The 57,532-nt window shown below is 43.0% G+C and carries 61 protein-coding genes, 1 pseudogene and 1 riboswitch (2 of these 63 only partly in view); of the genes and pseudogenes, 47 read left to right on the top strand and 15 right to left on the bottom strand.

Going from position 1 to position 57,532, the window contains the following annotated elements:
- Positions 1-96: the end of a ribonuclease Z gene (gene rnz, locus LQ216_RS09320; RefSeq protein ID WP_230129025.1), read on the top strand. It extends 837 nt beyond the left edge of the window; the window shows 96 of its 933 coding nt (coding positions 838-933); its start codon lies beyond the left edge, outside the window; its stop codon occupies positions 94-96.
- Positions 97-275: 179 nt separating this feature from the next.
- Here the strand turns inward: rnz and LQ216_RS09315 are convergent, their stop codons facing one another.
- Genes LQ216_RS09315 through LQ216_RS09305 form a run of 3 tightly spaced genes read right to left on the bottom strand, consistent with a single transcriptional unit; the run spans position 276 to position 2,553 of the window.
- A complete protein-coding gene (locus LQ216_RS09315; protein WP_230129024.1) occupies positions 276-1,922 on the bottom strand; it encodes a b(o/a)3-type cytochrome-c oxidase subunit 1 in 1,647 nt (548 codons plus the stop codon).
- The gene (locus LQ216_RS09310; RefSeq protein ID WP_230129023.1) at positions 1,912-2,403 is read right to left on the bottom strand and encodes a cytochrome c oxidase subunit II; all 492 of its coding nucleotides are present in this window, start codon (positions 2,401-2,403) and stop codon (positions 1,912-1,914) included. Before LQ216_RS09310 ends, LQ216_RS09315 begins: the two co-directional genes overlap by 11 nt.
- Before the next feature lie 24 nt (positions 2,404-2,427).
- Positions 2,428-2,553 carry a cytochrome c oxidase subunit 2A gene (locus LQ216_RS09305; protein ID WP_230129022.1) on the bottom strand — a complete coding sequence of 42 codons (126 nt, stop codon included), beginning with the start codon at positions 2,551-2,553 and terminating at the stop codon, positions 2,428-2,430.
- Between the two features lie 401 nt (positions 2,554-2,954).
- Here LQ216_RS09305 and LQ216_RS09300 point away from each other — a divergent pair, with 401 nt between their 5' ends.
- The gene (locus tag LQ216_RS09300; protein ID WP_230129021.1) at positions 2,955-4,472 is read left to right on the top strand and encodes a glycosyl hydrolase family 18 protein; all 1,518 of its coding nucleotides are present in this window, start codon (positions 2,955-2,957) and stop codon (positions 4,470-4,472) included.
- Positions 4,473-5,224: 752 nt separating this feature from the next.
- Here the strand turns inward: LQ216_RS09300 and proC are convergent.
- Positions 5,225-6,076, bottom strand: a complete 852-nt coding sequence (gene proC / locus LQ216_RS09295) for a pyrroline-5-carboxylate reductase (protein WP_230129020.1) — start codon at positions 6,074-6,076, stop codon at positions 5,225-5,227.
- Positions 6,077-6,690: 614 nt separating this feature from the next.
- Here proC and LQ216_RS09290 point away from each other — a divergent pair.
- The 3 genes from LQ216_RS09290 (at position 6,691) to LQ216_RS09280 (ending at position 9,177) form a co-directional block, all read left to right on the top strand.
- On the top strand, positions 6,691-7,650 hold the full coding sequence (locus LQ216_RS09290) for an MBL fold metallo-hydrolase (protein ID WP_354958765.1): 960 nt from the start codon (positions 6,691-6,693) through the stop codon (positions 7,648-7,650).
- A 14-nt stretch (positions 7,651-7,664) separates the two neighbouring features.
- Positions 7,665-8,456 carry an SDR family oxidoreductase gene (locus LQ216_RS09285; RefSeq protein WP_230129018.1) on the top strand — a complete coding sequence of 264 codons (792 nt, stop codon included), beginning with the start codon at positions 7,665-7,667 and terminating at the stop codon, positions 8,454-8,456.
- Between the two features lie 193 nt (positions 8,457-8,649).
- The gene (locus tag LQ216_RS09280; protein ID WP_230129017.1) at positions 8,650-9,177 is read left to right on the top strand and encodes a DUF3221 domain-containing protein; all 528 of its coding nucleotides are present in this window, start codon (positions 8,650-8,652) and stop codon (positions 9,175-9,177) included.
- A gap of 48 nt (positions 9,178-9,225) precedes the next feature.
- On the opposite strand, the gene LQ216_RS09275 is transcribed toward LQ216_RS09280, so the two are convergent.
- Together LQ216_RS09275 and LQ216_RS09270 are read right to left on the bottom strand one after the other, a co-directional pair.
- Positions 9,226-9,552, bottom strand: coding sequence for a YolD-like family protein (locus tag LQ216_RS09275; RefSeq protein ID WP_230129016.1), 327 nt, complete (start codon positions 9,550-9,552; stop codon positions 9,226-9,228).
- Complete coding sequence (locus LQ216_RS09270) at positions 9,549-10,814, bottom strand: UV damage repair protein UvrX (protein WP_354958762.1); 1,266 nt, start codon at positions 10,812-10,814, stop codon at positions 9,549-9,551. The genes LQ216_RS09275 and LQ216_RS09270 overlap by 4 nt, the downstream gene beginning before the upstream one ends.
- Positions 10,815-11,120: 306 nt before the next feature.
- Here LQ216_RS09270 and LQ216_RS09265 point away from each other — a divergent pair, with 306 nt between their 5' ends.
- Positions 11,121-11,450 carry an iron-sulfur cluster biosynthesis family protein gene (locus tag LQ216_RS09265; RefSeq protein ID WP_230129015.1) on the top strand — a complete coding sequence of 110 codons (330 nt, stop codon included), beginning with the start codon at positions 11,121-11,123 and terminating at the stop codon, positions 11,448-11,450.
- Positions 11,451-11,469: 19 nt separating this feature from the next.
- Here the strand turns inward: LQ216_RS09265 and LQ216_RS09260 are convergent, their stop codons facing one another.
- Entirely contained in the window at positions 11,470-12,402 is a 933-nt protein-coding gene (locus LQ216_RS09260) for an alpha/beta hydrolase (RefSeq protein ID WP_230129014.1), read from the bottom strand.
- A gap of 127 nt (positions 12,403-12,529) precedes the next feature.
- On the opposite strand from LQ216_RS09260, the gene LQ216_RS09255 reads away from it, so the two are divergent.
- Entirely contained in the window at positions 12,530-12,778 is a 249-nt protein-coding gene (locus tag LQ216_RS09255) for a YqkE family protein (RefSeq protein WP_230129013.1), read from the top strand.
- 355 nt (positions 12,779-13,133) lie between these two features.
- On the opposite strand, the gene LQ216_RS09250 is transcribed toward LQ216_RS09255, so the two are convergent.
- Together LQ216_RS09250 and mciZ are read right to left on the bottom strand one after the other, a co-directional pair.
- Entirely contained in the window at positions 13,134-14,054 is a 921-nt protein-coding gene (locus LQ216_RS09250; protein ID WP_230129012.1) for an aldo/keto reductase, read from the bottom strand.
- 58 nt (positions 14,055-14,112) lie between these two features.
- Positions 14,113-14,265, bottom strand: coding sequence for a Z-ring formation inhibitor MciZ (gene mciZ, locus LQ216_RS09245; protein ID WP_230129011.1), 153 nt, complete (start codon positions 14,263-14,265; stop codon positions 14,113-14,115).
- 87 nt (positions 14,266-14,352) lie between these two features.
- On the opposite strand from mciZ, the gene LQ216_RS09240 reads away from it, so the two are divergent.
- On the top strand, positions 14,353-14,904 hold the full coding sequence (locus LQ216_RS09240; protein ID WP_230129010.1) for an NUDIX hydrolase: 552 nt from the start codon (positions 14,353-14,355) through the stop codon (positions 14,902-14,904).
- The gene (locus tag LQ216_RS09235; protein WP_230129009.1) at positions 14,905-16,077 is read left to right on the top strand and encodes an endonuclease Q family protein; all 1,173 of its coding nucleotides are present in this window, start codon (positions 14,905-14,907) and stop codon (positions 16,075-16,077) included.
- Between the two features lie 138 nt (positions 16,078-16,215).
- On the opposite strand, the gene LQ216_RS09230 is transcribed toward LQ216_RS09235, so the two are convergent.
- On the bottom strand, positions 16,216-16,779 hold the full coding sequence (locus LQ216_RS09230) for a GNAT family N-acetyltransferase (protein ID WP_230129008.1): 564 nt from the start codon (positions 16,777-16,779) through the stop codon (positions 16,216-16,218).
- A gap of 146 nt (positions 16,780-16,925) precedes the next feature.
- On the opposite strand from LQ216_RS09230, the gene spoIIM reads away from it, so the two are divergent.
- The 17 genes from spoIIM (at position 16,926) to lysA (ending at position 32,464) form a co-directional block, all read left to right on the top strand.
- Complete coding sequence (gene spoIIM / locus LQ216_RS09225; RefSeq protein WP_230129007.1) at positions 16,926-17,573, top strand: stage II sporulation protein M; 648 nt, start codon at positions 16,926-16,928, stop codon at positions 17,571-17,573.
- Between the two features lie 106 nt (positions 17,574-17,679).
- Positions 17,680-18,138, top strand: coding sequence for a Fur family transcriptional regulator (locus tag LQ216_RS09220; protein WP_117304905.1), 459 nt, complete (start codon positions 17,680-17,682; stop codon positions 18,136-18,138).
- 158 nt (positions 18,139-18,296) lie between these two features.
- Complete coding sequence (locus LQ216_RS09215; protein ID WP_230129006.1) at positions 18,297-18,524, top strand: YqzK family protein; 228 nt, start codon at positions 18,297-18,299, stop codon at positions 18,522-18,524.
- Between the two features lie 5 nt (positions 18,525-18,529).
- Positions 18,530-19,423 carry a site-specific tyrosine recombinase XerD gene (gene xerD / locus LQ216_RS09210; RefSeq protein ID WP_230129005.1) on the top strand — a complete coding sequence of 298 codons (894 nt, stop codon included), beginning with the start codon at positions 18,530-18,532 and terminating at the stop codon, positions 19,421-19,423.
- A 318-nt stretch (positions 19,424-19,741) separates the two neighbouring features.
- Positions 19,742-20,929 carry a phosphopentomutase gene (gene deoB, locus LQ216_RS09205; protein ID WP_230129004.1) on the top strand — a complete coding sequence of 396 codons (1,188 nt, stop codon included), beginning with the start codon at positions 19,742-19,744 and terminating at the stop codon, positions 20,927-20,929.
- 14 nt (positions 20,930-20,943) lie between these two features.
- Complete coding sequence (locus LQ216_RS09200) at positions 20,944-21,756, top strand: purine-nucleoside phosphorylase (protein ID WP_230129003.1); 813 nt, start codon at positions 20,944-20,946, stop codon at positions 21,754-21,756.
- Positions 21,757-21,796: 40 nt separating this feature from the next.
- The gene (locus tag LQ216_RS09195) at positions 21,797-23,101 is read left to right on the top strand and encodes a pyrimidine-nucleoside phosphorylase (protein ID WP_230129002.1); all 1,305 of its coding nucleotides are present in this window, start codon (positions 21,797-21,799) and stop codon (positions 23,099-23,101) included.
- A gap of 217 nt (positions 23,102-23,318) precedes the next feature.
- Positions 23,319-24,485: a D-alanyl-D-alanine carboxypeptidase family protein gene (locus LQ216_RS09190; RefSeq protein WP_230129001.1), complete on the top strand. Its 1,167-nt coding sequence runs from the start codon at positions 23,319-23,321 to the stop codon at positions 24,483-24,485.
- Between the two features lie 131 nt (positions 24,486-24,616).
- A complete protein-coding gene (gene spoIIAA, locus LQ216_RS09185; protein ID WP_230129000.1) occupies positions 24,617-24,967 on the top strand; it encodes an anti-sigma F factor antagonist in 351 nt (116 codons plus the stop codon).
- Between the two features lie 2 nt (positions 24,968-24,969).
- Positions 24,970-25,410, top strand: coding sequence for an anti-sigma F factor (gene spoIIAB / locus LQ216_RS09180; RefSeq protein WP_230129120.1), 441 nt, complete (start codon positions 24,970-24,972; stop codon positions 25,408-25,410).
- A 13-nt stretch (positions 25,411-25,423) separates the two neighbouring features.
- Positions 25,424-26,182 (top strand): RNA polymerase sporulation sigma factor SigF, encoded by a 759-nt coding sequence (gene sigF / locus LQ216_RS09175; RefSeq protein ID WP_230128999.1) that lies wholly within the window; start codon positions 25,424-25,426, stop codon positions 26,180-26,182.
- A 237-nt stretch (positions 26,183-26,419) separates the two neighbouring features.
- A complete protein-coding gene (locus LQ216_RS09170; RefSeq protein ID WP_230129119.1) occupies positions 26,420-27,712 on the top strand; it encodes an NCS2 family permease in 1,293 nt (430 codons plus the stop codon).
- Positions 27,713-27,859: 147 nt separating this feature from the next.
- Complete coding sequence (locus tag LQ216_RS09165) at positions 27,860-28,480, top strand: stage V sporulation protein AA (protein ID WP_230128998.1); 621 nt, start codon at positions 27,860-27,862, stop codon at positions 28,478-28,480.
- Positions 28,470-28,892 carry a stage V sporulation protein AB gene (locus LQ216_RS09160; RefSeq protein ID WP_230128997.1) on the top strand — a complete coding sequence of 141 codons (423 nt, stop codon included), beginning with the start codon at positions 28,470-28,472 and terminating at the stop codon, positions 28,890-28,892. The genes LQ216_RS09165 and LQ216_RS09160 overlap by 11 nt, the downstream gene beginning before the upstream one ends.
- A 50-nt stretch (positions 28,893-28,942) precedes the next feature.
- On the top strand, positions 28,943-29,521 hold the full coding sequence (locus tag LQ216_RS09155; RefSeq protein ID WP_230128996.1) for a stage V sporulation protein AE: 579 nt from the start codon (positions 28,943-28,945) through the stop codon (positions 29,519-29,521).
- Positions 29,505-30,995 carry a spore germination protein gene (locus LQ216_RS09150; RefSeq protein ID WP_290369251.1) on the top strand — a complete coding sequence of 497 codons (1,491 nt, stop codon included), beginning with the start codon at positions 29,505-29,507 and terminating at the stop codon, positions 30,993-30,995. Before LQ216_RS09155 ends, LQ216_RS09150 begins: the two co-directional genes overlap by 17 nt.
- 146 nt (positions 30,996-31,141) lie before the next feature.
- Positions 31,142-32,464, top strand: coding sequence for a diaminopimelate decarboxylase (lysA, locus tag LQ216_RS09145; RefSeq protein ID WP_230128995.1), 1,323 nt, complete (start codon positions 31,142-31,144; stop codon positions 32,462-32,464).
- A 45-nt stretch (positions 32,465-32,509) separates the two neighbouring features.
- Here lysA and LQ216_RS09140 read toward each other — a convergent pair whose 3' ends face one another.
- The gene (locus tag LQ216_RS09140) at positions 32,510-33,373 is read right to left on the bottom strand and encodes a DUF1002 domain-containing protein (RefSeq protein ID WP_230129117.1); all 864 of its coding nucleotides are present in this window, start codon (positions 33,371-33,373) and stop codon (positions 32,510-32,512) included.
- 473 nt (positions 33,374-33,846) lie between these two features.
- On the opposite strand from LQ216_RS09140, the gene LQ216_RS09135 reads away from it, so the two are divergent.
- A complete protein-coding gene (locus LQ216_RS09135) occupies positions 33,847-34,212 on the top strand; it encodes a GNAT family N-acetyltransferase (RefSeq protein WP_230128994.1) in 366 nt (121 codons plus the stop codon).
- Between the two features lie 35 nt (positions 34,213-34,247).
- Here the strand turns inward: LQ216_RS09135 and LQ216_RS09130 are convergent, their stop codons facing one another.
- Complete coding sequence (locus tag LQ216_RS09130) at positions 34,248-34,772, bottom strand: DUF309 domain-containing protein (RefSeq protein ID WP_230128993.1); 525 nt, start codon at positions 34,770-34,772, stop codon at positions 34,248-34,250.
- Positions 34,773-34,882: 110 nt separating this feature from the next.
- A pseudogene (locus LQ216_RS09125) lies at positions 34,883-34,963 on the bottom strand (YjcZ family sporulation protein); the annotation flags it as partial.
- 598 nt (positions 34,964-35,561) lie between these two features.
- Between LQ216_RS09125 and LQ216_RS09120 the strand changes: the two are divergent.
- The 18 genes from LQ216_RS09120 (at position 35,562) to LQ216_RS09035 (ending at position 52,787) form a co-directional block, all read left to right on the top strand.
- Positions 35,562-36,326, top strand: coding sequence for a segregation/condensation protein A (locus tag LQ216_RS09120; protein ID WP_230128991.1), 765 nt, complete (start codon positions 35,562-35,564; stop codon positions 36,324-36,326).
- Positions 36,313-36,894: an SMC-Scp complex subunit ScpB gene (scpB, locus tag LQ216_RS09115; RefSeq protein WP_230128990.1), complete on the top strand. Its 582-nt coding sequence runs from the start codon at positions 36,313-36,315 to the stop codon at positions 36,892-36,894. The genes LQ216_RS09120 and scpB overlap by 14 nt, the downstream gene beginning before the upstream one ends.
- A gap of 100 nt (positions 36,895-36,994) precedes the next feature.
- Positions 36,995-37,405, top strand: coding sequence for a hypothetical protein (locus LQ216_RS09110; RefSeq protein WP_230128989.1), 411 nt, complete (start codon positions 36,995-36,997; stop codon positions 37,403-37,405).
- Positions 37,406-37,426: 21 nt separating this feature from the next.
- Positions 37,427-37,915: a YpuI family protein gene (locus tag LQ216_RS09105; protein WP_230128988.1), complete on the top strand. Its 489-nt coding sequence runs from the start codon at positions 37,427-37,429 to the stop codon at positions 37,913-37,915.
- A gap of 418 nt (positions 37,916-38,333) precedes the next feature.
- The gene (locus tag LQ216_RS09100; RefSeq protein WP_230128987.1) at positions 38,334-39,212 is read left to right on the top strand and encodes a superoxide dismutase; all 879 of its coding nucleotides are present in this window, start codon (positions 38,334-38,336) and stop codon (positions 39,210-39,212) included.
- A 270-nt stretch (positions 39,213-39,482) separates the two neighbouring features.
- On the top strand, positions 39,483-40,637 hold the full coding sequence (locus LQ216_RS09095) for a D-alanyl-D-alanine carboxypeptidase family protein (RefSeq protein ID WP_230128986.1): 1,155 nt from the start codon (positions 39,483-39,485) through the stop codon (positions 40,635-40,637).
- Complete coding sequence (locus LQ216_RS09090) at positions 40,630-41,223, top strand: nucleoside recognition domain-containing protein (protein ID WP_230128985.1); 594 nt, start codon at positions 40,630-40,632, stop codon at positions 41,221-41,223. Before LQ216_RS09095 ends, LQ216_RS09090 begins: the two co-directional genes overlap by 8 nt.
- Position 41,224: 1 nt before the next feature.
- Positions 41,225-41,761, top strand: coding sequence for a spore maturation protein (locus LQ216_RS09085; RefSeq protein WP_230128984.1), 537 nt, complete (start codon positions 41,225-41,227; stop codon positions 41,759-41,761).
- Positions 41,762-42,081: 320 nt separating this feature from the next.
- Entirely contained in the window at positions 42,082-42,813 is a 732-nt protein-coding gene (locus LQ216_RS09080) for a pseudouridine synthase (RefSeq protein ID WP_230128983.1), read from the top strand.
- Between the two features lie 94 nt (positions 42,814-42,907).
- The gene (gene resA / locus LQ216_RS09075) at positions 42,908-43,438 is read left to right on the top strand and encodes a thiol-disulfide oxidoreductase ResA (protein ID WP_230128982.1); all 531 of its coding nucleotides are present in this window, start codon (positions 42,908-42,910) and stop codon (positions 43,436-43,438) included.
- An 18-nt stretch (positions 43,439-43,456) separates the two neighbouring features.
- Positions 43,457-45,100: a cytochrome c biogenesis protein ResB gene (locus LQ216_RS09070; RefSeq protein WP_230128981.1), complete on the top strand. Its 1,644-nt coding sequence runs from the start codon at positions 43,457-43,459 to the stop codon at positions 45,098-45,100.
- Positions 45,100-46,278, top strand: a complete 1,179-nt coding sequence (gene ccsB / locus LQ216_RS09065) for a c-type cytochrome biogenesis protein CcsB (RefSeq protein WP_230128980.1) — start codon at positions 45,100-45,102, stop codon at positions 46,276-46,278. Before LQ216_RS09070 ends, ccsB begins: the two co-directional genes overlap by 1 nt.
- Before the next feature lie 257 nt (positions 46,279-46,535).
- Entirely contained in the window at positions 46,536-47,252 is a 717-nt protein-coding gene (locus LQ216_RS09060; protein WP_230128979.1) for a response regulator transcription factor, read from the top strand.
- A complete protein-coding gene (locus LQ216_RS09055; protein ID WP_230129116.1) occupies positions 47,249-49,033 on the top strand; it encodes an ATP-binding protein in 1,785 nt (594 codons plus the stop codon). Before LQ216_RS09060 ends, LQ216_RS09055 begins: the two co-directional genes overlap by 4 nt.
- Before the next feature lie 187 nt (positions 49,034-49,220).
- Complete coding sequence (gene sigX / locus LQ216_RS09050) at positions 49,221-49,772, top strand: RNA polymerase sigma factor SigX (protein WP_230128978.1); 552 nt, start codon at positions 49,221-49,223, stop codon at positions 49,770-49,772.
- Entirely contained in the window at positions 49,747-50,943 is a 1,197-nt protein-coding gene (locus LQ216_RS09045) for a hypothetical protein (RefSeq protein ID WP_230128977.1), read from the top strand. Before sigX ends, LQ216_RS09045 begins: the two co-directional genes overlap by 26 nt.
- Positions 50,944-51,176: 233 nt before the next feature.
- Positions 51,177-51,902, top strand: coding sequence for a peptidoglycan DD-metalloendopeptidase family protein (locus tag LQ216_RS09040; protein WP_230128976.1), 726 nt, complete (start codon positions 51,177-51,179; stop codon positions 51,900-51,902).
- Between the two features lie 75 nt (positions 51,903-51,977).
- A complete protein-coding gene (locus tag LQ216_RS09035; RefSeq protein WP_230128975.1) occupies positions 51,978-52,787 on the top strand; it encodes a histidinol-phosphatase in 810 nt (269 codons plus the stop codon).
- 399 nt (positions 52,788-53,186) lie between these two features.
- On the opposite strand, the gene serA is transcribed toward LQ216_RS09035, so the two are convergent.
- Positions 53,187-54,761, bottom strand: coding sequence for a phosphoglycerate dehydrogenase (serA, locus tag LQ216_RS09030; protein ID WP_230128974.1), 1,575 nt, complete (start codon positions 54,759-54,761; stop codon positions 53,187-53,189).
- A gap of 282 nt (positions 54,762-55,043) precedes the next feature.
- Positions 55,044-55,176, top strand: a riboswitch (FMN riboswitch).
- A gap of 166 nt (positions 55,177-55,342) precedes the next feature.
- On the opposite strand from serA, the gene LQ216_RS09025 reads away from it, so the two are divergent.
- Positions 55,343-55,924, top strand: coding sequence for an ECF transporter S component (locus tag LQ216_RS09025; protein WP_230128973.1), 582 nt, complete (start codon positions 55,343-55,345; stop codon positions 55,922-55,924).
- A gap of 45 nt (positions 55,925-55,969) precedes the next feature.
- Here LQ216_RS09025 and LQ216_RS09020 read toward each other — a convergent pair whose 3' ends face one another.
- Positions 55,970-56,218 carry a ferredoxin gene (locus LQ216_RS09020; protein ID WP_117305024.1) on the bottom strand — a complete coding sequence of 83 codons (249 nt, stop codon included), beginning with the start codon at positions 56,216-56,218 and terminating at the stop codon, positions 55,970-55,972.
- 292 nt (positions 56,219-56,510) lie between these two features.
- Between LQ216_RS09020 and LQ216_RS09015 the strand changes: the two genes are divergently transcribed.
- On the top strand, positions 56,511-57,532 hold the 5' portion of the coding sequence (locus LQ216_RS09015; RefSeq protein ID WP_230129115.1) for a helix-turn-helix domain-containing protein. Its footprint extends 55 nt past the window's final position; 1,022 of the gene's 1,077 nt are visible here — the first part of the coding sequence; its start codon is at positions 56,511-56,513; the stop codon falls past the right edge of the window.

Genomic DNA, 57,532 nt, shown 5'->3' with positions numbered 1-57,532 from the left:
AAAATGCTGACGGCAGAAAGCAGAGAAATTTTTCCGGAAACCGTTATCGCTGAGGATTTGCTTAGTATCAAAATTCCGCTATATCCGGGGAAATGAAAGTAAAAAAGCCCTCTTAATTGAGGGCTTTTTCATACTCTAGCAATCAATTCATATTTTCTTCAGGTGTTGTCACTTCTACCGCGATAATAATCCCAACAACCGCAACGATTACTAAAGAGAGCACGATTAAAAACATTTTCTAACGCCTCCTTATTTAAGAAGTTTTTGATGAATTATTAAAACAGCTTAAATCCTTTTGAACCAGGTGGTGCGTGTTCGATCATATTCATGAATGGAATCGCATAAGCAATCAAAATTAGCGCAACCAATACGCCGATCCAGACATACCAGTTTTCGAAAATGGCCGGTGTTTTCCCTGAATGCTCGGAAACTTCAGCAACCGGGAATTCTGTTTCCCCTTTCGGAGCAAAGAACAGCAGCTGTATGAAGATGTAAATCATTAAGATGATACCGATGAATAAGATGCTGCCGCCAATCGCCTGAAGAATCTGGTAAGGGACCCATTCGGTTGCCTGAGCGCTGCCGCCGTATGTTGAATAAGCAGAGCGTCTTGGCGCTCCGAGTAGACCTTGGAAATGCATCGCTCCGGACATAATCGTCATCCCGACTGTCCAAACGATGGTTTGGACGATGCCTAAGCGGTTGATGCTTTTTGTAAGTGTCCTTCCTGTAAGAGAAGGGATGAGCCAGTAGCAAATTCCAAAGAACGTCAACAATACCGTTGTCGCCACTGTTAAATGAAAATGTCCTGTAACCCAAATGGTGTTGTGAATCACCTGATTCATTTGGTGCGATGCGTTGATTAAGCCGCCCGCGCCGCCCGGAATAAAGGCCAGCATCCCGACAAAAGGAGCAAAGAAACGGACATCTCCCCAAGGAAGGGTTTTGAACCAGCCGAATAATCCTTTCCCGCCGTTTTTCCTGCCTGCTATTTCAAAGGTAGCGAACATGGAAAATGCCGTCATCAATGATGGAATCACGACCATAAAGGTGAGAACAACCTGGACAAACTTCCATCCCGGGTCTATGCCGGGTTCTGTTAATTGATGGTGAAAACCGACTGGAATCGAGAACAATAAGAATAAGATAAATGATAGCCTTGCAAGTGAGTCCGAAAAAATCTTGCCCCCGATGATTTTAGGAATGGACACATACCAAACCATATAAGCAGGCAACAGCCAGAAATAGACAAGAGGGTGACCGAAATACCAAAACAATGTTCTGCTGACCAACACATTGATTTCATCGGTTATGCCCAGTGACCACGGGATAAATTGGATTAATACAGTCGCAGCCACTCCCAATGTCGCCACAAGCCATAAAACCATCGTAATCACGGCCATAAAACTGAGGACGTGCGGCATCTGGCCTTTATTTTCCCGCTTCCACCTGATATATTTGGCAAACATGCTGAAACCACTAACCCAGCTACCAACAACAAGTAGAGCAAGACCGATATAGAAGCCTACGTGAGCCATAAGCGGTGCATAGAAGGTATATAAAACAGAGGCCTCTCCGATTAAAATGTAAAAGGCTGTAAGAGCGGTTCCCACAGTCATGAGCCAAAATCCAACCCAACCTGTTATTCTTTCCCCTTTTGAAAAAGTGCCGCTTGTCTTACTGATGCTCGCAAACAGAAATCCGATAATGAAAAATGTAGTTAATACAAGTCCTAATAAAACTCCGTGTACCGTCAACAACTGGTAGTACCCAATTCCGGCGGGCAATTGATAAGATCCAGAACGCACGAGCGTCTGAAGCAACCCGCAAAGTCCGCCTAAAAGCAGTGCTGCGAAAGCGACATAAATATGGGCCAAAGTCAGTTTTGCGTCATTTTTATCAATCCCTAATTTACTTTGCATTGTCTGTCACCTCGATTGTTCCGTACATCATGTGATGTCCTGTTCCGCAATATTCATTACACACGACAGTAAACTTTCCCGTTTTTTCATGGGTGACCGCTAATTCACTCACATAGCCCGGTTCTACTATCATGTTTACATTCGTTCCTGCTACAGAAAATCCGTGAACCACATCAGTGGTGGCTACTTTGTAAGTTAATTTTGCTCCCTTAGGGATCGTGATCGTCTTATCATCTTCGCCCAAGTCATAATTAAAAGCGGAAGCGACAATGACCAATTCATATTCGTTTTCTCCAGTCTGATGAAGCCCTGGTTTTGTAAATGGAGCTGTTTCTTTTACCTTTTCCGGATCGATCATATGGTGTCCGCTTGGCGGATGATTCCCCATAGAAAAAGCCTGGACCCCGACAATTGTTAAAAATAAAATTAATGAGCCGGTACCAAATAGAAGCCAAATCTTTTCAAACTTATGGATTTTCATATTTTTCACCTACTTGTCTATGTATTATCTTGAAAGAAATAAAGCGTAAACACTAAACCAGGAGACGATAAGAAACACTCCCAATATCATGACGGAAGCGAGTGTACCTTTTAGCGTATCTTCCTTCTCCTCTTTCTTGTTTTTGTCCAATTTAATCACCTCTTTTTTTAAGGCTCTGTTAAATTCCATTGTTGATTTTCAAATGGTCATGGAATCTACTCGCTTTCCGCGGACGAACTGTCAAGCCTCCTCACTCGTACCTCGCTGCGGGGTCTTGCCAGCCCGTTTTTCCGCAGGAGTCTCGCAGATTCCCTTCCCAAAAACAACATTATCGTTTAACAGAGCCTTTTTTTAAAAAAGTATACTGTTTACATGTTTAATTTTACTATTGGCACATATTGCAAGTTATCTATATTATTTACAATAATGTGAACGCTTTTTTACAATAATGTGAACGTTGTTCATGCTTCCACAAAGTACCTCTATCCTTCTAGCTTTTCCGGATAGTAAACTATTAAAGTTGTTAATAAACTTTGAGGAGAATAGAATAAGTGAAAAAGTTCTTTAGCTTTCTTATCATTTTAAACTTTCTTTGTATAAGTCTTGTTCCTATTAAAGGGGAAGCGGCAAATCATACTCTTTCCATTGGTACTGTTAAAACAGACAATGCGAAAGTATACAGTTCACCTAAACTGGGTTCTCCCGTTTTATCGGTCTTAAAAAAAGGGGAGCAATACCCAATCATCTCTTCGGCAGCGGGGGATTCCGCCAGTAGCGTCATTCATACAGTAGTCTCCGGCAACACATTATGGATTATCGCTAATCAATATGGGGTTACCATAAACGAGCTGCAAAAAGAGAACAAATTAACCACCACTAAAATCAGTGTTGGTCAAAAGTTGAAAATACCGCAGAAATATCAAGTCCATACGGTTGTATCGGGTGGGACGCTATGGAAAGTTTCAACAAAATACGGGGTCGCAGTCAGTGACGTAACGAAGCTGAATAACTTACGTTCCACTAAACTTTCCGTTGGCCAAAAAATCAAGATTCCGGATTATTATGCCCAGGTTCAATTACTTGGCGGTAAAAAAGGCTGGATGAAAAAGTCCCTTCTTCAGACCAAGGCACAAAAACGGATCGTCATGGGATGGAATTATAATGGGACGACAGACAGCTACATTCAACAACTAAAACAACCAAATTTAAATGTTGTATCGCCTCGCTGGTATACATTAAGCAGCACGGATAATGTAGTTGCGGTTTCTGTTGATTCACGGTATGGACAAGCCGTCCATGCCCAGGGGAAACAACTTTGGCCGTTATTCGGCAATAAATTTGACCCTGTATTAACCGATTCTGTGCTCAGCAATCCACAGAAGCGTCAAAAATTAATTTCAACGCTAAGAGATTCACTCGTGCAAACCGATAGTGATGGAATCAACGTTGACTTTGAAAATATCAATATCAAAAACAAGCAGGATTTTGTAGTTTTTATCGGTGAACTTAAAAAGGCTCTTCAGCCACACGGGATCATCGTGTCTGTGGATGTGACCCGGGAAAACGAAGACCCGTTCTGGTCCGGAAGCTTTGACAGAAGGGAGCTTGGCAAGATTGCCGATTATATCGTGATGATGGGATATGACGAACATTGGGGAGGAAGCCCAAAAGCAGGATCTATAGCCTCCTTGCCTTGGACAAAAGAAGGAATCGAGCTCTTGATGAAAGAGGTACCGTCCCAGAAGATCATTCTTGCTGTACCATTCTACACCCGGGAGTGGGTTACGAATCTATCAACAGGAAAAGTAACCAGCCATGACCGGACGATGGCCCAGGCGAATCAAATCATTTCATCCAAGGGCCTTCAAAAGGTGTGGGATCAAAAAACCTCACAAAATTATGTGGAATATGCAGCGGGTGGAGAAAAGCATCAAATATGGCTGGAAGACCAAAAGTCAATCGGCCTTCGCATGAATTTGGTTAAACAAAATCACTTGGGTGGGGCAGCTGCCTGGTATATTGGTTCGGAAACAGCTGATATCTGGGGCGTGTATCATTTTAATAATTAAAGACAAAAAAAGACCGTTGGTGCGGGAATGCCAACGGTTTTTAATAGGCAAAGTTAGAAGTAATCCACCAGAGCTGGTTAACGCTATGGTGGATTATTTTTTGGGAGATTAGTAATTACAGGAGAGCTTTCGCGATTCTCTGCAATGGCTTTGTAAATACTTGTTTGAATGGATAATTATAAAATCCTATAATATGGCTTCAGGTGGTATAATGAAAAGAGCAATAGAATAGGTGTCTCAATGGTGGTCAGCTCATCCCCGGTTAGAAAGGGGGTGGTGCTGTATGACGGTTTTTGAAGCTTGGATGTTTGCTTGTGCTTTTGCGAGCTTGATCCTTGCTGTACTGTCATTTAATAAGAACCACAAAAAATAATCCACCCTTGAGCTAGACGGCTAGTGGTGGATTATCTTCCCTATTACGCTGATCCCCCTTGAAGGGAACCTCTACCTGAGAGACGTTTGGTGCTCCAACACTAAACGGTCTTTTTTAATATATGCAATACTTTTGTTCTACTATACCCTAGATTTCCGAAAAATCAAACAAGCTATGCTTTGTCATTTCCAGAACAAAGTCGAGCGGAAAACTCTTTCTTTTGTTTACTTGCAGTCTCCATGATCCAGGCCTATCTGGGATTTCTGGATGACCACAATGAGTCTTTGTCCCCTTATTTAGTGAACCCGAGATATATTGTTTCTGTTTTTCGAGTTTTGTATGGTATTTTAATTAAAGTTAAATGGACTTTACTCAGCGGTCAAACCTCCCGGAGCACTGTACCCTTTGATATCTCCTGGCTGATTTGCTTTCCCATTCGTTTGGATTGCTGTGCTGCTTCCTGAATGCAGGAGATGAACGCTTCTTGTACACCGTGCGCTTCAAGTACTTTAATCCCTGCTTCCGTTGTCCCTCCTGGGGAGGTGACCTCTTTACGAAGAATGGCCGGGGTTTTGTCTGAGTTGCTTAGCATTTCAGCGGCGCCGATCAACGTCTGGATGATCAATTGTTTTGCGGTTTCCCCGTCCAAACCAATTTTCACCGACGATTTCTCCATCGCTTCCACGAGATAATAAATATAAGCAGGACCGCTTCCTGATAAGCCGGTGACCGCGTTCATTTGTTCTTCCGCAACGATTGCAACTGAACCGATTGTTTCAAATAATTGGCAGGCTCGTTCAAGATCGTCCTGTTCCGTGTATTGATTGACGGCAAGCGCAGTTGCGGACTGGCCGACTGCAGCCGATGTATTCGGCATCGCCCGGATGATTGGAATTTCTTTGGAAATAATCGCTTCAAGGCTTGAGATATTCACGCCTGCTGCTACCGATATAAATAGCATGTTTTCAGTGATATGAGACTTCACCGCATCCATTGCCGCCAGCACATCCTTCGGTTTAACTGCGAGCACGACAATTTCCGCTCCATCCAGCAGTTCAGTGGTGGATCTGCATACAGTCACGCCATAGCCCTTTTGTAACGAAGACAGTCTCTCCTCGTCAGACCTGTTCGCTATATGAATGTCTCCGGGTTTTGTGACACCCCTTGTGATCATTCCTGATATGATGGCCTCGGCCATTGAACCCGCACCAATAAATGCGATTTTCCTCATGAATATCCCTCCTTTTTCGAAAAGCGTAAGCACCTTGTTCAGCCACCTCATAGGATGGGCCTGCCCTCCGGAGAGGACCTCGAGGCCGACTAAATTCGGCACTTCGTGTGGCGACGCGTGGCACTAGTACGTCCTGTACGTCGGGGCTAGGTGCTGAAGCTAGACATCAGTCAAGCTTAAAATTAATAAAAATAAAAAGACCCCTCATCCAATAAAGGACGAAAGGTCTAGCTTCCGTGGTACCACCTTTGTTCATCTTTCATGACGAAAGATGCAGCTCAAAATCCGTTATCGCCGGAATTACGTTAGGTTTGCCTAAAGGCTCATAAGGTAGGTTCAATAAACCAGAGGGCGGTGAAGCCTTTCAGCCGCTGAGCTTCACTCTCTTTCGCCATATTTTATCTACTGGCCTTATTTTCATGCCGTGCCGTATAGTTTATTAGTGATTATGGAGGATAGACAAGCCTGCTGTCAAGTTTATTTTTTGAGAAAAATCAAAAAATTCTATCATCGAGCTACGTGAAAATAATGACAATTATCCATCATAGAGGTAAAATATTTACTATTACATCGTTTTCTATATAAATATAATAATTCAAGGTGGATAATTGACTATGTGGAAAAATAATATTGCTAAAATTTCCTTGCCGACCCCGTTTGCGGTAGGAAATGTAAATGTGTATCTCATAAAAGGCGATACATTGACATTGATTGATACAGGCTTGCAGACCGAAGATGGGAAAGAAGCACTTGAGCAGGGGCTCCGAGAGCTTGGTTTGAAACTGGGTGATATAGAACAAATCGTATTAACGCATCATCACCCTGATCATGCAGGCGGTCTTGGTTTTTTTTCTGAGGATGTTCCAATATACGGTCATCCTCATAATCAGAGATTTCTGCTTATGACTGATGATTTTATGGAGGAGCACGAAAAATTTTATCTCGATTTTTCATCACAGCTAGGGGTTCCGGCCGAATACAGATCATTGATTACGCAATTCCGCCGATCCGCCAAGTATATTAGCCCGCGTACGCTTCGTTCCGGCCTTCTGGAAGGTGGCAGCATACCGGGTCATCCGGATTGGAAAGTGATCGAAACTTTTGGTCATGCCCAAAGCCATATTTCTCTTTACCGTGTAAAAGATGGCGTGATGATTGGCGGAGATCATCTGCTCGAAAAAATATCGCCCAATCCACTAATGGAGCCTCCAATCGAAAAGGGGAGCGAACGGCCAAAACCGCTGTTGCAATACAATCAATCTTTAAAGAAATGCCTTGAATTATCAATAGACATGTTGTACACAGGCCATGGAAATGAAGTGTTTGACGTTCCGGGATTGATCAAAAAACAAATGGAACGGCAGCATGAGCGGGCAATGAAAGTTAAAAAGATGCTTGAGGAAAAGCCTTCAACAGGCTTTGAAATATGCAAGCAGCTTTTCCCTAGTGTTTACCAGAAGGAATTGGGACTAACGCTTTCAGAAACAGTCGGGCAGCTTGACTATTTAGAGAATCTGGAAGAAATCAAAGCAGATACCAATTCAGGAACAATTGTTTATTCTGTCAACCAATGATGGAGGTGAGCCGTGTGAACAGGCTGAAAGGCAAATGTGTGGTCATTACCGGAGCTTCAGGCGGGATTGGCAGGGAAACGGCAATTCGCTCTGCAAGGGAAGGCGCACGTGTCGTCCTTCTTGCTCGAAGCATTGATAAATTAAATGAGCTTAAAAAGGAAATCACAGCGCAATATCAGACAGAAGTGTTCGCTTTTAAACTGGATGTATCGGATACGATTGCGATCAAACGGGTATTTGAAGAGATTGAGGCAACCGCCGGGGATATTGATGTGCTGATCAACAACGCGGGCTTTGGCGTTTTTAAAGAAGCCCATGAAGCGGACCTTGAGGAAACAAAAGCGATGTTCGATGTAAATGTTCTTGGCTTGATTGCCTGTACCCAGATGGTTCTTCCTTCCATGAAACGGCGGCAAACAGGGCATATCATTAACATTGCTTCGCAAGCCGGGAAAATCGCCACGCCCAAATCGGGTGTCTATTCGGCAACGAAACATGCGGTACTTGGCTACTCGAACAGTCTCCGGCTTGAGTTAATGAAAGACCATGTTTTTGTAACAACCGTTAATCCGGGACCAATTGCGACAAACTTTTTTAATGTCGCGGATGAATCGGGCACATATGTGAAAAACGTCGAAAGGTTCATGCTGCAGCCTGATTATGTCGCCGGGAAAATTGTCGCCGCGATATTTACGAAAAGACGTGAAATCAATCTGCCAGGCTGGATGAACCTCGGAAGTGTTTTTTATACGCTGTTCCCAAGGACGGTGGAAAGACTGGGGAAAAAGGCGCTTTTTAAGAAATAGTAAAAAGATTGTCCTTATAAGAAGGGATATTCTGAATTTGTTGTGTAACTAATGCACTTGTATTGTAACCACTTCCGAGATTTTTCGTCAGATAGAGAGCGTAGACTTTCCTATCTTCATAAGGGCAACTACACCTAATCTGCGCTTATGGCTCGCCAATTCTTTATCTTTTGTGCTGGAGGGGAAGAAATTGATGGCAAGGGTTATTTTGTTTCTGCATGCATTTGTTTATATCCTGCTTGCCGGCTGCAGTCTGGAGTTTGGAACGGATAACGAAGCAGTCAGCATCGGGGAAACCGGATTCATCACGGACGTGGCAGACGGAGAAAGCGTACTCATTAAAAATACATACTACACACTATCGGAAAATACGTCCCTAAAAGATTCGAATGGGGAGGAACTGAGCTTTAAAGATTTAGAAATAGGCATGAAGGCAAAGGTGTGGTATGAAGGGGACCTGAAAGAGTCCCTTCCAAGCCGGGCAGATGCGAAACTGATTATGATCCAGAAAGACAGACAAAGTTTGACGGAGCAGAAAGTTGTCGCATCGGCTATTTCTTTCCTACAAGAAGGTGAAAGTCAGCGCTTTTTTGTCAGAAAGCTTACCTATCTGGCCGCAGAAAAGGCCTACCAGCTTGAAATGATGAGCCGGTCGAACACGGATGCTTCTTTTTTCGTGACCGTTGATGAGCTTACCTATGAAATTTTATATCAGGATTGAAACTTACTAAAGCCCCTGGTGTGGGACCCAAGGGCTTTACGTTTATTTTCAATCAATCTCTATATTAAGGATATCCTCAAACGATATATGATGATCTTCGCCTGAATCGTCCATAACCCAGATCACTTTAACAAGCTTATTAATTTTGGCTATTTGCCCACTCACAGAATGAAATCGATGATGCCGGTAAAAGGTCACCTTAACATTTAATGTGTGACCCAGCGCTACGCGCATAATGTCGTTTAACTCTTCCAGCTTCTGTTCGTCAAGCTTTGGCTTCGTGACGTGCTTTTGTTCCTCATAAAGATCGGCAAGCATTTTCTTATGTTCGGGTAACATCATGGCCGTCCACTTAATTGAACCTCTATCCCTCATGCGCGGTGCCCTCCGATCTTCTTGCTTCGTTCAAGGGCGACGCCGGCATCCGTGTAACTGCGTGCCCGCAGAATGGCCGTTGAACCGTATTTAGCCCGAATGCTGTCCATCACATAACCTAGCTGGTGTTTTCTCTCGTTGTTTTCAAACAGGTCGAGCTGGGCGCCATCGTCGGGACTTAAGTTATTAAGTGAAAGGTGGACAGAACGGATGATGCCTCCGCTATGATTCTCCTTGAACAAGTCCATACAGATTTTGTAGACATCAAGGGTGACGTTTGTCGGCAGGTCAATACTCCGGGACCGGCTAAAACCACCCCCGTCCTGGTATGTGGAGTAGCCGATGCCGAAATGGATCGTGCGGCCACTCATGTTAGCGGTGCGGGCGCGCCGACATACTTCTTCCGCCAAATCGAGTAAGACTGCCGGTACCTCGTCACCGGAATAGTCTCGCAAAAGGGTGATGCCGTGTCCGTATCCTTTTTGCTTACTGTGAGTGTTATCTCCCGGATTCCCTAAGACAGGGGAAAGGTCAACGCCCCAGGCATGGTACCATAATTGTTCTCCTATGATGCCATATCGTTTCTGTAAGATGGAAAGGGGATACTGGGCGAGGTCACCCAGTGTGACGATCCCCTGACGGTTCAGGTTTCCTTTCATCCGGTGGCCAATACCCCAAATTTCCTCAATCGGTAAAGGCCAAAGCTTTTCTTGGACATCTTCATATTGGCATTCGACGATTCCTTCCTTTTTGGACTTCGTATCAAGAATGACCTTTGAGAGAAAGCGGTTGGGGCCAATGCCGATGCAGCTAGGCAGGCCAAAGTCCTGTAAGATCGCCTTTTGGATCATCTCGGCAACCTCGAATCGATTCCCAAACAAAGCCCGGGTGCCATCAGCCGTGAGCCAGAATTCATCAATCGAATATTGATGAATCGCTTCCATGGGGACGAATTCATTCATTCGCCTTGTAATGGCGGTCGATATTTTTAAATAAAGGCCCATGTTTGCTTCAACCACGCGAATACGAGGGTCGTGAGTCGGGATATCAAATAAACGGCTGCCTGTTTTAATGCGATAGTGCTTTTTCATCATCGGTGAAGCTGCCAGGACAATGCTTCCTGATCGTTTTTTGTCCCCGACGACTGCCACAAAGGCAGTCAATGGATCCAAGCCAAGAGTGACGGCTTCAACTGAAGCAAAGAATGATTTTATATCAACGCAAAGAACATTGTTGCGGGGAAGGGTTGAGTAATCGATCATGGCGTTACCCACACTCCTTCATGAACGGGTCTCTGTAAAATGATTTTAATGCCATTTTTTTTATCTCTGTTGACATTCATGATTATGCACCCCTGTATAGTACTTTTGTTCTATTATATGCGAACGTACGATCTATATTCAAGATTTAAATGATGGAAGTAAGAACAAATGTTTCATTTTTTGTATGGAGATAGGGAAATTTAATGGTAGGAAAATCTCCAGAGGATGATAATCAGATAAATTAACAGGATGCATTTCTTTCGGTATAATGATAATAGGGTTTCCTGAAGAGAAAGGGGATTTAAGATGAACATAGAGTGGACTGAAGGAGCGATTAAAAAAGCTTCCGAGAACGTGAATGGACAAAAGGGATATCTTACATTAAAGTACAATACGGACGGATGCGGCTGTGTTGTCAGCGGGGTAACAGCCCTTTGGTTTGCCGATGAGTTTGAGCAGAATAGTGAAAAAATAGAAACGAATTATCTGCCGGTTTATATAGAGAAGTCCAAAATGATTTTTATGGACGACGTGATGAAAATTGATTTTGTACCAGAGGCAAACAGCTTTCAATTAAAAAGCCCAAACGGGATGCTTAATCCGCGCATGAGCTTTTTTGACCGGACAGCAGGATAAAATGAAACGGGACTGACAGTTAAGTCAGCCCCGTTTCGTATTCTTCGGAAAAAACAAGATTGTTCAAGAAGCGGTCAATCACTTCCTCGTATTCTTCCTTGTTTTCATTATAGGATTGGGCATGGGCTCCGACGGCGGCGAGATAAAGCTGTTTCGGGCCTTCTTTTTCTTTGTATAGCTCTTTTGTCATCGCGACTGGGATGAAATCGTCCGGCTCGCTATGGATAAACAATACTGGCTTTCTTATGTTTTTAACAGAAGCGATTGGGGATATATCCCTGATGCGGTAGCCGCCCCGCAGCTTGATGAAAGCATTCCCGATCGGAAGCACCATCCAATCAGGAAGCGGAACCTCTTTTTTCAACTGATGCTTTAGCTGTGCTTCAAAATTCGAAAATGGACAATCGGCGATATAAAAATCGGCTCCATCCTCAATGGTGCCCGCATATAACAAAAGCGTGGCTGCTCCCATTGATTCACCGTGGATGCCAAGCGTGATATCGCTGCCCTTTCTTCGCTTTAATTCATCAACAACCGCTTTTAAATCAAGCTTCTCATAGTGGCCGTAGCTGCTTGTGCGGCCACCGGACCCGCCATGGCGGCGGTGATCATAGATGACTGCATTGAAACCGCGCTTCAAAAAGATATTCATATATTTAATCGAATTTATTTTATTCTCTGTGACACCGTGGCAGATAACCACCCATTTTTTGGTCTCATGGGGTTCAATGAACACACAATTCAATGGATAACCGGAAGGGGAAGAAACCCAGACTTCTTCTTTGCGGAGGGCATCGAATTCAGAAACGATAAGACGCTTTGCCGTAATTTCCCTGTTCCGGACAAACGTTTCTTCCTTCTTTTTCATATACAGCACCCGATTTGAAAAATAAACACCGATCCCGATTATGTAAGCGAAAATGCTTCCTAGGATAACAAGCCATTTCTTCATAAAAAATCCTCCAGTGATTCCACAGTCATTACTTAATTTTACCATTAAATCAATGGAGAAAGCACCTTGAAAAAGAAGCAAGACAGACGTGGTATAATGAAATCATGAATCCAGGGAGGAACTGCTGATGAAAAAGCATAAAAATCAGAATCAAAGCAAGAAAAAAGAAGATGATTCCTTAACGCTTGGAGACCTTATTAATGGCGATATAATGGCGAAGCTTCGCGAACAGCAAAAACAACTTTCGGAAGAGGGAGCAGCGAAAAAGGCAGCCGAGGAAGCGAAAAGGAAAGAGGAGCGCAGACAGAAAGAAAAAAATAAATCCTTCGAGGAACTGCTGAATGAAAGCGAGATTGACTGGAAGAATTTTAAGTAAGTGATAAGGGAGTCCGATCGACTCCCGTTTTTATTGTATATTAAGTAGTTGAGGAATTATTATCTTTCCTATCAGTTTTCAAAAACCGTGACAAGATTGAAATCCTCGCTATGAAATCCGGAACTGGCTACAAAATGGAGATGCCCGCTACAAAAGTCCTCAATCCGGCTACAATCAGCAGAAAATCAGCTACAAAACGAAAATTTCTGCTACGAAATCCCGCTCTGGCTACAAAATTCAAATTCTCGCTACTGAAGTCGACCACTCGGCTACAATCAGGAGGAAGTTAGCTACAAAAAAGAAATTCTCGCTACAAAACCCCCGGAACCAACTACAAAAAATCAGATTCCTTTATTTAATCCCGGTGTGTTTCATAGGTGCTTGCTTTTGTCAGCTTTTTTAGAAGGGTGATTTCTTCCTCGGAAAGTGGAGCCGCATTGAGGGCCCGGCAATTTTCACGCAGCTGTTCGATTGAGCTGGCTCCTGGGATGACCGCGCCGACAGCCTTGTGAGACAGTACATACTGTAGGGCGATTTCATTCATATATCTTGGTGAGAGCTTGTCTTTTAAAGCAGGCAATAACTCTTCAAGCTCCGCATAGCTGTAGTCTAAAAAACCTTGTTCCTTAACGGTATTTGAAGCCTTTTCAAACATTTTATCGCTCAATAGCCCTTTGGCGACGGGACCTCTGGCAACGATATGGATATTGTTTTCCGATAAAAGCGGCATCCATTCCTCAGGGCGCCTATCAAGCAGGCTGTATTGCATCATGACGGAAACGAGCCCGGATTTTTTGACATATTGCTTAATGACGTTCGGACGTATCGAAGAAATTCCGTAATAACGGATGACTCCTTCTTTTTTCAAATCCTCAAATGCCCCGATGGTCTCATCGATATTGTCTTCTGTCGTGCCGCCGTGAAGTTGGTAAAGGTCGATATAATCGGTAGCTAGACGTTTTAAACTGTCTTTGACTGCTTTCTTTATGTAGGCACCGGACGGATCCCAGCTCCAGCTGTCTTTGCTTTCATTCCAGCGGTTGCCGACCTTTGTGGCAATGACGACCTGGCCGCGGACAGACTTTAACGTTTTTCCGACAATTTCTTCATTGCGGCCGAAATCATATAAATCGGCAGTATCAAAATAATTAATCCCTGCGTCTAGAGCTGTTTTTATAATACGGGCTGCTTCTTTCTCGTTCGTTCCAAGCGACATGCAGCCAAGTCCCATTTCCGAAACGTTCAAATCGGAACTGCCCAATCTTCTTTGTCTCAATTTACTCACTCCCTTTTTAAGTATATTGTATAGCAGGGAACGGCTCATCACAAAGAATTCACTTGACTCGTTTTGCCAATGTCTGTCGATGCACATCCCGGACCCAGTCGTTTACATACTCATATTGATCCTGATATTCTTTGAGCTTTTCTTTAATCTCCCAGCCTTTTCCCGCCATCACGATTCCTTTGTCCAATACATATACCTTCATCCATAACAGCCTCCATAAGTGAAGTTTTCCTGTGTTATGGTAAAATGTATGAACCATTGTCCTTACCTTAGAACAGGGAGTGAAAAAATGAAGAAGTTTGAAGAAAAGACAGTATCGACGGAAAAGATATTTGAAGGAAAAATAATCAGCCTGCAGGTCGACGAAGTCGAACTGCCAGATGGCAATCGAAGCAAAAGAGAAATCATCAAGCATCCGGGTGCGGTTGCGATTATTGCCATTACGCAAGAAAATAAAATCATCATGGTGGAGCAGTATAGAAAAGCAATGGAGCGCAGCCTTGTTGAAATACCAGCCGGAAAGCTTGAAATCGGCGAAGAGCCGCTGCACACGGCAGGCCGGGAGCTAGAAGAGGAAACCGGTTATGAGTGTGAAAGAATGGAGCATATTATCTCCTTTTATACTTCTCCGGGATTTGCAGATGAACTTGTCCACATTTATTTCGCCCACAACCTCCGGAAAAAGGAGAATGCCGCCCCGGGAGATGAAGATGAATTTGTGGAGGTGTATGAACTAACGCTTGAAGAGGCAGAACAATATATGAAGGAAGGTAAAATCCGCGACGCAAAAACCGCTTATGCCGTTCAATATTTGCAGCTTAGAAAGGCGCTGGAACAATAAATGAAATCTTATTATGTCGACCTGCATATCCATATCGGCAGGACGAAGAGCGGAAAGGCAGTAAAGATTACAGGTGCCAGGACGTTGACGCTCGAAAATGTGCTAAGAATATCCCGGGAACGAAAAGGCCTTGATATGATTGGCGTCATTGATTGTCATTCTCCCGAAGTATTGGAGGAAATCGAGGGTCTCATCAGGAAAGAGGAGATTTCCGAGAATCCGGAAGGTGGCCTCCAATACGGTACAACCACGCTCATTCCCGGCTCTGAAATTGAAGTCTATGACGGGAACAGCAAGGGACCCATTCACGTGCTGGCTTATTTTCCTACTCTTGCAATCATGAAGGAATTTTCAGCGTGGATGAGTGGCTATGTCTCAAATATTACGCTGAGCTCCCAAAGAATTTACTGTGATGCCCGGACGCTACAGCAGACAGTAAAAGCTCTTGGCGGCCTGTTTATTCCGGCGCATGTTTTCACCCCTTTTAAGAGCCTTTACGGAAAAGGAGTGGATAAGAGCCTGGAGGAAGTGCTTGATCCCGCTCTGATAGATGGGGTTGAGCTCGGACTTAGTTCAGACACGTCCATGGCTGTCAATATAAGCGAACTGGACCAGTTTACATTCCTAACGAATTCAGATGCCCATTCACTTAATAAAATTGCGAGAGAATACCAGAAGATGAAGCTTGCAAGCCCGAATTTTACCGAGCTGGAGAAAGCGATGAAAGAAATGGACGGACGGAGAATTTCAGCCAACTACGGGCTGAATCCCTGGCTTGGCAAGTACCACCGTACCGTTTGCAAGACTTGCTTACATCCAGTTGACAATGCAGATGGCATCTGTCCTGAATGCGGGAGCAAAAAGATCATTAAAGGCGTCTCGAGCCGGATTAAAGAGCTTTCAGTGGGATCTCCGCCTACAAATTTAAGAGAACGTCCTCCATACATCCATCAGGTACCGTTAGAGTTTATTCCCGGCCTCGGACCAAAGTCCATGGACCGTTTGCTTCAGGCTTTGGGAACGGAAATGGACATCCTGCACCGTGCGAGCCTTGAACAAATAAAGGAAGCCGTTCCCGACAAAATCGCCAGCTATATCGATTTGGCAAGAAAGGGCAAACTGGAGATAGAAGCCGGCGGCGGTGGTAAATATGGAAAAGTAAAAACGGAATAGGTAGTTTGCGATTATAAATCAATAGTTCGGATAATAAAACGCTGTTTTGGATAACAAATCAACCTCGTCGTCGATCCCGGCCTCTATTTTGACAGAAGGAAAACACCCGTCCAGCATCAGCGGACGGGTGTTCGTCTCTCATTTAGCAATCTTCGCATACACGCATGTATCTCTCAAGCTCAAACCATCAGCGCTCAAGCTGCTATTCCGCAGGATGCCTTCGAGCGTGAATCTTAGTTTTTCAGGAATATGCCGGCTATTTTCGTTTGCCGGGTCGCAGCGGATTTCCACCCGGTTTGCCCCGTAATGGTCAAATGCAAAGGCCGTAAGCGCTTCGACAGCTTCAGTCATATACCCTTTTTTACTGTGTCTTGTATCAATCCAGTAGCCGATCTCGAATTTTGGCAGATCCCAATCAATTCTATGAAGGCCCGTAGAACCTATAAACACATCATCCGCTTTACGGTAAATATGCAGTCGAAAATCCTCCCGTTCTATAAAACTGGCATAAGCCTTCCGGATCCCCGCTTCCGTTTCTGTCTCCGTTGAATCCTGATTAGCAAATGGAAGCCATTCTATCAATTCTGTTTTTGAGTTTGTAATCGCTTCATGGACAGTTTTTCCATCGCCAGGCATGCAAGGTCTGATGTAAAGCCTTTCTGATTCTATCTTATCAGGGAATTCCCTCAATATCGGTTTCATTATAATCCCCCCAGAGAAATAATATGGAAAATCATAACATATGGAAGGGGATATGGTAACCTTTTTTGGCATTCCAGTCAAAAATCACAGTCATAAATGATTCTTCCAAACATAGAATCTAGTAACGACAATTGGGAGGATTGAAGATGAAAAGAAGGTCTGTCATTCAAAACGCGGCAATTAAGCATATCACTGAACATTCCTCGTTGTATGTATTCATAATCGTTTTGTTTTTAATGGGTGTCATATTTGGCGCCGTCCTTGTGAATAGCCTAAGTTTTACGCAAAAAGAGGATTTATTTTATTATCTATCCCAATTTTTTGGACAGGTTTCACAGGGGAAGATTACGTCCGACCATGACATGTTCTTACAAAGCTTGTCCCATAATGTAAAATATATCGGGTTTATCTGGATTCTTGGTATCTCGGTTATCGGCTTGCCGGTTATTCTAATTCTATTATTCTTGAAAGGAATGGTAGTCGGGTTTACCGTAGGCTTCTTGGTCAACCAAATGGGTTGGAACGGTTTTTTGCTCTCCTTTGTCTCCATCTTGCCGCAGAATGTCTTTATCGTTCCAATCTTTATCATAATTGCCGCCCTTTCTGTTTCGCTCTCAATGAAAATGATTCGCAGAGTGTTTTTAAAGCAGGTTCGCGAACCGCTGAAGCCGATTATCTCCCGCTATGTCTTTTCCCTGGCGGTTTCAATCGTTTTTCTCTCAGCCGCGGCGGCAATTGAAGCCTATGTATCGCCTTCATTGATGAAAAGCGTCGTAAGTTTTCTTGGCAATTAAACATTCTCTGTATGATAATATTTTTCCGCGGGTCCTTTAAATCAGTTTTGACAGTTTTCCCTCATTTGTTATAATAATAAAGATAGCGGCGCGGGAGGGAAAAGGGATGGAAAATAGAATTGATAGAATTAAAAAACAGTTGCACTCGTCAAGCTATAAACTTACGCCTCAGCGGGAAGCAACCGTCCGCGTGTTACTTGAACATGAAGAGGATCATTTAAGTGCCGAAGACGTTTACCTCCTTGTTAAAGAAAAATCGCCGGAAATCGGTTTGGCAACTGTGTATCGTACGCTTGAATTGCTAACTGAATTAAAAATAGTAGATAAAATAAATTTTGGAGACGGGGTATCCCGCTATGACTTGCGGCAGGAGGGTGCTGCCCACTTTCACCACCATCTTGTGTGCATTGAATGTGGTGCTGTCGATGAAATCCAGGATGACCTGCTCGAAGACGTGGAGGCCATTGTCGAACGTGATTGGAATTTTAAGATCAAGGACCATAGATTGACGTTCCATGGAATTTGCCATAGATGCCATGATAAATTAAAAGATGAAAATGAATGATAGCCGCCCTTTCCCGTTACGGAAAGGGCTTTTTGTATAGGTGAATTCCTTATTATGGTCCATTCTCTCCGTTATTATGTATAAAACTTGTCCTTCTTGGCATAAATTGAAATAAGTGTGAGGCGCAAAAGACGTAGAACGGAGGGGGAGAAAAGCACATGAAGTCATCGATTAAGCTTGTTTTGCATACAGGAAAAGTTTTCATTCTTTTTGTGGGCTTTACTGTTCTTTTTTATATCGGAATGATATGGTTAAATGAGGAGTATGAAAACTACCATCGGTATGACGAACCCAAAGGAGCAGCAATTAAAGTTACAAAGGCTGTGGAAGCCCGCGGGGGTTCCTGGGTAGACCGGTTAATGCTTTTCTATTTAGACGGGGAGTAATGAAAATGGAAGATCAGCTAAGAGATTTTATTCATTTTTTAACAGTTGAAAAAGGGTTGGCAAAAAATACGCTTATTTCATATGAGCGTGATTTGAAGTCGTATATGTCCTATGTGAAAAATGTTGAACAGCTGCCGGATTGGAATGACTGCCGAAGAGTGAATATCATTCATTTTCTAGCTCATTTAAAGGATCAGGGGAAATCTTCGAAAACGCTTGCCCGCCATATCGCATCGATCCGTTCTTTCCACCAATTTCTGATTCGTGAAAAGGTAAGTGATACCGATCCATCGGTTCATATTGAAACACCCCAGGCGGAAAGAACTCTGCCGAAGGTTTTGAGTCAGGAAGAAGTTGAGGCTCTTCTTGAAGCCCCTAGACTTAAGGATCCATATGGATTCAGGGATAAAGCGATGCTTGAGCTGCTTTATGCAACTGGCATGCGGGTGAGCGAACTGATTAATCTCGATATCAGCGATATTCATGGATCGATGGGATTTGTCCGTTGTGTCGGAAAAGGGAATAAGGAACGGATCATTCCGATTGGCAAAACAGCACTGGCTGCGATTGAAGAGTATTTGGACCGGGGCCGGCTCCGGCTTGCCAGCCATAAGAAAAAAACCGAGTCTCTTTTTTTAAACCATCACGGAAACAGGCTTACACGCCAAGGCTATTGGAAAATCCTTAAAAAGCTGGCCAGGGAAGCGAATATTGAAAAAGAACTAACCCCGCATACGTTAAGGCACTCATTTGCGACGCATTTATTGATGAACGGGGCCGACCTTCGCGCTGTCCAAGAAATGCTGGGCCACGCGGATATTTCAACTACACAGATTTATACACATGTAACGAATGTTCGTTTGAAGGATGTCTACTCCAAGTTTCATCCGCGTGCGTAAACTACTAGATTAATAGTATAAGAGAGCTGACTAAAGCGTAGTCAGCTTTTTAGGCAGTTAGGAAAAATCCAATCTGTAATATGTACAACTATGTTTAAGACCCGTCAATCTGCTAGTCTTCTTTTAGAAACAATCAGGAAGTTTTCTTCCTTTTTTACATAACATTTGGCACAAATGGAAGCAATCGTTTACAATATAGATGTCAGACTTCTGACATCAAAAGCGGTTACATATAATCTGAGATTATTTGTTCTTTTTGAGGGTAAAATGAAACCATATAAAGACTTGAAAACGTTATATTTTTATAGGAGGGATAGCATGAAGGAGAATTCAGATTTTAAACGAATATTTTTGATTGTGATGGACTCTGTAGGGATTGGGGAGGCACCTGATGCTGAACTGTTTGGAGATGAGGGGGCCGACACTCTTGGGCATATTGGAGAAAGAATGAATGGATTAAACATGCCGACTCTCGGAAAAATGGGCTTAAGTAACATTCGAGAAATCAAAGGGATACCAAAAGCTGATCAGCCAACCGCTTATTATACGAAAATGAAGGAAGCTTCAACGGGCAAGGATACGATGACCGGCCATTGGGAAATCATGGGTTTGAACATCAGTACCCCGTTCCGTGTCTTCCCGGATGGCTTTCCTGAATTGCTCATCCAGGAGCTTCAGGCCAAAACGGGCCGCAGCATCATTGGCAATAAACCGGCAAGCGGAACCGAAATTCTTGATGAGCTCGGCGAAACGCATATGAAAACAGGAGCACTGATCGTCTACACGTCTGCGGACTCCGTGCTGCAAATTGCCGCACATGAAGACGTAGTGCCAATAGACGAGTTATATAAAATTTGTGAGATTGCCCGTGAATTGACAATGGCTGACGAATTCAAGGTTGGCCGGGTAATTGCCCGCCCGTTTGTCGGTGAACCGGGAAGCTATAAAAGGACATCGAATCGCCATGATTACGCGTTAAAGCCGTTTGACAGAACCGTCATGAATGAATTAAAGGACGGAGGGTACGACGTGCTAGCGATCGGTAAGATTTCTGATATTTATGATGGCGAGGGCGTAACTGAATCATTGCGGACGGTATCCAATATGGACGGCATGGACAAATTGCTGCAAACAATCGATATGGACTTTACCGGATTAAGCTTTGTGAATCTTGTTGATTTCGATGCGTTATATGGACACCGCCGTGATCCGGAAGGTTATGGCAAGGCGCTGGAAGAATTTGATGCCCGCATGCCGGAAGTGCTTGATAAACTGACAGAGGATGATTTACTAATTATTACGGCAGACCACGGAAACGATCCCGTCCATTCCGGGACGGACCATACACGTGAGTATGTACCGCTGCTCGTTTACTCCAAGCGGTTTGGAACCGGGAAAGAGCTTCCGGTAAGAGAAACGTTTGCTGATATCGCGGCTGCCGTAGCTGCCAATTTTAAAGTGAAAATGCCCTCTTTTGGAAAAAACTTTTTAGGGGATATTAAATAAGGAGAGTTATAAACATGTTTGAAAAACTAGAAAAAGCAGCTTCATTTATTGAAGGAAAGCTAGATGGAAAGCCTGAGATCGGGTTAATCCTTGGATCCGGCCTCGGTGTTCTTGCAGATGAAATCGAAAATCCTGTGAAAATCCCATATGAAGAGATTCCTGAATTTCCTGTTTCGACAGTGGCGGGGCATGCAGGTCAGCTCGTGCTAGGAGATTTAAGCGGCAAGAAAGTGGTGGCAATGCAGGGAAGGTTCCACTTTTATGAGGGCTACTCCATGGATAAAGTGACTTTCCCGGTTCGTGTCATGAAGCTTTTAGGGGTTGAAAAGCTAATTGTCACGAACGCGGCAGGCGGGGTCAATGAAGAGTTCCGAGCAGGAGATTTAATGCTGATAACCGATCATATCAACAATACGGGGACAAATCCGCTGATCGGGTCGAACGATGAGCGTTTTGGCCCGCGTTTCCCTGACATGTCAGAAGCTTACAGCAAGAACCTTCAGGCTGTAGCGAAGGAAGTTGCCGGGAAATTGGGGATTGACCTTAAAGAAGGTGTGTATGTTGGAAACTCTGGGCCAACTTATGAAACTCCCGCTGAAGTTAGATTAGCGAGAATGCTTGGTGGTGACGCGGTCGGCATGTCGACCGTACCGGAAGTGATTGTTGCCAGGCATTGCGGCCTGAACGTTTTGGGAATTTCCTGCATCACAAACATGGCAGCCGGAATCCTGGGTCAACCGCTCTCCCATGAAGAAGTAATCGAAACGACTGAGCAGGTAAAAAGCAGCTTTTTAAGCTTCATCAAAGAAATTGTAAGAACTATATAAAAAACCTCTATTCTAAAACCAAAAGAAGTGGTGAACCGATATGAGAATGGTTGATTTAATTGAGAAAAAACGTGATGGCCAAGAATTAAAGAAAGAGGAAATTGAATTTATCATCACAGGCTTTACAGATGGTTCCATCCCTGATTATCAAATGAGCGCGCTCTCTATGGCGATTTATTTTCAAGGAATGACGGAACTTGAGCGCGCTGATTTAACGATGGCCATGGTAAACTCCGGAGACAAAATTGATCTTTCAGCGGTTGAAGGCATTAAGGTCGATAAACATAGTACGGGCGGGGTCGGCGATACCACCACGCTGGTACTTGGTCCGCTTGTAGCCGCCGTCGGTGTTCCTGTTGCCAAGATGTCAGGCCGCGGGCTTGGGCATACCGGGGGGACGGTTGATAAACTGGAAGCAGTCAAAGGCTTTCACGTTGAAATTGAAAACAGGCAATTCATTGACCTGGTAAATAAAAATAAACTGGCTGTGATCGGGCAAAGTGGAAACCTGACTCCTGCCGATAAGAAGCTTTATGCGCTTCGCGACGTAACCGGGACGGTCAATAGCATGCCGTTGATCGCAAGCTCGATCATGAGCAAAAAAATCGCGGCGGGTGCCGATGCGATCGTACTGGACGTGAAAACAGGCGCAGGGGCTTTTATGAAAACCCTTGAAGATTCAGAAGAACTGGCAAGAGCGATGGTGAATATCGGGAACAATGTCGGCCGCAACACGATGGCGGTCATTTCTGATATGAGTCAGCCGCTTGGATTTGCGATCGGAAATGCTCTGGAAGTGAAGGAAGCGATCGATACGCTAAAGGGAGAAGGCCCGGAGGATTTAACGGAGCTTTCTCTTACGCTCGGAAGCCACATGGTTTATCTAGCGAAAAAGGCCGATACTCTAGATGAAGCTCGTACATTGCTTGAAGAAGCGATTAAAAACGGGTCAGCCCTTCATGCATTTAAGGTGTTTCTCGAAGCCCAGGGCGGGGATCCATCAGTTGTGGATGAACCATCGAGACTGCCTCAGGCAAACTTCACTATCGAATTGGAAGCGAGAGAAGAAGGGTATGTGTCTGAAATCGTAGCGGATGAGGTGGGGACTGCTGCCATGTTGCTCGGGGCAGGACGTGCAACGAAGGATTCGGTGATTGACCTCGCGGTAGGTCTGGTATTGCGCAGAAAAATTGGCGATGAAGTGAAGAAGGGTGAATCACTTCTAACGATCTATAGCAATTTTGAAAATGTGGATGAAATTAAACAAAAGCTATATGAAAATATTACGATCTCCAAGGATAAGGTCGAAAAACCAACGCTGATCTACAAAGAAATAACTGAATAATCTATAGAAGAAAGCTGCCGCAAAAGTTCTCAACCTTTTGCGGCAGCTTTTTTTGCTTTTCTTTCAAAAGCTTATCAAGATATTTCTCCTTTTTTTAGAATCGTATTTGTATAAATATGGTGCGTTTGGAAATGCTGTTAGCGTTACATCGAATTTTCCCGAGTGGATGATTCCGTTTCGGGTTAACGCGTGATTAAGATTAGGAGGGATTTCTTAGATGCAGCGATTTCTATTTCTTTGCTTCACAGTATTGATAGCTACTAGTGTAATCGTTCCCACTGCTTTTGCGGAAGGCAAAACGAGCGTGAATTTGGCTGAAAATGCGAAATCAGCTATCTTGATAGAACGAGATACTGGGACCATTTTGTATGAAAAAAATTCAAATGAGGAACTCCCGCCCGCAAGCATGACCAAGATCATGACGATGGTTTTGATCATGGAGGCCTTGGACAAGGGAGAACTAACGCTTAAGGAGAAAATCCGGACAAGCGAATACGCTGCATCAATGGGCGGATCGCAAATTTTCCTTGAACCAGGTGAAGAAATGACTGTAGAACAAATGCTTCAAGGCATCGCGATCGGGTCTGGAAATGATGCATCTGTAGCAATGGCTGAAAGGCTTGCAGGTTCAGAAGAGGAATTTGTAGAACAAATGAACCAAAAAGCAAAGGAACTGGGATTGAAGCATACAAAATTCCAAAATGCGACTGGACTGCCGGAAGAAGATCATTACAGCACTTCACACGACATGGCGATAATGGCCAAAGATCTTGTTAAATACGAAATGATCACAAAATTCACAGGGACTTATGAAGCTTATCTACGTGAAGATACCGACAAAAAATTCTGGCTTGTTAATACAAACAGGCTGGTTAAGTTTTATCCTGGTGTAGATGGACTGAAAACCGGTTTTACAAACGAAGCAAAATATTGCCTGACTGCGACTGCGAAAAAAGGGGACATGAGAGTGATTGCTGTCGTGATGGGAGCTTCTTCTCCTAAAGAAAGAAATGCCCAGGTGACCAAAATGCTCGACTATGCTTTTTCGCAATATATGGCTCATCCAATTTATAAGCGGGATGTCGCTTTGAAGCAAACTTTGGTCAGTAAAGGGAACAGAAAAACGGTGACGGGCGTGACAAGCGAACCGATTTCGATCTTGACGAAAAAAGGCGGCACTCCTAAAGACTTTACTCAAAAAATCATTCTGGATAAAGATCTGAAAGCCCCGATCAAGCAAGGCGATCAAATCGGCACTTTGAAATTTTCCAAAGATGGAAAGACCGTGGTGGACTCACCGATCGTTGCAAAGGAAACCATAGATTCGGCAAGCTGGTGGGAAATGTATAAACGTGCTTTTGGCATGTTTACCCAAACGAAATAAAACATCTGTCAGAAAAAAGAATTTGGAAACTACTTTCGGCGAATAGGCACTAGTTTTGTCAGGTAAGAAGGAAAATGCCACACGAAAATCGAATTTGACTCACTAGACAACAGATAAGGAGGCTGTAAATAGTGAGTCTTGTCATTGATATGGAAGCTAAAAATGCTGTTCTTTGCATCCGATTAAAAGGAGAACTGGATCATCATGCAGCAGAAGAACTGAGAAACCGGGCCAGTGCAGCCATTGAAAAGGATGGCATCAAGCATATTGTACTCAACCTGGGTGAACTGTCTTTTATGGACAGCTCAGGGATTGGAGTGATTCTGGGTCGCTATAATCAAATCAAACAAAATCAGGGTGAAATGGTCGTCTGCGCAATCTCTCCTTCGGTGAAGCGGTTATTTGAAATGTCAGGATTGTTTAAAATCATTAAATTGGAACTATCCGAGGAAAACGCTTTACAAAGATTGGGGGTTGCGTAGTGATGAAAAATAAGATGGATATTCAGTTTTCGGCGTTAAGCCAGAATGAATCTTTTGCCCGTATCACAGTTGCTGCTTTTATTGCCCAACTGGATCCAACCCTGGATGAATTGACAGAAATTAAAACGGTCGTGTCAGAAGCGGTCACAAACTCGATCATTCATGGGTATGAAAATGACCCGGATGGAATCATCTATATTTCGGTCGTGATCGACGGGGAAGCCGTTGAGTTGACGATCAGGGATGAAGGCATTGGAATTGACGATGTAGACGAAGCCGTTCAGCCATTATATACGACAAAACCGGAATTGGAGCGTTCCGGAATGGGATTTACAATCATGGAAAACTTTATGGATGAGATGAAGGTCATTTCCCATAAAGGCGAGGGAACCATCATTCGATTAAAAAAGCACTTAACAAAAAGTAAAGCTTTGGCGAATTGAGGGAGCAATGCATATGGATGTGGAGGTTAAAAACAAGAAAAGCCAGGTCCATTTAAAAGATGATGAATTACGGGATTTAATCCTGCGCAGCCAGAGTGGGGACCAGGAAGCAAGAGGTGTGATTGTGAAAAGCAATTTGAGATTGGTGTGGTCTGTGGTCCAACGTTTCTTAAACCGGGGCTACGAGCCTGATGATCTGTATCAAATCGGGTGTATCGGCCTGTTGAAATCCGTTGATAAATTTGATCTGTCATTTGAAGTAAAGTTTTCGACCTATGCAGTCCCGATGATCATTGGTGAAATTCAAAGGTTTATTCGGGATGACGGTACAGTGAAGGTCAGTCGTTCATTAAAGGAAATGGCGAATAAAATCCGGCGGGCAAAAGAAGAAGTATCGAAAACACTCGGCAGGGTACCGACCGTGAATGAACTTGCCGAGCACCTGCAGCTATCTCCTGAGGAAATCGTCATGGCCCAGGAAGCAAGCAGACTGCCATCATCGATCCATGAAACCGTTTATGAAAATGATGGCGACCCCATAACACTTCTGGATCAAATTGCTGATACGAATGAATCGAAGTGGTTTGATAAAATCGCTTTAAAGGAAGCCATTTCAGAACTCGACGAACGGGAAAGGCTTATCGTATATTTGCGGTATTATAAAGACCAGACCCAGTCTGAGGTAGCCGTCCGGCTCGGAATATCGCAAGTCCAAGTATCAAGGCTCGAGAAAAAGATACTCAAGCAGATGAAAGATCACATGAATCAATGATTCATGTGGTCTTTTTTGTTGCGGAAATTTCCGGTTTGTTGCCAGAACAGAGACTTTGGTTGCCAATCCCTTTTTTTGTTTAAAAAGCTGAGGAAAAGCAAAATAATAAGGGGAAGTTATAAATTTTTATAGTAAGGGAGTTATAGATAACTGTTGATTTGAAGTTTAATAACGAATATTATAAGTAAGGGATTTGTATTTATTCGGATTTTACATATTGTATGGAGGTTTTTGATGATGTTTGAAAGATATTTTTCACTAAAAGAGCATGGTACTTCAGCACGGACAGAAGTATTTGCCGGTATTACCACCTTTTTAACGATGGTCTATATCATTATTGTAAACCCAGCGATCCTCGGTTCAGTCGGGATTCCGTTTGAACAGGTATTTATGGCAACGATTATAGCTGTCATAATCGGCACGTTGATTATGGGCTTTTTTGCAAAGCTTCCGATTGCGATAGCACCCGGCATGGGGTTGAACGCTTATTTCGCGAGTGTTGTCGGAGCGCACGGTTTATCATATCAAACCGTTTTCGGAACGGTATTTATCGCCGGATTATTGTTTATTCTTCTAAGTGTCACAAAGTTTCGTGAAGCGATCATTACAGCCATTCCAGCTTCGTTGAAGTATGGAATTACGTCAGGTATCGGGCTGTTTATTGCCTTTCTTGGCTTGAAACAGAGTGGGATTGTTGTGCCAAATGAATCAACGATGATCACGCTTGGTGATTTGCATGAACCTGTTACAGTGTTATCGATTGTTGGTTTATTTCTAACACTGATTTTGATGGCAAGAAACGTAAAAGGCGCGCTGTTTTTTGGGATGCTCATAACAGCCGTTATCGGTTATTTCATGGATTTGTTGCATTTCAAAAATTTTGTTTCAGCACCGCCGGCTCCTGTTTTTTTCGACATTGACATTGCGGGAGTTTTTGCGAATGGCTTATATGCAGTAGTCTTTGCCTTTTTGCTTGTCACGCTTTTTGATACAACCGGTACGATGATTGCGGTCACTGAACAGGCCGGGTTGATGAAGAACGGGAAATTTCCAAGAGCTAAGATGGCCTTTCTTGGTGACGCGATTGCGACGACAGTAGGTTCATTATTTGGTACAAGCCCGTCATCAGCATATGTTGAATCCAGTTCAGGTGTTGCTGCGGGAGGACGGACGGGCTTAACCGCCGTGATTGTGGCGGGATTATTTGCTGTATCGATGTTCTTTTCACCGCTGATAGCAGCGATTGCCTCTTTGCCAGCGATAACCGCCCCTGTTTTAATTATCGTGGGCTGTTTTATGATGGAAGGACTAGCCAGAGTCAATTGGAAGGAGTTTGATGAGGCGTTTCCCGCATTTGTGATCATCTTGACGATGCCTTTGACATCAAGCATTTCGACCGGGATTGCGATTGGGTTCATCACCTATCCGTTAATGAAAGCTTTTAGCGGAAAAGCTAAACAAGTTCACCCGCTCATTTTTATTTTTGGTGTCATTTTCTTAATTCAGATGATTTTCTTCCCGACACATTAAATCGAATCGTTCTAAAAAATGACCGTCTCCTTGCAGACGGTCATTTTTTTTGTAATTTTTGGTCTTTTTGTTTGATTTTTTGTATGTTAAAGGCCAGGAAATAACATACTACACATAAAGGAAATTGATGTGCGAGGTGTGTGAGTGATGGAAAATCTGGTGTATGTAAGGATGCGTCACCGCGTGCAGGCAAGACAGGATCAAGTAGTGAAAATTCGGGATATTGCGAAGATATTGGGCCCGACAGGCATAGTCAAAGAACTTGAAGAGAAGGATGTATTAAAAGTCACCGATGAGGATAAAAACATTGTCATTGTCGATTTGATCCAGCTGATTAAAGAGATTCGGGAATTTGATGAGGATGTGGAAATCCAGGCAGTCGGTCCTGCTCAGACGATTATTGAAATAATTTATGAGAAGAAAAAGGTGTCTTGGCCGCTATTTATTTCCGTCTGGCTTCTTTTATTTATCGGGGCTGCGATCACGATTATGAATTTTCATGTTGATGTAAGCATGCAAACGGTCCATCAAAATCTATTTAAAATCATTACCGGCAGAGAGGACAGCAAGCCGCTGCTCATCCAAATTCCCTATAGCTTTGGACTGGGACTCGGCATGATTTTGTTCTTCAATCATTTTTTTAGGAAACGATTTAATGAGGAACCGAGTCCGCTAGAAGTAGAAATGTTTAATTACCAGCAGGATTTAGATCAATTTGTCATCATGCATGAAAACAAAGAAAGCATAAGGCGAATTGATGACAGGTAAAATCCTCTTCAGTATTTTTGTCGGATTAGCTGGTGGTCTGGCAGTCGGGGCCGGGTTTGTAGCTTTCCTTACAGTCCTCAAGGTGATCCCAAGGCTAACCCAGCTCACAAAAACGATGAAGATGATTCACTATTATGAATTGGCTATTGTTATGGGAGTCCTTACGGGAGGTTGGTTAGGACTCCAAAATAATATTCTCGGGATGAGCAAATTTTTCTTGATCCCGATTGGATTAGCGGACGGAATCTTTAACGGAATGCTGGCAGCCGCCTTAACGGAGGTTTTAAATGTATTTCCAATCATTTCGAAACGGATCGGCATTCAGGAAAAAATCGTTTATTTGATCATGGCGATCGTGTTTGGAAAGACTGCTGGTTCATTGTTCCAATGGCTTTATTTTGTGGATTTATAGCAACCTATATAATTTGATGAGGATTGGCAACTTCTGAAAGGAAAATGTTTATGGCGGAAAGAAGAAAAGTCATTTTTATTACAGATGGCGACGAGTACGCGAGGCGGGCCGTGGAAATGGCGGCCAAGGAAATCGGAGGCCGGTGCATTTCGATGTCGCAAGGTAATCCATCTGTTCTTTCTGGGTCTGAAATCGTTTCACTTATCAAAAAATCCCCGCACGACCCGGTCCTGGTCATGTTTGATGACAGCGGTTATGTCGGGGAAGGGGCGGGTGAGACGGCGATGCGCTATGTTGCGGGCAGCAAGGATGTCGAGCTATTGGGAGTCATTGCAGTCGCTTCCAAAACAAGACATGCGGAATGGACGAAAGTGGATGTATGCATTGATCGAGAAGGGCAGCTAACCCCATATGGCGTAGACAAATTCGGGGCCGAGGAGCATGAATTAGGACGGATTACCGGAGATACCGTTTATTGTGTGAACGAGCTCAAAGCGCCTATTGTAGTCGGCATCGGTGATATCGGTAAAATGGCAAAGAAAGATGATTATAAAATAGGCGCGCCTATCACCAAGTTGGCTATTGAAATCATTTTAGAAAGGAGCGGAAATCATGGCAACCGAAAGTAAGGAAGAGATGAAACCGATTCCTGACAGTACAACCGAAGTAGAACGATACATGAAGGAGAATGCTGGCCTTAACGTCAGCTTTGATTTTGGTGTCAGAAAAATTACCGTTTTGAAAAAAGAAATTCAAATATACTATGTAAATGGGCTTGTTGATACAAGATTTGTCATTGAAATCATCGAAGGCATATTACGATTGAACGAGACGGAAAGAAGTACAACCAGATTATATGAAGTAGTAAAAAATAGAATCGTACATCAGCAGGTCAAAGAAGTTGAGAACCTGGATGAAATGATTGTCGAGGTATTGTCCGGGCTGATTGCAGTCATCGTCGATGGCACTGGAAAAGCAATCATCGTTGACACCAGAAGCTATCCCGGAAGAATGCCGGACGAGCCGGATACGGAGAAAATCATTCGCGGCTCCCGTGATGGCTACGTTGAAAACATCATCCTCAATACGGCTTTAACGAGACGGAGAATCCGTGATGATAGATTGCGTATTGAGATCATGAAAATAGGTGAACGTTCAAAAACCGATATAGCTATCGGTTACATAAATGAGATTGCTGATCCGGATTTAGTGGAAATCATCCGTAAAGAACTAAAAAATATTAAAATTGACGGCCTGACAATGGCTGATAAAACAGTAGAAGAGTTCATCGTGAAACAGGGATACAATCCGTATCCGCTCGTTCGCTATACGGAAAGGCCGGATGTCGCAGCCACCCACTTACTAGAGGGCCACGTGATTATTTTTGTAGATACTTCCCCAAGTGTCATGATCACTCCCACTACGATGTTCCATCATATGCAGCATGCAGAGGAATACAGACAATCTCCGGCTGTAGGGACCCTTGTACGCTGGGTGCGCTTTATTGCAGTGCTTGCTTCATTATTTTTGCTTCCGCTATGGCTTTTATTTACATTGGATCCTTCATTGCTGCCAGAAGCGCTTAAATTTATCGGGCCAAACAAAGAAACGAGTATTCCCATCGTGATACAGATATTTCTAGCGGATTTTGGGGTCGAATTTTTGCGAATGGCCGCTATCCACACGCCGACGCCTTTATCGACAGCCATGGGCCTGATTGCCGCTGTTTTAATCGGACAAATTGCCATCGATGTCGGGTTGTTCGTTCCGGAGGTCATTCTATACGTTTCCATAGCGGCTATCGGCACATATGCAACGCCGAGCCTGGAACTTAGCTTAGCCAACAAGATCGCCAGACTGTTACTCATGCTTTCCACTGTATTTTTTCATACACCGGGCTTGATTATTGGCATAACGGTCTATATCTTGTTTTTGGCGAGTATAAAAGCTGTGAATACACCGTATTTATGGCCCTTGCTACCACTCTATCCAAAGGCTTTAATGCAGCTTCTTGTAAGAAGAACAGTCCCGGGATCGAGTATCAGGCCGAGCGTTGTCCATCCTAGGGATAGATACAGGCAGCCATTTAAACAAAAACATTGAAGTTGTCAGAAAGATATGATACTTTTGTTTTAATCATTAATGCATTAAAAGAGTAAAATCGAGGCTGACTCACGAGTTTAGAGCTAAACCGGCTCTATATGGGTCTGCCTCATTTGTTTACGCCTAGTCTGGAAGGAGAAATAAACATGCATTTTTATGGAACTGCTAACGTAAATGGAAAAGGGCACCTTGAAATAGGCGGTGTTGATACCATGGAATTGGCTTCTCACTTCGGGACACCGCTTTATGTGTATGATGTGAAACTGATCCGCGAACGGGCAAGAGGATTTAAGAGAACATTTGAAAAACTCGGTGTGCAAGCCCAAGTCGCTTATGCCAGCAAAGCCTTTTCTTCGATCGCGATGGTTCAAGTGGCCAAAGAGGAAGGGTTGTCGCTGGATGTAGTATCGGGCGGTGAATTGTATACAGCTATGCAAGCGGGGTTTCCAAAGGAACGAATTCATTTTCACGGCAATAATAAAAGTGTCGAAGAGCTGGAAATGGCTCTTGACCATGAAGTCGGCTGCATTGTTGTCGATAATTTTTCCGAATTGGCACTGTTGGAGGAATTATGCTCAAGCAGAAGACAACGCGTTTCGATTTTGCTCAGGGTAACGCCGGGGATTGAGGCACATACGCATGATTATATCCTGACTGGACAGGAAGATTCCAAGTTTGGATTTGATTTGATAAACGGACAGGCAGAGGGCGCTCTTAAACAGGCGCAGATAAGTGAGTGGATGGATGTGCTCGGGCTGCACTGTCATATCGGTTCACAGATTTTTGAGACAACCGGTTTTATTCTCGCTGCAAGAAAAATTATCGGGCAATTGAAAAATTGGCATTCTTCTTTAGGTTTTCAGCCTAAAGTACTCAACCTTGGCGGAGGATTCGGGATCCGCTATACGAAAGAGGACACGCCGCTTCCTGCTTCTGTATATGTTGAAGAGATCGTGACAGAGGTAAAGAATCAGCTCGGAAATTCAGGATTGGACATGCCTGAAATCTGGATTGAACCGGGACGTTCGCTTGTAGGAGACGCGGGAACGACCCTATATAAGGTGGGATCTGAAAAAGAGGTTCCGGATATCAGGAAATATTTAGCCGTCGATGGCGGGATGAGCGATAATATTCGTCCGGCCTTGTATGATGCTAAATATGAAGCGGTTTTGGCAAACCGGCCCCTTGAAGAACCGGAAGAAACGGTTTCAATCGCCGGAAAATGCTGTGAAAGCGGCGATATGCTCATATGGGATTTACCGCTTCCTAAAGCGGATCGAGATGATATTCTGGCGGTTTTCTGTACCGGAGCGTATGGCTATTCCATGTCGAATAATTATAATCGAATTCCAAGACCAGCCGTTGTATTTGTGGAAAATGGAGAGGCAAGGCTTGTCATCAGACGGGAAACATACCAGGACTTGGTCCAATTTGATGTCCCTCTAGAGGAAGTTGTAAATAATAAATAAAAGCGGAATCAGGCAATAACTGCCTAGTTCCGCTTTTTTACCATACTATTTAGAGAAGAATGATTTAATTGCGTCGATCAGGCTGACGAAGAATTCTTTCAGCTTGTCAAGGAATGACTGGCCTTCCTCCGATTCTAGGAATGTTGTCAGTTTTTCTTTGGCTTTATCCAACTGGTTTCCAACCTGATTCCAATCAATATTCAAATCCTTTAATTTATTGAACAAGTCAACTAAACTTTGGATTTGTTCCTCTTTAAGTGTAATATTGAGATCTTTAGCTGATGATTCAATGACATCACGCACTTCGGCTTCCGTTTGAGGCGGATTATCTGCCATATTTTCCTTAATCTTTGTCATGAGGGCTGCGGCTTTGTCAGCGCCTACCTCGTCGCCTAGTTGGGCCGTCTTAACCATTTCTTCATTGGCAGCCTGTTTTACATCCTCAGGAATAACCTTATCCGATGAAACTTCATATGCTTTAATAATACCTGTTAATGCAGCCGTGCCAGAAACAGGAATTGGAGCCGTAACATAGATGGTTGCATCCTTGACGCCTGCTGTGGCCAACGCATTTATATACATTTCCTCACTAACCCAATTGATATTTTTCGATTCGACTTTCAAGCCTGTACCAGACTTCTCAAGTGTAATCGCGGATGAAGAAATCGCCTTGGTTCCGATTAAGCGTTTTGAAATATAATCGCCAAGGTATTGATGTTCCTCGTCGTTCGTGACCGTTAGGATATCTACTCCCTCAGGTGCATTCATTTCTGAAAGAAGCATCTTCTTTTGCTCTTCTGTTAAGTTTTGTCCAAGGGTAACGGTCATGTCACCGACAGCCGCATCGGCAAATGCCTTTACAGGTATAAGTAGACATAAGAGAAGGGTCAATATCAGCCATTTTTTCATGATTTTATTGTTCATTTATTCTTCCTCCTTACTACTATCTGACGATATAAACATTCAAATGGATTCACTTTTTTTGCTCGAAGAACAATATTCTTCTAAAACAGTATAAGCACAAAGCCTGAGAGTTTCAAAATATTTTATTGTATTGGTTTAACGAGTGTATGGTTTAGGGAAAAAAGAAAAGGGTTTTACATGTGAAATTTGTCAGGAGTGAAGCAAATATAGTAGAATATAAACATTGCTTTTAAATTATTTTAAAGATAGCAGGAGAGAGGCAATTTGTATGAGAAAGAGCAACAAATGATCGCTCTGATCGCCGTAATATGGGGACCGGTATCGTTTGATGCGCATGCAAGCGCTTAAGGCGGCATGAAAACGGATAGAATGTTTATGAATGCTAATTAAACGGGAAATGTTAAAGAAATTACGTGTTCTTAGAAAAAAATACTACGTTCTTTGACGAGGGATATTATATGTTGATCAAATATAAAAAAAGCTATGAAAAATTTGCAATGGGCTTGCTTTCTTTTATGCCGACCGAAAAGGATATAAAAAAGCTTCAGCAAACAATGAAATCATATGAAAATGATGAAGATATGCAGCTGTTTCTTTGGAAGGAAGATGAAATCATCGGTCTCATTGGTGTCAATGTGGCAGACAAACAGGAATTCATCATTCAGCATGTTTCTGTCAATCCATCCTTCCGTCATCAAGGCGTCGGAAAGCGCATGGTCAAGGCGTTGAAAGAGATGTACCCTGATACGGAAATGAGTCCTAACAAATTTACGGCATCTTTTTTGGAAAAATGCGATCTTGAAAATGCCAAAAACGCAGAATGAACAGAAAAACCTTATCCTGTATGGGATAAGGTTTTTCAATTCTGCTCATTTTTCAATGTCAATTGGCGTTTTCTTTCCATGATCACCTCGGTGCGGTCACGTAAAGAGTGCCTGTGGATGAGCATTTGATCATCCATGTTACTGACTGCGCACCAGATAAAGCCACGATCCTTGCAATCTGTTTCACATTGCTCGATTAATGCGGGATCGGCAATGGGAAGAACAACGCTTTGATATGGGATATGTCCATCGATAGCTTTAATGCTTTTCTCTAGTATTGAAATCAGCCTATTGTGGTCAAGCCCGAGATCCGTAATCTCGTCTCTTTTCTTTTTCAGGTTAGAGACAGCCTTCTTCATCGTCGTAAGGGCGCCTTTGAAGTTTATCCTCCTGTAGTGATAAAAGGCCACCGCGATTTGAATAAGTCCGACCCAATGGGATTCACGTTCCCCTGGAGCGACTTCCTTCCAGTACTCCTCTAACACCTCATGACATTCAAAATAGTCCCGGTCTCCATGAAAATGGAGTAAATAAGTGATATATGGCTCAGGATAATTCAAGTCCCCCAGCTCCTTTTTCTATGTCTTCTTATTTTAACATATCAGGGGGAGCTGCCGCTCTAGTATGAAAAAGGGGCTGATTGTCCATCAGTCCCTAAGCAATTCTTATATTAAAACCAAGCCGCCCCTACGATAATCAATAAAATAAATAGCACTACGATTAAAGCGAAGCCGCCTCCGTATTCGAACCCTTTGTCACCCATGTAAAATACCTCCCCTTAACTTTAAGTTAAACTCATTACATATTCAGATTATGAAAAAAACCCAAAAATGACTGGGCGGAGCCCTTTTTTATTTTAGATGACTTTTTTAACTTGGAAATATGTCTAGCTACAACGTATATAGGGAAGGAATTGCGCCAACTTCGTCTTTGATGTGGCAGGGTTAAGCCGAGAGGTTCCTTAAGGCCAAACCATAGTTTGCTTGAGGAGTCCTCTATGACGGCAGTGGGATATTGTAATTGAGAGGAGAGAGTGGTTATTTGGATTTATGAGTGGTAATTTGAGTTTACAAGCCGATTATTTGAATTTACGAGCGGTAATCCGAATTTACGAGCGATTATCTGAATATATGAGCGATTATCTGAATATATGAGCGGTATCCAGAATATGTGAGCGATGATCCAAATATAAGAGCAATGAGCCGGAAATATGAGCAGAACCCTTAATTTTTTAAATGGGGAACTGCCCTATGTGAAAAAGAAAGATACCTATTGGATAAGTTCCGTTAATCTACTATACTGAGTATAGTTGATAAAAGTTCGGAATGAATTTAAATGGGGTTTTATACATGTACAATATAAAAATTGAAGCCTTTGAAGGACCTATGGATCTTCTCCTTCATCTGATCAATCGTCTTGAAATAGATATTTACGATATCCCGATGGCAGAAATCACAGAGCAATACCTCAGCTATATCCATGCCCTGAAAGAATTGCAGCTGGATGTGGCAAGTGAATATCTGGTCATGGCCGCGACTTTATTGGCAATCAAAAGCAAGATGCTCCTTCCTAAGCATGAAGAAGAATTGCCTGAAGATGAAGAAGGCTTCGCTTATGAGGAAGATCCGCGGGACGAGCTGGTCGAAAAGCTGCTTGAATATCGCAAGTTTAAAAATGCGGCTAGTGATTTTAAGACACTTGAGGAAGAGCGGAATCTTGTGTTTACCAAGCCTCCTAGTGACCTATCGGAATTCTCGAAAGCGAAGGAGCAGGAAAAGCTGGATCTGAATATCAGCTTATATGACATGCTCGGAGCCTTTCAAAAGCTGCTTCGTCGTCAAAAACTTCAAAAACCGCTGTTTACGAAGGTGGCTCGCCAGGAAATATCGATCGAAAAGCGAATGGATGAAATTCTTATCGACCTTAAATCGTACGGTGGAAGAAAAAGCTTTTTTGATTTATTTCCCCATCAGGATAAAGAACATATTGTCGTCACATTTTTGGCTGTCCTGGAATTGATGAAGCTAAACGAAGTTTTCGTTGATCAGGAAGTGAACTTTTCAGAAATCTTTATTGTGGCTAAGGAAGGTGTAGAAGCAGTTGGAAGTTATTAATTGGAAGGGAATCCTCGAAGCCTTGCTTTTCGCGGCTGGGGATGAAGGTTTGTCTTTAAAACAGATATCTTCGGTTCTCGAAATCACTGACATACAGGCGGTTGACATTGTCGAGTCTTTAAAAGCTGATTATGAGGAGGGAGCACGGGGAATACAGATTGTTGAAATGGCCGGAGTTTACCAGCTTGCCACTAAAAAGGAACATTCGGATTTTCTGAAGCGGCTTGTGGAAACACCTGGGTCACACGGGCTGTCTCAGGCCGCATTGGAGACGCTCGCTATCATTGCCTATAAGCAGCCGATTACGAGAGTGGAAATAGAGGAAGTAAGGGGAGTATTGACGGAACGGCCGCTCCAGACGCTCGTTTCCAAAGCATTGATTAAGGAAGTGGGCCGTGCAGAAGGTTCAGGCCGTGCGTATCTGTACGGGACAACAAAGGAATTTTTGGATTATTTCGGCTTGAAGTCCATTGAAGAGTTGCCGCCTCTTACCGTAAATGACGAGGATGATTTTGAACAGGGCGAAGCCGATCTGTTTTTTGAAAAATTTCAGAAAACAATCGAATAACATTTTTTACTGAATTGTGATAATATACTATATAAAAATGAATACCTTTTTGTAAGAATTAAATGCGACAGTTTAAATTTCCAAGGCTGGAGGGGTTTCCTTGATTATTAAGGATTGCAGGGGATATGAGCTGGAGAAAGCGCAGTCCAATACTCCAGAAGATTTTTTTAACCAGTCAGAAGTAACATACATAGAGGATGGGGAAGAGAAAACACTCCACGTTTTGTATGTCCGTTATTTCGATGAGTTTGCCAAAGAATTTACGCCTTATTCCGCCAACCCGCTGTTTGCCGCAGGGGGAAAAGAAATTTACCTTTATGACATCGCAGCCATCGTGTGCCTCCTGAAAAACCCAGATTTCAGGACACGAAAAAGGGTATACATCAATACGATAAAGGAATTCGCTTCCTATTTCGAGGGAGTGAACTTTGAAAAGCTTCCTGAAGTTTTCGAAACGCTAGGGCAAAAGAAAGAGTACAAGTTTACCAAGGATTCAGAATTCATCATTTAATTACTTGAGGAGGGTTTACGGTTGGGGAATATGATTGTTAAATCTCAGCTTGAGGATGTACGTAATTTTTTAGAAAATACGGTTGATAAGCTTGAACAGTTTTTGAATGAGACGACTTATTCAGGGCTGCAGCAGGAGAAAAACGGTGATGAAACCTATTATAAAGGCCTTTTATCCAGTATAAGAAAATTGCTCGTAAACTGTGAAGAAGGGCTGGAAGCTTGTCAAATCGTCCTTAAAAATGAGGTTTTTCATAAAGCGGCGGCCGAAAAAACCTTATATAGAATATACCACCAGTGCATCGACGAATATTTTTCACCAAAGCAAGACCGCTGGTATGAAGACAGCCGCTCGGCTTACACCGGGAAAAACTCGATTAAATTTCACACTGAGGTTCCCGAAAGCATCATCGGCGTATTGAAGGATTTAGAAGCCGGTTTTCAGTCAGTCAGGGAAGAGCTTGAATTCTATGAAACAGACTATCGTACAAAAATGATGCAATCCAAATAATAGTTTTTTAAAAAAGATGGCTCAGGAGCCGTCTTTTTTTGTGGGCCAAACTCTGCCTTAAGACTCGCCCATGGTGACTTTTCTTTAATTGGTTTTCCCCCAACGAGCACAAATTCCAGAAATCGAGCAGAAATCAAAATAATCGAGCACAAATCTCAGTAATCGAGCAGAAATCAATTTTGTTGGGTCCCCTCCATTCCTTAAATTTCTGGATATTATGCCGAAATTCCACTCTTATCAAAAAAAATGCCTTCCTGAGACTACGAGGAAGGTATTTCACTTTGTCTAAAGATAAGGGCGGGCACTCTTGTAACGGAATATCATATGATACATTGGCACGGATAGCGACCGGGTCTCTGTCCCGGTATTTTCAATCGATCCCCGTTCGACTGTCGGGGGATTTGGGAGGCAAGTGGAAATGAATGATCATAAGGAATATGGCGTACTTGTAATGGAGTGGACGAAAGAGATTTCTGAATTATTGGAGCAAAATGGATTGCGTGAAAAAATATCAGATAGCATCGAGAATGTCCTGGCTTTATCAACTTCTCTCGAGGAAGCGTCTGCTTCTGAAGAAAATGTCCTTGCCTTGCAGCAGGCGGCGGATTCTCTCCACCGAAAAGCAGAAGAATTGTTACAGAAAGCAGTTCAAAGACAACAAGCAGAAAAAACAATCGCGCCGGGCAAGCATACGCTGCCGCCGCTTCCCTATCCATATGACGCACTGGAGCCTTTCATCTCTGAGGATATTATGAGGCTTCACCATGATAAGCATCATCAAACATATGTAGACGGGCTGAACAAGGCAGAGAAGATGATGAAGAGGGCTAGGGAAACGAATGACTATGAGTTGTTAAAGCATTGGGAAAGAGAGGCTGCCTTTCATGGATCAGGCCATTACTTGCATACGCTTTTCTGGGAAGTGATGACCCCTCGTGGATCGGGAACGGCAAAAGGGCAGTTGCTGAAACGACTGGAAAAGGATTTTGGAAGCTTTGCCGCGTTCAAGAAGCATTTTAGCGAAGCCGCGAAACAGGTTGAAGGAGTCGGATGGGCATTGCTCGTTTGGTCTCCGCGTTCCAGGCGTTTGGAAATTTTGCAATCGGAGAAGCATATGAATCTTACCCAATGGGATACGATTCCGCTCCTTGTGCTGGATGTATGGGAACATGCCTATTATCTGCAATATACAACAAACAGAGGAGCATATGTGGATAATTGGTGGAGTATCGTCAACTGGCCTTGTGTTGCGGAACGATATGAAGAAGCTCGAAAGCTTGTCTGGCCGGCTTTTTAACTGTTAAGATTGATCGATTGGCATTCGCCGGTCGATCTTCTTTATTGTTAAGGTATTTATAAATTGATTTTTATTTAGAAAATTTATCGAGGTTATCTACATCTAGCTCCAGCGCCTAGCCTCGACGCACAGGACGTGACGGGATTTAGCTGAGGTTCCTTGCTTGGCCATCCTGCAAGGTGCTTCCGCTTTTATTCTTTTTAGCATTTTATTCATAACCCTTGTCCTAACGCATAAACTTGTACAAAACACAAAGGACGTGGAGAATATATGCATTTTTTATATAAAAGCATATCGGCTTTTTTAATCATTCTTTTAACTATTTCTTTATATCCTGCCGGAACGGATGCGGCGTTACCGGTCAGTTCTCATAGCGCCATCTTACTGGAGCAAGGAAGCAGCAGGGTTATTTATGAAAAAAATGCCCATGAAAAAAGCAAGATTGCCAGCATTACCAAGATCATGACCGCCCTTCTTGCCGTCGAATCAGGTAGTCTTGATGATTCCGTGAAGGTAAGCCCAAATGCTGTAGGGACTGAAGGGTCTTCTTTATATTTAAAGAACGGTGAAAAGATAAAGCTTGAGGATTTAACATACGGACTGATGCTCCGGTCCGGTAATGATGCTGCCGTAGCCATCGCTGAACATGTGGGAGGAAGCCTTGGAGGATTCGTATGGCTGATGAATCAGAAGGCTGAAGAAATCGGCATGAAGAACACGAACTTTTCTAACCCGCACGGACTCGACAATACAAAGAATCATTACTCAACAGCTTATGACATGGCACTTCTTACACGTTATGCCATGGAAAACGATACATACAGGAAAATTGCAGGAACAAAAGTTTATCGGGCCCCGAATACGATGGAAAACTGGGATTATGTGTGGCGAAATAAAAACCGGCTGCTTACCCAGTTATATGAATATTGTACGGGCGGAAAAACGGGATACACCAAATTGGCGAAACGGACTTTGGTTACGACAGCAACCAAGGATGATCTGGATTTAATCGCAGTGACCCTGAATGGACCGGATGACTGGAATGATCATATTTTTATGTATGAATCTGCGTTTAAGGATTATCAAAATACGGAAATCTTATCTTCCGGCTCGATTAAAGAAGTAAAACAAAAGCCTTATAAAGGGAATGTATATATCAAAAACAATTTTTATTATCCTTTGAATGAGGAGGAAAAAGAGGCTGTCCATGTTAAAATCAAGCTGCTCAAGCCGGAAAAAACCTGGAAAAAGAAAGGGGACTTTCCTGATCAAGTCGGCCGTGCGGAGATTTATATGAACGGAGATAAGGTAGGCGGCAGAACGATTTTTTACGGCGAAGCGAAGGAATCGTTCAAACAGGTATCGTTGGGTTCTGGATGGTTGGAAATATTCGAGAGTATATTGGGGATTAACCAGAATGGTTAATTATTTATGGGTCGGGATGACGGTCATCGGTGTAGTGTTTGCCATGATCAATGGAACGATGGATCAAGTAAATGAAGCCCTTTTCAAAAGCGCGAAAGACGCAATCACGCTTTCCTTTGGACTCATGAGTATTCTCGTTTTCTGGCTTGGCCTGATGAAAATCGCCCAGGATGCCGGGCTGCTCGATAAGCTGTCAGGATTATTCCGGCCAATTATTACCCGCCTTTTTCCGGAGATTCCATCGAATCATCCGGCCATGGGATATATTTTATCAAACATGATGGCCAATTTTTTTGGTCTGGGAAATGCGGCAACTCCGCTTGGCATAAAGGCGATGGAACAGTTAAAGGAATTGAACGGCGGGAAAGCGACGGTCAGCAGATCTATGATTACGTTCCTGGCCATCAATACGTCAAGCATCACCCTGATTCCGACTACTGTAATCGCCATCAGGATAACAAACAATTCAAGCAGTCCGACAGATATTGTGTTTCCTACGATTATTGCGACCGCGATTTCAGCTGTCGGTGCGATCGCGATTGATCGTTATTATTATCATAAACGGACCCGGAACGGGGTGAAATAATTTGCAGTGGATGACGACCATATCAGTTTGGATGATTCCTTTAATAATCTGTTTTATTATGATCTATGGAACTTTCAAAAAGGTTACCACCTATGAGGCATTTGTGGAAGGTGGCAAAGAGGGGATTTCGATATCATTCTCGATCATTCCCTTTTTAGTGGGGATGCTTGTCGCCATTTCCGTTTTCCGGGCTTCAGGAGCACTAGATTTTATTGTCCAATTTTTAAGGCCACTGTTAGAGATGCTTCATGTACCGGCGGAAATACTGCCGCTTGCCATCATCCGCCCAATATCAGGGACTGCGGCATTAGGGATGACGAGCGATTTAATTTCTGTTTATGGTCCAGATTCTTTTATCGGCAGGCTGGCCGCCACGATACAGGGAAGCACGGATACGACCTTTTACGTATTGACTGTCTATTTCGGGGCAGTCGGGATCAAGAAAATGGGCGACGCGGTCAAAGTCGGCCTGCTCGCAGATTTGGTGGGGATTATTGCGGCGATTGTTGTGGTTACACTTGTCTTTGGAACTAAATGAAGCAAAGTGGTGGAAACGCCACTTTGCTTTATTTTTTTCAAAGAAGATAGTATAACTTTCTTTACTTTGATAGGTGTCTAGCTACAGTGCCCAGCCCCGACGCACAGGACGTGTTAGTGCCGACGTCGCCATAGGACGTGGCGGTCTTAGTCGTCCTCCTTACTGAAGGGCGCTTCCGCTTTTCTTACAGAAATTAATCTTTGGTGGGCGAAATAATCCTATGGTAAACTTTTAATGATTAAGATAATGTGCGATAATTGTATGATTGTGTCATACATAATGAAAGTAATTCAAAAAGTAGAATTAAGAGGTGAAGATAGATGGAGCGTTTACAAAAGGTTATCGCTCATTCGGGGATCGCTTCCCGGCGAAAAGCGGAGGATTTGATTACAGAAGGAAAAGTAAGGGTGAACGGGAAAGTCGTAAAAGAGCTCGGTACAAAAGTGGGCCCGAATGATAAGGTTGAGGTGAGCGGAGTCCCGCTTACAAAGGAAGTTCCGGTATATTTCCTGCTATATAAACCACGCGGCGTGATTTCGGCTGTTTCCGATGATAAGAACAGAAAGGTGGTTACCGATTTCTTCCCGGGAATTACCGAAAGAATTTACCCGGTAGGTCGGCTGGACTACGATACGTCGGGGTTGTTGCTATTAACCAATGATGGAGAATTTGCCAATATCCTTATGCATCCAAAACATGAAGTGGATAAGGTTTACGTTGCGAAAATAAAAGGAATTCCATTGCGTGAAAATCTAGGTAAGCTTGAAAAAGGAATCGTACTTGAAGACGGTAAGACAGCGCCGGCAAGGACAAAGGTACTCTCAATCGATAAGAAAAAGCAGAGCGCGATCGTGGAAGTTATCATTCATGAAGGGAAGAATCAACAGGTTAGAAGAATGTTTGAGGCAATCGGCCATCCTGTGTTGAAGCTGAAACGGGAGCGCTACGGCTTTTTGACTCTTCACGGCTTATCGGCTGGTGATTCAAGGGAATTGACGCCCCACGAGGTAAAACAGTTGCGGACTCTTGCTGTCGCAGGGAAAAAATCGTAAGAATTGTCACATAATCTTCAATTATGGAAACAAAGGCCATAGATTGATAAATGTTATAATGGAGGGCAAACGAATAAGGAGCAGGGGGATTTGTATGGAAAAGAAAAAGCGACGCCTGGTTCTAAGAACGGTTATCCTCCTATTATTGGGTGCAGCTCTTGTGTACGCTTTATATGCCAATTTCACAAAAGATCAGGATACATCGGTTAAAATGGGGTCCATTCCTCCTGATTTTGTGCTTACCGACATGGAAGGCAATAAGCACCGGCTTTCGGATTACAAGGGCCAGGGTGTTCTGCTTAATTTTTGGGGCACATGGTGCAAGCCGTGTGAAAGGGAAATGCCTTATATGGATAACCAATATAAAATATATAAAGATCAAGGCGTTCAAATATTGGCGGTTAACATCAATGAATCGGATTATGCTGTGCAAACATTTGTTGACAAACATAAATTGACATTTCCTATCTTAATTGATAAAGGTGAGGAAGTACGGATGGCTTATGACATCGATCCGCTTCCTTCAACGCTCCTTATTGATAAAGATGGCAAGGTCGTTGATTTTATTAAGGGAGAATTGACAGAGAAAATGATACAAGAACAAATGGAGAGAATTAAACCATAACACGGGGAGTTTTTTTACATGGATGAAGTGAAATGCGAATGCGGGCATATCAACCCGCATGGCACCGTCCTCTGTGAAGCGTGCGGCAGGCTGTTGGACGAATCCCAAATAGAAAATATAGTGATTGATATGCGCTATGAGGGAAGCGCCAGACGTTCGCAAACCTACAACAAGACAATCGTTGATAAAATATGGAACTTTTTTTCTTCGGTTAAAGTCGGTGTTTGGCTGATTGTCATCACACTGGTTGCTTCGGCACTTGGAACGATATTGCCACAGGAAATGTACATACCGCAGACAGTCCCGCCGGCGCAGCATTATGAACAGGAATATGGCTGGTTCGGGAAGCTGTATTATCAGCTTGGCCTTCATAATCTGTACAGCTCATGGTGGTACTTGATTTTAATCGCTTTAATCGGAACCTCCATCCTTATCGCAAGCATTGACCGCTTCTTTCCATTATACCGGTCATTAAAAAAACAAAAGGTATCCAGGCATGCTGGTTTTTTGAAAAGACAGCGCGTGTTTGGAATTACGAAGACTGAAAATAGAGACGTGGATTTTAACGAAATTAAAAACAGTCTCGAAAATCATCGGTATCATGTACGCATAGAAGACGGGAATATTCTTGCTGAAAAAAGACGTTTCTCAAGATGGGGCCCTTATGTAAACCATATCGGCTTGATTATATTCTTGATCGGCGGCATGCTAAGGTTTGTTCCCGGCATGTACGTGGACGAGATGCTTTGGATACGTGAAGGGGAAACGAAAGCGATTCCAGGTACAGAGGGAAAGTATTTCCTTTCAAGTGAAAAATTCATTCTAGAGGTTTACGATAAGGGAAAGGAAAACGAGAACTTTTCAGAAGCTATTGAAATGAATGGTTCGATTGCGAAGAACTACCAATCTAACGTTAGCTTATATGAGAGGGTTGGAAATCAGGTAATCGGTGAGGAGCCTGAACTGAAGAAGGTTAAAGATCATCAGATTAAAGTTAATCAGCCGCTAAAGCATGACGATTATGCGATTTATCAGGTGAATTACAAACTCGATGAATTAAATCAAATGAAGCTTAATCTTACCCATAAGGAATCGGGAGAAAAGTTCGGCATGGTAACAGTGGACTTATACGATCCACAACGGAAATATGAGTTAAAGGAAGGCTATTCAGTCGAACTGATAAGTTACTTCCCTGACTTCGAGTATAAGGAAAACGGTGAACCAGGCACAAAATCGAGGATACCGAATAACCCGGCATTTTTCTTTAAAATGTATACTCCTGATAAACCAGAGGGAGAAGTCAGTTTTGTGGCGATCCAACAAAACCTGGAGCCGCTCGGTGAAAATGACTACAAGATGACTTTTGCTGGGATAGAGACAAAGAACGTTTCCTCCTTAACGATAAGAAAAGATTTGACGCTGTGGGTTCTTGCCGTCGGCGGCTTTATTTTTATGATCGGTGTCGTTCAAGGTGCTTATTGGAACCACCGGCGTATCTGGATTCAAAAGAGAGATGGGGAAATTTGGCTCGCAGGTCATACGAACAAAAATTGGCATGGTTTGAAGCGTGATATAAACCGGGTCATCGAGAATACGATAATCGAAGAACCGCGTGATCAGCTTCAAGAAGAGAAATCTTCAAAAAAAGGGGAAGATAAATAGTGGCTCAACTAAGCAGCAACTTATTATATATCGCGTTTATATTATATTTAGTAGCTACCTTTTTCTTTGCGGGATCAATCAAAGATAAAAGGGGACAAGCAGAAAAGAAACAAAACAAATGGGCAATCATCGGGATAATCCTCACAATCAGCGGCTTTGTCGCGCAGCTCGGATATTTCATAACAAGATGGATCGCAAGCGGACATGCTCCGGTCAGTAATTTATTCGAATTTACGACATTCTTTGGCATGATGCTTGTCGGTGCATTCATTATTATCTATTTTATCTATCAAACTCCTGTTCTTGGACTATTCACGCTTCCTGTAGCGGTACTCATTATCGCTTACGCAAGTATGTTTCCAAGGGAAATTTCGCCGTTGATTCCAGCGCTGCAAAGTGATTGGCTTCATATTCACGTAACGACCGCGGCAGCTGGTCAGGCAATTCTGGCCATCAGCTTTGCGGCGGGGCTGATTTATTTGCTAAAATCCGTTGACCAATCGAAATCAAGCAAAAGTACTTTTTGGCTTGAAGCGACAATCCTGACTCTGGTCATTACACTTGGCTTTGTTCTTGTTTCAACGATTTTCTCGCTAATGGACTACAAGGCGGATTTCGCTTATCTTGACAAAGAAGATAAAGAGGCCGGTGTGACATATACCTTACCTCCGCTCGTCGGTCCGCATGAAGGAAAACTGTTGACTGAAGGCAAAATGGAACCGATTGTCGAAGTACCGGCGATTATTAACGCGAAGAAATTGAATACGGTCATCTGGTCCATTTTTAGCGGTATTGTCCTTTACGGTTTAATCAGGATCATCTTACGAAAAAGGATCTCCGCTATGCTTCAACCGCTAGTAAAAAATATCAATTTGGACTTAGTGGATGAAATAGGCTATCGTTCCGTATTGATTGGTTTTCCGATTTTTACGCTGGGAGCGCTGATTTTCGCGATGATCTGGGCGCAGATTGCCTGGACCCGATTCTGGGGCTGGGATCCAAAAGAGGTCTGGGCATTGATCACGTGGTTGTTTTATGCGGCATTTCTCCACCTTCGCCTATCCAGAGGCTGGCATGGAGAGAAGTCGGCATGGCTCGCAGTGATTGGTTTCGCAATTATTATGTTCAATCTCATTTTTGTTAACCTGGTCATCGCTGGCTTGCATTCATATGCATAATTTTTAAGGGTCTGACCCCACCTACACATCCCGGCGAAGCCTGTTTGTGTAGAGAGGTGTTCGGGCTCTTTTCTTTGTTTAAAAAAGTATAACTTCTTAAACTACGACGTACAGGACGCGACTTGTGCAGGAGCCGCAACACAGCTCGGTGATTTTAAACGAGTCCATATACAGTGCGCTACACTTTTCTTTTGCAAAGTATGACTTTTTCACCAATCTGATGAGTGATAAACTAAATAAAAAGGAGATGTAAATCGATGGAGAATGCTCAAAGAATTTTAGTAGTGGACGACGAGGAAAGGATTCGCCGTCTTTTAAGAATGTATCTCGAACGGGAAGGTTACGTAATTGATGAAGCGGAAAATGGGAATATCGCGTTAATGAAAGCACTTGAAAGTGATTACGATCTGATTTTGCTTGATATCATGATGCCGGGTAAGGATGGAATAGAAGTATGCCGCGAAATTCGGGAGAAGAAGTCGACCCCTATCATCATGCTGACCGCAAAGGGAGAAGAAGTGAACCGGGTCCAGGGATTTGAAGTGGGAACAGATGATTACATTGTCAAGCCATTTAGTCCAAGAGAAGTAGTGTTGCGGGTAAAAGCGCTGCTTCGCCGTTCAGCCACTAATAGTTATATTCAAGCAGATTCCAGCACGGCGGATGTTATCGTTTTTCCTCACTTAACGATTGATAATGATGCGCACAGAGTAACGGCTGACGATAAGGAAGTAACGTTAACGCCAAAGGAATATGAACTGCTGTTTTTCCTGGCTAAATCTCCAGACAAGGTATTTGACCGCGAGCAATTATTAAAAGAAGTCTGGCATTATGAATTTTTTGGAGATCTTCGAACTGTAGACACCCACGTAAAACGATTGCGCGAAAAATTAAACCGCATATCAGAAAACGCCGCAAAAATGATCGTTACGGTATGGGGCGTCGGGTATAAGTTCGAAGTAATGAATGACTGATGTTTTGGCGAAGTGTAGTCGGGAAACTGTGGATCACGATCTTGCTGCTTGTGTCGTTCGTTCTATTCATCTTGACGGTCCTTTTATTAGAGTTTTTTGAAAACTTTCAGATTAATGAAGTGGAAAATGAACTGACAAAAAGCGGAAATAGAATTGTCGAGATTCTACATCAGCATGCCGATACGAGCGAGGCACTGGAAATAGCCTCCCAAATGATTGGTGAAGAAACTAGTATGCTTGTCATTGATGGAGACGAAGTCATATTTTCCACTGAACAAGCGGATTCTGCGTTAACTCCCGGGTTTTTAAGAGGCGACGAAGAGTTAGATAAAGTTTTTTCTGAGCGGAAAACGATAAAAAAAGAGATGGCCCTGCCTATTGAAAACGGTACAAATCAGAACATCCCGGCGATAGTCGTAGGAGTTCCCTTAGAGCTAAAAGGGAAATTCGATGAAATCTTTTTATATCGGTCGCTGGATGCCATGGAAGAAGCAAGAGATTCAACAACAAAGTTTATTTTGCTCGCTGCGGGCGTTGCGATCATTTTGACGACCATATTCGCTTTTTTCCTATCTACGAGAATTACGGCACCGTTGCGTAAAATGCGGGAGGCTGCCTTTGAGGTCGCTAGAGGAAAATTCGATACGAAAGTACCGATCCTGACTCGGGATGAAATCGGTGAGCTGGCGACCGCTTTTAATCAAATGGGGAAACAGCTGAAATTCAATCTGAATGCTCTTAATCAGGAAAAGGGGCATCTTGCGAGTATTTTAAGCAGTATGGCTGACGGGGTCATCACCTTCAATAAGGATGGTACGATCCTGGAGGTGAATCCGCCTGCAGAACGGTTCCTTCAAAGCTGGTATTATGAAAAAGGTTTTACCCGTGAAACAGGTGACACGGTTCCTTCCGTGCTTATGAATCTCTTTGATCAAACCGAAGAAATGGGCAGAGAACAGGTTGGGGGCATAAGCCTCCAGGGGCACGATTGGGTGCTGATTGTCAGTCCGCTGTATAGCAATAATACGATACGCGGAGCTGTGACGATTATCCGCGATATGACGGAAGAGCGTAAACTGGACAAACTGCGTAAAGATTTTATCGCCAATGTATCGCATGAACTAAGGACGCCAATTTCGATGCTTCAGGGATACAGTGAAGCGATTATCGACGATATTGCCGGAAATGAAGAAGAAAAGAAGGAAATGGCACAGGTGATTTATGACGAATCACTGCGGATGGGGCGCCTTGTCAATGACCTGCTTGACCTAGGAAGAATGGAGGCGGGGCACATCACGCTTAAGTTTGATCTTGTTGAGCTCCATCCTTATTTGAACAGGATCGCCTATAAGTTTTATGGGCTTGCTAAAGAAAAGGATATTAAGATTGTTACCCGTATGGAGGATGAGAATATTAGCTGGGAGTTTGATCCTGACCGCGTGGAACAGGTTCTGACAAACCTAATCGATAATGCCGTCCGCCATACCCCTGAAGGCGGGACTGTTGAAGTTATTCAGCGAAGCGAAGAGCGGCATGGGCTTGTGGTTGATGTCAAAGATTCCGGCTCGGGTATTCCTGAAGAGGATCTCGCTTTTGTCTTTGAAAGGTTTTATAAAGCCGATAAAGCAAGGACGAGGGGGCGCTCTGGAACTGGCTTGGGGCTGGCGATCGCCAAGAACATCATTGACGCTCATGACGGACATATAACCGTGAATAGTTTACCTGGAAAGGGAACAACCTTTACATTCATCCTCCCTCGAAAAATGAGAGAAAATGAATAAGAGATAAAAAGATTGACGGATAATCTTGTTTCATAAGAAACATCTATAAATGAAGATCCTTGGAAGAGGACCCTACACCGAGAGATCTCGGGGGCCACTTCCTTTTTTCTTGCAAACAGTCTATAGTAAAAATGTAACTTTTTTTAAGGGTTTTACGACTAATTTATTGAGCGGAGGAGGGGAAACGATGGACTCCGTTTTTCAGGAACTTTATGAAAAATATCATCATGACCTATTTCAATTTCTTTTTTATCTCGTTAAAAACAGAGAAACAGCCGAAGACTTAGTTCAAGAGGTCTACATAAGAGTCATGAAATCATATGATCGATTTGAAGGAAAAAGCAGTGAAAAAACATGGCTTTTTTCGATTGCCAGAAATGCAGCCATCGATCATTTTCGAAAACAAAAAAGCTGGAAGCAAAAATTATATGAGAGCTTTGACTGGGACGGGCAGCAAATCAAGGATCAGCAGCCGTTGCCGGAAGAGATTGCCTTACAAAATGAGAATATACGCTGGATCTACAAAAGCCTTGATCATTGCACAGTGGATCAAAGGTCAGTGATCATCCTTCGTTACATCCAAGCGCTGTCTATTTCAGAAACTGCTGAAGTTCTGCAGTGGACGGAAAGCAAAGTGAAAACCACCCAGCACCGGGCCTTGAAAGCGGTCAAGATAGTAATGGAGGAACAAGCAGGGAAGGAGGGTATGACAAATGAGAAGAGGATCCCAATGGAATGACAAAGACATCGAGGAATTGCTGCAAAAGTTACCAGATGTTAAGGATAAAAGAAGTTCGCAGGAAATTTATCAAAATATCGAACTGAGAATCAATAAGAAACGCCGAAGTAATTGGGTTCCTCTTTTTGCGACAGTGGCGGCCCTGTTTGTACTAACTGTTCTTGCCTCAAGTTTTATGCTAAACTCTGAAAACTCGACTAGCGAGATGTCCTTGGATAAAAATGCAACGGAGAGCGATAAGGCAAAATCTTCACCAGATAATGACAACTCTTCTACTCAGGATCATGGAATCGCCGTGAGTGAGAATGCAAATGAAAAGCAGGCAGAAGGCGAAGGGAATTCAACTGAAAAAACGGAGGCGGTCACGTTGAGTGCCGGCGCAGTTCTTGCCTCGGACTTGCAAAATCAATCCGTCATAACGATTGGAGTACCTGACACGCAAGTAAACTATGTAATCCCGGTTTCTTATGTAACAGAAGGCGGCGGAAATGAAACCGCAGTTGAACTGACAAAAACGATGTCCCTTTTGGAAGAAGACAGCCTGGGCCTGGCTGATTATTTTCCTTTGGATGCTAATATCACCGCCGAGAATCAACAAACGATTAATGTGGATCTCCCTGAAAATAGCTCCTTTTTACTAGAGGATGAAATATTTTTTAAAGTCATTCAGGAAACGTTCAAATATCAGGAAGTTGACAGAGTCACCTTTTCCACGAATGGTGAAAAGGGGGCCGAGTTTTCAAATATGGGATTCCATGAAGAAGTTAAAATAAATCGTGAAAATAACAGGGCGTATTTTATTTATCAATTGAATGGCTCGCGGGAGATGCTCGTACCATCCAACACTGAATTCACGACGATTAAAGAAGCCCTGGCGGAGATGAAGAATATAAGCGGGGAGAAGGATTCAAGCATCCTTCCTTCAATCCCTCAAGATCTGGAATTGAAATCCATTGAAGAGCAGGCTAAGAAACTCATCGTCAAACTTTCCGGTGATACGAAAATAGAGGATAACGAAGCTTATTTAAACGCATTGGAAGCGATTCTTTTTACAGCAAAGGATTTCGGTTTTGACTCTGTAAAGTTTGAAAACGCAACGATTGATGCGATCGGGCCGTACAACTTGCAAAATGACTTGGCTGTACCCATTGCGCCGAACCGGATGAATTAACATCTTTCCTAAAAACCCGTCGAAGTCAGGCGGGGTTTTTTTATGTGGAAAAAACATCAAATTCTGTTTCAATCAGTCTCATCTTAGTATATGAATATGCATAATTTTCTTTTTCATATCTATAATAAAAAGCATGGGTCCCTTTGGAAACAGGAATGTGTTTCCAATCACACGCATATGATGTTCGAGAGACTTTGAATTATAAGGCCGGTTTAGGGCTGGGAGGCATATGAATGATTGATTACGGAAAGCGCTTTTTGATTGTCATGATTTTAGCAATGTGTATCGGTCTGCTGTTTGTCGGGGGGAAAACGGGACATGCTTCTGCAGCAGGGCAGGAAGATTGGTTATGGCCTGCTGCTGCTGGCATTATTTCGGACCGATTTGGGACAAGGGATGGTTCGCACAAGGGGATTGACATTGCCGCCAAATTAAATACGAATATAGTAGCTGCTGATGAGGGAGTAGTCTCAAAATCTTATTACTCGGATAGCTACGGAAATGTTGTATTCATTAAGCATCCTAATCGGTTTGAAACGATATATGCCCATCTAAATAAACGATTGGTGAGCGAAGGGAAAAGTGTGCGTCAGGGAGAAGTGATCGGAAAAATGGGCAATACGGGAAGGTCACGCGGTGTGCATCTGCATTTTGAGATGCACAAACAGGAATGGACCGTAGATAAACGGCACGCACTAGATCCTTTACTAGTAATGAATCAATCTCCAAAACAACGAGAATATCCTAAGATCAGCGAACAGGAATCGATACATGTAACCAAGCAAATGGAGGATAAAGCGCTAGCGGCTGTAAAGGGAACCACTTATACTGTCAAAAAGGGTGAAACACTTTGGTCCATCGCGAAAAGAAATGGCACGACTGTCGAAACCGTCAAGAAACTTAACCATTTGCAGAGTGATCTCATCAGATCGGGTGATTCTCTTATTATAAGTGAATAAAAAGAACATACATACTTTTGGTTGCTTCTGGACTTTAACCCTTTGTATAATTAAAGGAATAAAGGGGGAGTTTGTTTGCTCACAGATTATCATAATCATTTAGAAACCGGCACGTTAACTTTGGATTATTTAACAAAATTCACAGATAAGGCTAGGGCCTTAGATATTCAGCACTTCGGGATTTCTGAACATGCGTATCATTTTTATCAAACAGCCGACATTCTGCAAAATGAATGGGTCAACCCAAGAAGATATTATGATATGAAGGATTATGTCGATTTGTTTCAGCAGGCATGGAACAAAAATATTGATGTGAAGATGTCCATTGAAATGGATTATACACCAGGCAAGCACAAAGAAATGGAAACCTTTATCAAAGCATATGATTTCGACTATGTGATTGGCTCCATCCATTGGGTGGAGGACTTTGGCATTGATTTGAAGGAATATATGCATCTCTGGGATGAACGAGATCTGTACGATACATACCGCCGTTATTTCGATCAAGTCGTATCACTCGCTCAGTCGGATTTATTCGATATTATCGGTCATATCGATCTTGTGAAAATCTTTAAGTACGTTCCTGCTGATGAAGATTTTCTGCTTCAGCAATACGAACGGGCCACTGACGCGTTAAGCAATTCCAAGACATGCGTTGAAATTTCAACAGCCGGTCTTCGCAAGCCAGTTGGCGAAATGTATCCGGATCCCCGTCTGCTTGAAATGTGCTTTAATAAAAAGATTCCGATTGTCTTATCTTCAGATGCGCATTTTCCTGAGCATGTCGGCTTTGAATTCGACCGCGCTGTCGACCTGGCACGCTCCGTCGGCTATACATCGATCATGACGTTTTCAAAAGGAGAGAGAAGGGAAGTCACTCTATAAGATACGTATTGGAGATGGAGAGCCGGATTGAAGAGTATTGTGGACCGGTTCGAGATTTTGAAGCGGGATTTCTGCTCGATGATCTGAATTTACGAGCGATGATCAGAATTTGCGAGCGGTAATGCAAATTTACGAGCGGAGATCAGAATTTACGAGCGGTAATGCAAATTTACGAGCGATGATTTGAATTTACGAGCGGTAATGCAAATTTACGAGCGATGATTTGAATTTACGAGCGATAATCTAAATTTAAGAGCAGTGATCTGAATTTCCACTCGATGATCCGGATTTTTAGCTAGAATGAGGCATTGTAGCGGAAATAGATTTCGTAGTTGGAATTTCAAAATTGAAACGGAATAAAAAAGGCTGACCGATTTTTTAATCGGCCAGCCTTTTTCATTATAAAGACATTCGATACATAAACGAAATTTCTGGAAGGTCGTTCAGCCTTTCAAACATATCATCACTCAACGGCTTATCAAATGAAAGCACCATAATCGCTTCGCCACCGGCCTGTTTACGGCCTACTTGCATGGTCGCGATGTTTACATTGTGGTCGCCGAGGATTTTCCCGACATTTCCGATAACGCCTGGCTTGTCGTTGTGCTGAATATAGAGGAAATTCCCTTCAGGAAGAAAGTCGATGTTAAACCCGTTCAGGCTGACAATCCTTGAACCATATTTCTCGACATGGGTTCCGCGGATTTCAAGCTGTCGGTTATCTCCCTTTACCGTTACGGAAATCAAGTTTGAATATCCAAAAGTGTCAGTGGATATTTTTTCTCCGATCGTTACTCCACGCTCTTTTGCGACGAGCAAGGCATTCACCTCATTGACAGGGACATCAAGTCTTGTTTTGAAAAAACCGGATATCAGGCTTTTGGTTAAAATGCTTGTATCAAATTGTAGCGCTTCTCCTGCATAGGTAACCGATATTTCGTTAATGCCTTCTTTCATGCATTGAGAGCCGATGGAACCCATTTGTTTCACAAGCTGGTAGAAAGGCTGTACCTTCTCGAATTGCTCTTTAGAAATGGCAGGCAGGTTAATTGAATTAGCTACCGGATTGCCTTCCAGGAATACGAGGACTTCTTGCGCGACCTGGGTGGCCACGTTAAGCTGGGCTTCCTTTGTAGAAGCTCCAAGGTGAGGGGTAGAGATTACGGAATCAAGTTCCAATAATTTATTCCCTACAGGAGGCTCTTCAACAAAAACATCAAGCGCCACACCGGCTACATGTTTTTCCAGCAAAAGCTCGTATAAATCATCTTCATCGATAATCCCACCGCGGGCACAGTTCAGAAGATAGACTCCTTTTTTGCATGAGCGAAGCGTGTTTTTGTTTAACAAGCCTCTTGTTTCGTCTGTCAGAGGGGTATGTACAGTAATAATATCTGCAAGTGGTAGTAAATCCTCTAAAGGGAGCGCAGTTACATTCAACTTTTTTGCTCTGTCGGCTGTTAAAAATGGATCAAAGACTAATACATCCATTCCAAAAGCTTTGGCTCTTTTCGCAATTTCTCCACCGATTCGTCCAAAGCCGACAATGCCCAGTGTTTTGCCATAAAGCTCTGTCCCGGTATAGGCAGAACGCTTCCACTCTCCATTTTTAACGGATGAATGTGCTTGGGGGATATGGCGCATCAGTGAAGCCATCATGGCAAATGTATGCTCGGCTGTGGAAATGGTATTTCCGTCGGGAGCGTTCACCACTACGATCCCCCGTTTAGTAGCCGCCGGAACATCAATATTATCAACTCCGACACCAGCCCGGGCAATGATTTTCAATTTTGGCATCTTTTGGATCAATTCTTCCGAAACCTTTGTTGCGCTTCTAACAAGTATAGCATCGAATTCATGGAGACTGTTTTCTACTTCTTCCACCTTTTTTTGAACAAGTTCGATTTGGGATGCCTGTAAAAGAGGGCCAAGGCCCTCCGGTTTAATGGCATCCGCTACAAGAATACGATACACAATTGAACACCCCTATAAAGTTCTCATAAATTTCTGTTTATTTTACAAGAGAGGTTGTATACTGTCAATTTGAGACGCATGAATGTAAGCGCTTAATGGTTCGGTGTTAATTGAAAAAAAATTAGAAAAACCTTGAATATCAAGGTTTGTTCCAGTCAATTATTATATTAAAAAATTTTTTGACTTTTTCTACTGGAGTCTCATAGCGGAAAATATATTGCATATTGCTATTCAAATATCTATGAATCGTTTATAATCTTAAGTGTAATACAATTTAATAGTATCTATCTTCGGGGCGGAGTGCAATTCTCCACCGGCGGTGATGAAGCATTGCTTCAAAGCCCGCGAGCTCTTCGGGGCAGATTTGGTGTGATTCCAAAGCCGACAGTTATAGTCTGGATGGGAGAAGATGGGGGTTCCAGATGACGTTCAAAAAAGCAGGGTTTGAACGTTTGTTTGAGTATGCCGCTGTTCATCCCAATAATTTTTATAATTATTGGGATTTTATTTGGCTGCTCAGCAATTTGAAGGAGCCTATCCTCTTTTCGTGAGGTAGATCACAAAAAGAAGGAGAGAGATTTATGAAGAACAACAAGGTAAGGAAATTGGTTTCACTGGCAATGTTGGGCAGCATTTCGTATGTATTGATGCTGTTAAACTTTCCCTTTCCGGGATTCCCCACATTCCTGATGATTGACTTCAGCGATATTCCTGCGCTGATTGCTGCGTTAATATTCGGCCCTGTTGCGGGTATTATCGTAGAATTTATTAAAAACTTGCTAGATTATGTGATGACCGGCAGCCAGACGGGTGTTCCGGTAGGGCATATCGCTAATTTTGTCGCAGGCGTATTATTTATCCTGCCGACGTATTTTGTCTATAAAAAACTTAACTCCGGAAAAGGAATGACTTTCGGACTTATTACAGGCACACTGACTATGGCAGTTTTGATGAGTGTCCTGAATTACTACCTCATCCTGCCGGCCTACACGATTTTCATGGGATGGGACGCGATGTCCGCCACGCAGGCGCGACAATTTGTCACCACTGCAATCCTGCCATTCAACATTCTGAAAGGGTTCTTGATAACAGCCGTGTTCATGTTGCTGTTTGTCAGATTGAAGCCGTGGATCAACAAACAAACAACTTTAAAAAATGCATAATAAAAAAAGCCAGTTTGTATCCTCTGATACAAACTGGCTTTTATGTTATTCGAATTTTAATGCGTCACCATCGAATGCTTCGTCAGCAATTTTAATAGAATCAGTAGGGCAGCCTTCGAATGCATCCATCATATCATCTATGAGTACATCTGGAATTTCTACGATTCCTTCATTGTCATCAAGTGTTACAAAAGCAATGCCTTCATCATCATAATCATAGATATCCGGCGCCGCAGCTCCGCATGCGCCGCATGCTATACAAGTGTCTTTGTCAACGATTGTATATTTTGCCATGAACAAAACCCCTCCCAATACAACAATTTAACTCCATAATAAAATTATGAAAATTCCTATACACTTACCTATTGTAAAACTGATACTCGAACTTTTCAATAAAAATGTAATGAAAATGATTTTTAGAACAGGGAATACCCGCTAGGGAACGCATAAATACCCATAATATTTCATAGCACATGCAGTCTATTTCCCCTTTCCTCTCATGTTTTAAACGTTATTTCCCAAGCGCTGCTCTGGTTCTGCTACAATAGTGATAATTACTATAATAAAATCAGGGTAGTGATTATTGATGTTCATATCATCTTTTACCGAAGCGCTATTTCTTTATTTCATAGATAAACTGAACGGGGAACGGAGTATTTATGCGATTTACCATTTGCTTAAAGGAAAAAAATCCTCCCAAACCATTCAGGATGCCCATCTCTTTGGGGTGAAAAAATTATTCGGAACCTATTCACCCATTACAAGAGAGCAGTTGGAACAATGCGTGTCTGTCAGTATAAAACATAAATGGTTGATAGAAACGAATAAGGAAAATCATTTTCTTCTTACAGAAAAAGGCCGGCAAGAATCAAAGAAATATCTTAGTATCCATCCGTTACCAGCTGACTTGGATGGGTGGGGCTTTCAAAATAATGCTGCCGTTTTTTGGGGAAGGTTAACCCTTTTGCTTCAATCTCTTTCCCATATCATTAACGGGGAAAACGATTTTTATCCGATTCAAAGGAATGCAGTCATCCAAAATTGGGTAAAACGTTTTTTTCAACTCCATCCACAAAATAGGAATGAAATGGGCCAATCTTATTATGACGAGCTTGTCAGGCTTCTTGAAAAGAAAAGCGGCGCAGAACGGGATGTATTTGTGATGCGATTGACAGGGTCCCATCGGATCGGAAGTACATTTAAACAAATTTCTGAAGCGGCGAGGATAGATGAGATGTACGTCCGGTTTCTTTTTTTAGGTATGCTCCATTATCTGATTCGCGAAATAACTGTGAACCGTGAAGATCTTCCTTTTTTATATGCTGTCATAAAAGATTTGCTGCCAAACGAGGACAGACCGCTTACTGAATCTGCACGGCTCACGCTCACTTACATAGAAGCTGGGAAGCAATTAAAAGAGGTTGCCGCTATAAGACGGCTAAAAGTCAACACGATTGAGGATCATATCGTCGAGATCGTCCTCGCGAAACCGGATTTTTTGATCACGTCATTCGTTTCAGAGAAGACGGAAGATGAAATAATCGATGCCGCAAAAAAGTTGAAAACAAGGCAGCTTAAAATAATTAAAAATCAATTAGCCAATGAGGA

This window comes from Bacillus sp. CECT 9360, from assembly GCF_918741275.1.
Classification (GTDB): domain Bacteria; phylum Bacillota; class Bacilli; order Bacillales; family DSM-1321; genus Peribacillus.
Note: the sequence above shows the minus strand (reverse complement) of the source record. Positions and strands in the feature narration are given on the sequence as shown.

Bases quoted from the DNA above. Each gene is read 5' to 3' on its own strand.
- LQ216_RS09315 (WP_230129024.1), bottom strand. From the start codon at position 1,922: ATGCAAAGTAAATTAGGGATTGATAAAAATGACGCAAAACTGACTTTG.
- LQ216_RS09310 (WP_230129023.1), bottom strand. From the start codon at position 2,403: ATGAAAATCCATAAGTTTGAAAAGATTTGGCTTCTATTTGGTACCGGC.
- proC (WP_230129020.1), bottom strand. From the start codon at position 6,076: ATGAGGAAAATCGCATTTATTGGTGCGGGTTCAATGGCCGAGGCCATC.
- LQ216_RS09290 (WP_354958765.1), top strand. From the start codon at position 6,691: ATGTGGAAAAATAATATTGCTAAAATTTCCTTGCCGACCCCGTTTGCG.
- LQ216_RS09280 (WP_230129017.1), top strand. From the start codon at position 8,650: ATGGCAAGGGTTATTTTGTTTCTGCATGCATTTGTTTATATCCTGCTT.
- LQ216_RS09275 (WP_230129016.1), bottom strand. From the start codon at position 9,552: ATGAGGGATAGAGGTTCAATTAAGTGGACGGCCATGATGTTACCCGAA.
- LQ216_RS09270 (WP_354958762.1), bottom strand. From the start codon at position 10,814: ATGATCGATTACTCAACCCTTCCCCGCAACAATGTTCTTTGCGTTGAT.
- LQ216_RS09265 (WP_230129015.1), top strand. From the start codon at position 11,121: ATGAACATAGAGTGGACTGAAGGAGCGATTAAAAAAGCTTCCGAGAAC.
- LQ216_RS09260 (WP_230129014.1), bottom strand. From the start codon at position 12,402: ATGAAGAAATGGCTTGTTATCCTAGGAAGCATTTTCGCTTACATAATC.
- LQ216_RS09255 (WP_230129013.1), top strand. From the start codon at position 12,530: ATGAAAAAGCATAAAAATCAGAATCAAAGCAAGAAAAAAGAAGATGAT.
- mciZ (WP_230129011.1), bottom strand. From the start codon at position 14,265: ATGAAGGTATATGTATTGGACAAAGGAATCGTGATGGCGGGAAAAGGC.
- LQ216_RS09240 (WP_230129010.1), top strand. From the start codon at position 14,353: ATGAAGAAGTTTGAAGAAAAGACAGTATCGACGGAAAAGATATTTGAA.
- LQ216_RS09235 (WP_230129009.1), top strand. From the start codon at position 14,905: ATGAAATCTTATTATGTCGACCTGCATATCCATATCGGCAGGACGAAG.
- LQ216_RS09230 (WP_230129008.1), bottom strand. From the start codon at position 16,779: ATGAAACCGATATTGAGGGAATTCCCTGATAAGATAGAATCAGAAAGG.
- spoIIM (WP_230129007.1), top strand. From the start codon at position 16,926: ATGAAAAGAAGGTCTGTCATTCAAAACGCGGCAATTAAGCATATCACT.
- LQ216_RS09220 (WP_117304905.1), top strand. From the start codon at position 17,680: ATGGAAAATAGAATTGATAGAATTAAAAAACAGTTGCACTCGTCAAGC.
- LQ216_RS09215 (WP_230129006.1), top strand. From the start codon at position 18,297: ATGAAGTCATCGATTAAGCTTGTTTTGCATACAGGAAAAGTTTTCATT.
- xerD (WP_230129005.1), top strand. From the start codon at position 18,530: ATGGAAGATCAGCTAAGAGATTTTATTCATTTTTTAACAGTTGAAAAA.
- deoB (WP_230129004.1), top strand. From the start codon at position 19,742: ATGAAGGAGAATTCAGATTTTAAACGAATATTTTTGATTGTGATGGAC.
- LQ216_RS09200 (WP_230129003.1), top strand. From the start codon at position 20,944: ATGTTTGAAAAACTAGAAAAAGCAGCTTCATTTATTGAAGGAAAGCTA.
- LQ216_RS09195 (WP_230129002.1), top strand. From the start codon at position 21,797: ATGAGAATGGTTGATTTAATTGAGAAAAAACGTGATGGCCAAGAATTA.
- LQ216_RS09190 (WP_230129001.1), top strand. From the start codon at position 23,319: ATGCAGCGATTTCTATTTCTTTGCTTCACAGTATTGATAGCTACTAGT.
- spoIIAB (WP_230129120.1), top strand. From the start codon at position 24,970: ATGAAAAATAAGATGGATATTCAGTTTTCGGCGTTAAGCCAGAATGAA.
- sigF (WP_230128999.1), top strand. From the start codon at position 25,424: ATGGATGTGGAGGTTAAAAACAAGAAAAGCCAGGTCCATTTAAAAGAT.
- LQ216_RS09170 (WP_230129119.1), top strand. From the start codon at position 26,420: ATGTTTGAAAGATATTTTTCACTAAAAGAGCATGGTACTTCAGCACGG.
- LQ216_RS09165 (WP_230128998.1), top strand. From the start codon at position 27,860: ATGGAAAATCTGGTGTATGTAAGGATGCGTCACCGCGTGCAGGCAAGA.
- LQ216_RS09160 (WP_230128997.1), top strand. From the start codon at position 28,470: ATGACAGGTAAAATCCTCTTCAGTATTTTTGTCGGATTAGCTGGTGGT.
- LQ216_RS09155 (WP_230128996.1), top strand. From the start codon at position 28,943: ATGGCGGAAAGAAGAAAAGTCATTTTTATTACAGATGGCGACGAGTAC.
- LQ216_RS09150 (WP_290369251.1), top strand. From the start codon at position 29,505: ATGGCAACCGAAAGTAAGGAAGAGATGAAACCGATTCCTGACAGTACA.
- lysA (WP_230128995.1), top strand. From the start codon at position 31,142: ATGCATTTTTATGGAACTGCTAACGTAAATGGAAAAGGGCACCTTGAA.
- LQ216_RS09140 (WP_230129117.1), bottom strand. From the start codon at position 33,373: ATGAAAAAATGGCTGATATTGACCCTTCTCTTATGTCTACTTATACCT.
- LQ216_RS09135 (WP_230128994.1), top strand. From the start codon at position 33,847: ATGTTGATCAAATATAAAAAAAGCTATGAAAAATTTGCAATGGGCTTG.
- LQ216_RS09120 (WP_230128991.1), top strand. From the start codon at position 35,562: ATGTACAATATAAAAATTGAAGCCTTTGAAGGACCTATGGATCTTCTC.
- LQ216_RS09100 (WP_230128987.1), top strand. From the start codon at position 38,334: ATGAATGATCATAAGGAATATGGCGTACTTGTAATGGAGTGGACGAAA.
- LQ216_RS09095 (WP_230128986.1), top strand. From the start codon at position 39,483: ATGCATTTTTTATATAAAAGCATATCGGCTTTTTTAATCATTCTTTTA.
- LQ216_RS09090 (WP_230128985.1), top strand. From the start codon at position 40,630: ATGGTTAATTATTTATGGGTCGGGATGACGGTCATCGGTGTAGTGTTT.
- LQ216_RS09080 (WP_230128983.1), top strand. From the start codon at position 42,082: ATGGAGCGTTTACAAAAGGTTATCGCTCATTCGGGGATCGCTTCCCGG.
- resA (WP_230128982.1), top strand. From the start codon at position 42,908: ATGGAAAAGAAAAAGCGACGCCTGGTTCTAAGAACGGTTATCCTCCTA.
- LQ216_RS09070 (WP_230128981.1), top strand. From the start codon at position 43,457: ATGGATGAAGTGAAATGCGAATGCGGGCATATCAACCCGCATGGCACC.
- LQ216_RS09060 (WP_230128979.1), top strand. From the start codon at position 46,536: ATGGAGAATGCTCAAAGAATTTTAGTAGTGGACGACGAGGAAAGGATT.
- sigX (WP_230128978.1), top strand. From the start codon at position 49,221: ATGGACTCCGTTTTTCAGGAACTTTATGAAAAATATCATCATGACCTA.
- LQ216_RS09045 (WP_230128977.1), top strand. From the start codon at position 49,747: ATGAGAAGAGGATCCCAATGGAATGACAAAGACATCGAGGAATTGCTG.
- LQ216_RS09040 (WP_230128976.1), top strand. From the start codon at position 51,177: ATGATTGATTACGGAAAGCGCTTTTTGATTGTCATGATTTTAGCAATG.
- LQ216_RS09025 (WP_230128973.1), top strand. From the start codon at position 55,343: ATGAAGAACAACAAGGTAAGGAAATTGGTTTCACTGGCAATGTTGGGC.
- LQ216_RS09020 (WP_117305024.1), bottom strand. From the start codon at position 56,218: ATGGCAAAATATACAATCGTTGACAAAGACACTTGTATAGCATGCGGC.